The organism is Janibacter anophelis NBRC 107843 (assembly GCF_001570945.1).
Taxonomy (GTDB): domain Bacteria; phylum Actinomycetota; class Actinomycetes; order Actinomycetales; family Dermatophilaceae; genus Janibacter; species Janibacter anophelis.
This window is the reverse complement of sequence record NZ_BCSQ01000010.1, coordinates 1-55,474: the sequence shown is the minus strand read 5'-3', so window position 1 is coordinate 55,474 and position 55,474 is coordinate 1. Positions and strand designations below refer to the sequence as shown.

Here is a 55,474-nt window from a genome sequence, read left to right as displayed (position 1 = left end):
GTCGACGGAGAAGTTCGACCTCGACGGCTCGCACACCGGCACCGGCGGCGGCAACCACCTCACCCTCGGCGGTCCGACTGCCGCCGACAGCCCGATGCTGCGCCGACCCGACCTGCTGCGCTCGCTCATCACCTACTGGCAGCACCACCCGGCCCTGAGCTACCTCTTCTCCGGGCGCTTCATCGGACCGACCTCGCAGGCACCACGCGTCGACGAGGGTCGCGCGGAGTCGCTGTACGAGCTGGAGATCGCCTTCGCCCAGCTCGAGCACGTCATCGCCATGGAGCACGACGAGTCGGCGATCACCGATCCGCTCGACGAGACCCACCGACCCAAGCGCGACACCCGGCCCTGGCTCGCCGACCGGCTGCTGCGGCACCTGCTCACCGACATCACGGGCAACACCCACCGGGCCGAGTTCTGCATCGACAAGCTCTTCGCGCCCGGCTCGGAGCGCGGCCGGCTCGGGCTGCTCGAGATGCGCGGCTTCGAGATGCCGCCGCACCCGCGGATGGCGCTGCTGCAGGCGCTGCTCGTGCGGGCGCTCGTCGCGCGCTTCTGGGACGAGCCGTACACCGGGTCGCTCGTGCACTGGGGCACCCGCCTGCACGACCGGTACCTGCTGCCCGCCTTCGTCGCCGCCGACCTGCGCGAGGTCATCGACGACCTCAACCGCTACCTCGAGCGGGTCGGCGCCGGGCAGATCGACCCGGCGTGGTTCGACGCCTTCCTCGAGTTCCGCTTCCCCCGCCTCGGCGACACGACGGTCGCCGGTGTCGAGCTCGAGCTGCGCTCGGCCATCGAGCCGTGGCACGTCCTCGGCGAGGAGGTCAGCCAGTTCGGCACCGCGCGCTACGTCGACTCGTCGGTCGAAAAGGTCCAGGTGCGCGCCGTCGGCCTCGTCGAGGGCCGGCACGTCATCACGTGCAACGGCGTGCCCGTGCCGATGGTCCCCGTCGCCGAGCAAGGGTGGGGCGGTCCCGTCGGGGCGAAGGGGAGCACCGGCGCCTTCGTCGGTGGCGTGCGCTACCGGGCGTGGGCGCCCCCTTCGGCCCTCCACCCGACGATCGGTGTCCACGGTCCGCTGACCTTCGACCTCGTCGACCGGTGGTCCGGTCGCTCGCTCGGCGGCTTCACCCACCACGTCACGCACCCGGGCGGGGTGGCCTACGACAGCTTCCCCGTCAACGCCGCCTCGGCCGAGGCACGACGGTCGGCACGCTTCGTCGCCGGCGACCACACCCCGGGGCCGATCGACGTCTCGACCCTGCCCGAGCCGCACTCCGGCCTGGGACCGGCGGTCACCGACTACCCGGTGACGCTCGACCTGCGCCGCTACCCGGGGACCGACCACCGTCCGGGCACCGAGGACGAGTTCGCCACCCCGCCGACCGAGTCCGTCGACCCGGGCATGCCGCCTGCCGACGGAGAACCCGTCGTCGAGACCAGCGCCGAGGGACCGGTGCAGGAGACGGTCGAGCAGCCGGGCTGACGCACGGACCCGGCGCCCTCAGCCGCTGGTCACGATGAGGTCCTGGTGCCCGCTGGCACCTCGTCGCTGCGGGCGATGTGCTGCCGGTAGAGCTCGACCGCCTCCGCCCCCGTCATGTGCTCGTGGGACCACCCGTCGTGTCGAGCATGCTTTTATGTTGTGCGCAATTGAATTGCGTGCAATAGTTGTCTGGTGCAGACGAACCAGCAGCTCGACCACCAGATCTGCTTCGCCCTCTACTCCGCCGCGCGGGCGGCCACGGCCGCCTACCGCGAGGCCCTTGCCGAGATCGGGCTGACGTACACCCAGTACGTCACGCTGCTCGCCCTGTGGGAGCGCGACGGCCGGACCGTCTCCGAGCTCGGCGAGGCGCTGCACCTCGACAGCGGGACCCTCTCCCCCCTGCTCACACGGCTGGCGGCCAGTGGGCTCGTCGAGCGTCGTCGCGAAGGGGGGGACGCCCGCCGCGTGACCGTCCACCTGACCACCGCCGGCCGGGACCTCGAGTCGCAGGTCGCGGCGATCCAGCGCCGCCTGCACGACGCCGTCGACATGGAGCCGGAGGAGCTGGCCACCCTGCGCGAGCTCGCCCAGCGCTTCTGCGAGTCCGCCGCACACCTCGATCAACCCACCACCTGAAGGAGCACCACGATGAAGACCATCTACACCGCAGAGGCTCTTGCCACCGGCGCCGGTCGCGACGGCCACGGCCGCAGCGCGGACGGCCAGCTCGATCTCGACCTCGCCATCCCCCGGGAGATGGGTGGGTCGGGCGATGGCACCAACCCCGAGCAGCTCTTCGCCGTCGGCTTCGCCGCCTGCTTCCACTCCGCGCTCCAGATGGTCGCGCGGCAGGCCTCCGCGGACATCACCGACTCATCGGTCGGGTCCCGGGTGCACATCGGTCCGACCGAGGACGGCGGATTCCAGCTGGCCGTCGAGCTCGAGGTCACCCTGCCGCACCTCGACGGGGAGATCGCCCAGCAGCTCGCCGACCGGGCCCACGAGGTCTGCCCCTACTCCCACGCCACCCGTGGCAACATCGACGTGACCGTCACGGTCACCCAGGACTGAGGCCCATGAGCACCACCCCCACCAGCACCCGCCAGATCGTCCTCGCCTCACGCCCGACCGGCGCCCCGACGAGCGACAACTTCCGCCTCGAGACCGTCGACCTGCCCGAGCCGACCGACGGCCAGGTCGTGGTGCGCAATGTCGTCATGTCCGTCGATCCGTACATGCGCGGCCGGATGAACGACGTGAAGTCCTACGTCGCCCCCTTCGCCGTCGACGCCCCGCTCGAGGGTGGCGCCGTCGGTGAGGTCATCGCCTCCCGGTCCGCCGACGTGAGCGTCGGCCAGCACGTCCTGCACGGCGCCGGCTGGCGGGACCACGCCGTCCTGCCGGCCGAGTCGGCCACGGTCGTCGACACCGACCGCGCCCCCGCGTCCGCCTACCTCGGGGTCCTCGGGATGCCGGGTCTCACCGCCTACGTGGGTCTCACCGCCGTCGCCGAGATGCGCGCTGGCGACACCGTCTTCGTCTCCGGTGCGGCCGGGGCCGTGGGGCAGATCGCCGGGCAGGTCGCGCGCGCCCTGGGTGCCGGACGGGTCGTCGGCTCCGCCGGCTCGGACGACAAGGTCGCTCGGCTTCAGGAGATCGGCTACGACGCCGGCTTCAACTACAAGACGGCGCCCGTGCGCGAGAGCCTGCGCGAGGTCGCTCCCGACGGGATCGACGTCTACTTCGACAACGTCGGCGGCGACCACCTCGAGGCAGCGATCTCCTCCCTTCGCCTCCACGGGCGGGTCGCGATGTGCGGCGCGATCTCGCAGTACAACGCGACCGACCCCGTGCCCGGACCGCGCAACCTCGCGCAGGCGATCGGCAAGGGCCTGACGCTGCGCGGGTTCATCGTCGGCCAGTACCCACAGCTGGCCGCCGAGTACCGGGAGCGCGCTGCCAGCTGGCTCGAGGACGGCCTGCTGCAGGCCGACGAGACCTTCCGCGACGGGCTCGAGGGCGCTCCGCAGGCCTTCATGGACCTGCTCGAGGGAGCCAACACCGGCAAGATGATCGTGCGCCTCTGATGGCGACCTCACTCATGTGGTTCCGACGGGACCTGCGCCTACGCGACCACCCCGCCCTGCGGGAGGCCGCCTCACGCGGCGCGGTGCTGCCCCTCTTCGTCATCGACCCGTCGATGTGGGGGCCGGCCGGCGCGGCGAAGACCGCGTGGTTGGCCGCCACCCTGCGGGCGCTCGACGCGTCGCTCGACGGTCGTCTCGTCATCCGCCTCGGCGACCCGGCGGAGGTCGTGCCGCGCGTCGCCCGCGAGGTCGGGGCCACCTCGGTCCACGTCAGCCGGGAGAACGAGCCCGGCGGCGTCGAGCGCGATCGTCGGGTCGTCGCCGCGCTGCGCGAGATCGGCGTCGAGGGTGTGGCCACCGGCTCGCCCTATGCCGTCGACCCCGGCACGGTGCGGACGAAGGGAGGCACCCCCTTCAAGGTCTTCACCCCCTTCGCCGCCGCGTGGCGCGAGCACGGCTGGGACGCGCCGACGAGTGCGCCGCGAGGCGTCGAGTGGGTCGAGGCCGACACCGACGGCCGGGTCGAGGCGATGCTCGACAAGGCGGCCCGCGAGTGCCCGATCGACCTGCCGACCGCGGGCGAGGACGCCGCGAGGCGGCGCTGGCAGCGCTTCCGCGACGAGGCGCTGGCCGACTACGACCACGATCGCGACCTCCCGGCCGTCGAGGGGACCTCGCGCATGTCCGCCGACCTGCACCTCGGGGTCGTCCACCCCCGCCAGCTCCTGCACGACCTGCGCGACGAGCGCGGCGACGGGGCGCAGACCTACCGCACGGAGCTGGCATGGCGGGAGTTCTACGCCGACGTGCTCTGGGCCAACCCGGACTCCGCGTGGCAGGACCTGCGGCCACTCCCCCTTCGCTACGACGAACCGCAGGACGCCATCGAGGCGTGGCGCGAGGGGCGCACCGGCTACCCGATCATCGACGCGGGCATGCGCCAGCTGCTCGGCGAGGGATGGATGCACAACCGGGTGCGGATGGCCACGGCGAGCTTCCTCACCAAGGACCTGCACGTGTGGTGGCCCGTCGGCGCGCGGCACTTCCTCGAGCACCTCGTCGACGGGGACCTCGCGTCCAACAACCACGGCTGGCAGTGGGTCGCCGGCACCGGCACGGACGCGTCGCCGTACTTCCGTGTCTTCAACCCCGTCACGCAGGGCAAGCGCTTCGACCCCGACGGTGCGTACGTGCGCCGGTGGGTGCCGGAGCTGGCCCATCTCGAGGGCGCCGCAGCGCACGAGCCGTGGAAGCACGACGACGGATACGCGCACGACTACCCGGAGCGGATCGTCGACCACGCGCAGGAGCGTCTCGAGGCCCTGGCGCGCTACGACGAGGCGACCTGAGGCGAGCTGCTCGCCGCGTCGGGTGCGACACGAGGCCCGTGCGCGGTCGACGACCGGGTGGACTACCTTGTGCGCCATGAGCGCACAGCCCACCGCTGCACCCACCTCCGGACCCGACGTCGACCAGTTCAGCAAGCCGCCGCTGGGCGCGATCATCTTCTTCGGAGTGGTGGCCCTGGTGGGCCTCGGGCTGCTGCTGCGCGGCCTGACCGCCAAGGCCGTCGCCAGCTGCCACGGGGTGACCATGGCACCCGGCGACACGTGCACCACCGGCGACTCCAGTCGCCGCGGCGGCACCGGCAGCTACACCCAGGACTTCCAGACCGTGCTCGACGGCGCCGAGGGCACGCTGCGCGGATTCCAGCTCGGCGGGCTGCTCGTCCTGCTCGGCGCCCTCGTCGTCATCGCCCTGCTGCTGGCCACCTGGCGGCGCGACCGGGCGCTCGTCTCGGCCCTGGCACAGGAGCGTCCCGAGCACAGCCACGTCGACCGAGGCCTGCTGGTGCCCGTCTTCGGGGGGATCTGCGCGATCGCCCTCCTCGGTGCGGGCGGATTCCTCTTCTTCCACATGCAGGGCGCCTCCGGGATGAGCCCGCTGTGGACCGTCATCTGCGCCGCGCTCGTCATCGTCGGGGTCCTGGCCCTCGTCATGTCCCGGCCCAAGGGCGCCACGGCGCTGCTGGTCTACCCGGACCAGCTGGGTGTCGTGAACCGCGGGGCGCGCTCGAGCGTCCCCTTCGCGGACGTCCAGTACTTCCTCGGCGACACCACCCGCTCGTTCAACTGGGTCGGCAGCGGCCGCAGCGACATCATGCTGACGACGGACGAGTCGCCGGCCTTCCGCGATGCTCTGGCCCAGCGCGCCCACACGGCCCTGCTGCAGGCCGCCCCCCAGCGCCTCGCGCAGGGCGAGGCACTCGACTTCGGTGACATCACGCTGCGGCGCGACGCGCTGACCATCGCAGGCAAGACGATCTCCATGGGGGACGTGGCCGGGTTCCGCGTCGTCAAGGACGACGACAACACCGCCTACGAGGTGCACGACGGTGCAGGCAACGCGCTGGGTCGCACGGCCACGTCCCGGGTCGCCCACACCGCGGTCCTGCGCCAGGTGCTCGCCGGGTCGGGCATCACGCTGCCCTGATCGGGGCCGTCAGGCCGTCTCGACGCCTCGCTCGACCGTCGTCGTCACCCGCGTCAGGCTCGGCGACGCGGGTGTGGAGCTGAAGCCGAATCGTGGCGGCGGCGTGACCGGGGCGAGGTCGCCGAGGCCCTGGCCAGACCAGGTGCCGGACAGCGCGGTCACCCGCCGCTGGTCGTGCGCCCCGTAGTACTCGCGCCGCCCACCACCGGCGCTGCCCACGGTGCGCACCCCCGGCAGCAGCCGCCGCGCGATCGGGTCGGCCAGATGAGCGAAGGCGCGGCTGCGCCCCACCCGCTCGGGCACGGGGCGCAGGAGCCGGCCGATCGCCGTGCGCTCTCCCAGACCGATCGTGCACCGCAGCGGGCCTGCGTCGAGGCGCCACACGTCGTCGTCGGCCTGCAGGGTGACCGGGCCGACCCGGACCTCGTCGAAGGAGTAGGTCGCGGCGACGTACTGCGCGACGTCGTCGTCCGGGGCCAGCAGGACCCGACGGTCGTCGGGCGTCGCGACCATGACATCGGTGAAGGCCCCGAGGGGCGAGGCCCACCAGTCGCCGACCACCAGCCGCAGCCCGCTGCTGCTGCCCGCCCCGAGGATGCGCCCGTGGAAGCGCTCGAGGACGGTGCGGGTCACGGCGTGCCGTCGTCACGGCCGGCGACCCGGGCGAGCGTCAGCGAGAAGTCGCCCGCCGCGTCCATCCAGCTCCTCACCGGCTCGAAGCCGTGCTCGGTCAGCTCGTCACGGAGCAGGCCGAGGTCGAACTTGCGCGAGATCTCGGTCCGCAGGTACTCACCCTTCGCCAGGCGCCACGTGCGACCGATCCCGGTGAAGTCGGCCGTGATGTCGCGCACCGCACGCAGCCGCATCTCGATGCGCGAGGCACGGTCGTCCCACGCGGCCTCGTGGACGAGGTCGTCGCGGGACAGACCCGTGACCGGCGTGGTGTGGGTGATGACGTCGACGAGATTGAGGTTGAAGCGCGCGGTCACGCCTGCCCCGTCGTCGTAGGCCGCGACGAGCCGGTCCGGGTCCTTGACGAGGTCGGCTCCGAGGAGCAGGTGGTCACCGGGGGCGAGGGCCGCGTGCACCATGTCGAGGAACCCGGAGCGCTCGTCCTCCTCGAAGTTGCCGATCGTGCCGCCGAGGAAGACGAGCAGGCGTTCGCCCGGCTCCCCCGACAGCGGTGGCAGGTGGTGGAAGTCGGCGACCGCCGGCTCGACCCTCAGGTCCGGGTAGTCCACGCGCAGCCGGTCGGCGGCCTCGAGCAGGACCTCCTTGCTGATGTCGAGGGGCGCGTAGAGCGCGGAGCGCCCCTGCGCGGTGAGGGCGTCGAGCAGCTCACGGGTCTTGGTCGCCGTGCCCGCCCCCAGCTCGTGCAGGCTCCGCGCGCCGCTCAGCGCGATGATCTCGCCGCTGCGGTGGGTGAGGATCTCCTGCTCGGCACGCGTCGGGTAGTACTCGGGCAGGGTGGTGATCTCGTCGAAGAGGCGGGAGCCCCGCTCGTCGTAGAACCAGCGTGGCGGCAGGGTCGGCGGGTGCGACCAGAGGCCGGAGCGGAGGTCGGCCTCGAGCTCGGCGCGGCTCACCGGGCGAGTCGCAGTCCGGAGAAGGCCCACCGGGACGCGGCCGGGAAGAAGTTGCGGTAGGTCGTGCGCGGGTGGTCCGGCGGGGTCACCGCGGAGGCTCCCCGCAGGACGTGCTGGTCGTTCATGAACTTGCCGTTGTACTCGCCCACGGCGCCCGGGGCCGTCTCGAATTCCGGGTACGGCAGGTACGCGCTCGCCGTCCACTCCCAGACGTCGCCGAAGGTGACCTCGGCCGCCGGCCCGGGGTGGCAGCGCTCGGGGTCGAGCAGACCGCCGTGCGTCTGGTGACCGCTCACGGCGCGCGCCTCCCACTCCTGCTCGGTGGGCAGGCGGTGGCCCGCCCACCGGGCGAAGGCATCGGCCTCGAAGAAGGAGATGTGGCACACCGGCTCGGCGGCCACCACCGGACGGCGTCCCGACAGGGTGAAGGTCGTCCAGCCGTGGTCGTCGTCCCGGCGCCAGTAGCCGGGCGCGTCCCAGCCCGTGGCCTGCAGGGTCGCCCACCCGTCGGAGAGCCACAGGTCAGGGCGCTCGTAGCCCCCGTCGTCGATGAACTGAACCCACTCGGCGTTGGTCACCTGGCGGGCGCCGACCTCGACATCGTCGAGCCACACCCGGTGGCGCGGGCGCTCGTTGTCGAAGGCGAAGCCGCTGCCGTCGTCGCCGATGTGCGTGACCCCTCCGGGCACGTGCGTCCAGCGCTGCGGGACCGGGTCGGCCGCGGGGTCGGGGTCGAGCGCCCGCTCGACGTAGACCGGTTGGAGGACATTGCCCGAGAGGAGGTGCTTGACGTCCATGAGGAGCAGCTCCTGGTGCTGCTCCTCGTGGTGGCAGCCGAGCTCGACGAGGTCGAGCAGGGTCTCGTCGAGGGTCCCGGCCTCGAGCCGGGCGACGAGCTGCTGCTCGACGTCCTGGCGGTAGGCCGCGACCTCGGCGACGCCCGGGCGGGTCACGTGTCCGCGCGCGGCGCGGGGGTGGCGTTCCCCCACGGCCTCGTAGTAGCTGTTGAAGAGGTAGCGGAAGGCGGGGTCGCGCGGCCGGTAGGCGGGGTCGGCGCCGAGGACGAACTCCTCGAAGAACCACGTGGTGTGGGCTCGGTGCCACTTCGTCGGGCTGGCCTCGGTCATCGACTGGGGCGTCTGGTCCTCGGGACCGAGGTCCCGGGTGAGTCGGTCGGTCCGTGCCCTGACGGCGAGGAACCGCTCGGTCAGCGCAGCGAGGTCGGGTCGGGGAGAGATCGTGGTCATGCTGTCCTCCATGCGACGGAGGTTGACGACCACCGTCGGGCACCGGGGAAGTGGAGCTTCGGACGGGTATGACGCTACGCGCATCCCACGACGAGCGCGCGTCGTCGCCCCGGGCGGGGCGGCGCGACCCGTCGGGGGCGCGGGGCATCGATCAGAGGCTGACGGTGCCGGTGTCGCCGAGGTCGGGCCGCCCGTCGCTGACGAGCCCCTTGGCCATCTGGACGACCGTCGCCACCGTGCCGGGCGAGGTCCAGTAGCGCGCGGTGTCGGCCGTGACCGTGATCAGCGTGCTGTTGGGGTCATCGGGACCGCCCTCCATGAAGGCCCCCGCCGACGCGTCCCACAGCCGCTCGAGCAGCTCCCGGTCGTGGTTGCGTCGGGCCGTGCCGCTGACGCTCACCCAGCCGTCGTCCGTGGCGTACGCGATGTTGACCTCGGGGTGGGCCGCGATCGCCCGCACCTTGTCGGTGTCGGCCTCGGTGATGAAGTGGATCGTGCCCGGGTCGTCGAGGTCCTGGGTGCCCATCGGCACCGACACCAGACGTCCGTCCTCGACGTGGGTGAGGACGGCGATCCTCGTCTCCCGCATGATCGTGGCGACAGTCTCGATCTCGGTCTCGCTCATCGTGCGCTCCTTGTGCTCTCGGGCGGTTCGCTGGCTGACTACCCGCTTCACCCGTGTCGACACGCGGACCTGCGGATCTGAGGCGCACCGCTTCGCCCGGGATGCTGGGCTGATCGGCTGAGGCCTTGTCGCCCCCTTCGCCAGTTGGGAGGGTGGAGCCATGAGCGATCTCAAGAGCCTGGCCAGCGACCTCCTCCGCCTGCACCACACCGACGAGACCCTCGTGCTGCCCACCGTCTGGGACGTGTGGTCCGCGCGTGCGGTCGTCGACGCAGGCTTCCCCGCGGTGACGATCGGCAGCCACCCGCTCGCCGACTCCCGCGGTCAGCAGGACGGCGAGGGGATGACCCTGGACGACGCGCTCGACGGCATCCGTCGGATCTGCTCGGCCGTGCGCGTGCCGGTGAGCGCCGACGTCGAGTCCGGCTACGACACCCCGGCCGCCGAGCTCGTCGAGCGGGTCCTCGACGCGGGCGCGGTGGGCATCAACGTCGAGGACACCGTGCACTCGCAGGGCCGGGTGCGCGAGGTGGCCGAGCACGCCGACTACATCGGGGCGCTGCGCCAGGCCGCCGACGAGGCCGGCGTCGAGCTCGTCATCAACGCACGCACAGACGCGCTGCTCCACGGCACCGACCGCTTCCCCGACCCCGTCGCCGAGGCGATCACCCGCATCCGGGCGTGCGAGGAGGCCGGTGCGCGCTGCGTCTACCCGGTGAAGATCCCCGACGCAGCCACCCTCGCCACCCTCATGGAGGCGACCTCGCTGCCGCTCAACGTCACCGCCCACCCCGTCGACGGTGCTCCCTCGGGGTCCCTGCAGGAGCTGCGCGACGCGGGGGTGCGCCGGGTGACCTTCGGCCCGCTGCTGCAAAAGGCGCTCACCCAGTCGGTCGCCGAGCTCACCGGCCCGTGGCTGGGCCGGGCCGGGTTGGCCGACCGGTCGGACTGACCTCCGGCAGACTCGGGCGCATGCGACCCCTCCCCCAGCACTGGCAGCTCGCGAGCGCCGAGGTCGAGCACGAGGGGCGGCGCTTCCCCCTTCGCATCTGGGGGTGGTCGGCCGAGTCGGCCGCCGACGCGGCCATGCGCGCGCAGCACCGGCTCGCCGCGGCCGTCGACCAGCTGACCCGCGGGCGGGCCGGCTTCGACTACTACCCCCGCACGCCCGTGCGCGAGGAGGTCCTCCACGAGGTGCGCGGGGCCGACGGTGCGCTGATCGGGGCCGTGACGCGCAACCGCATGGGCGTCGAGGTGCTCAACACCGACGTGCTGCTCGTGGCCGACGTCGACCTGCCGCCCCAGCGCAAGTTCTTTCGGACCGTGCAGCCCGACCCCCGGCCTGCGCTCGAGCGCATCGCCCGGTGGGCGGCCGCGCACCCGGACCTGGGGGTGCGGACCTATCGCACTGCCGCCGGCCTGCGCGTCATCATCACCGGGATGGCGAGCGGGCCTCCCGACCTGACGGCCCTCGTCGACCTCGGCTCGGACGACCTCTACGTGCGGCTGTGCGGACTGCACGAGACCTCCCGGGCCCGGCTGACGCCGAAGCCCCACCGCGTCGGCATGCCGCGGATCCGCGTGAACTGGCCGTACCTCGGTGACACCCAGCGGATCGCGGAGAAGTGGCTCAGGGACTACGAGCGGGCATGTGCGCGCCGTGCCGTGTGCGAGCTGTTGTCGGTGACCGGTCCGGCTCCCGACGGGGACGCCGCCGTGCTCGTCGACCTGCACGACCGGGCCACGCAGGCGACCTCGGGCCAGCAGTTGGCGTGAGCCGGCCCGGGCGCGGGCCGGCTCACGGGCGCGGGCAGACGCGGGCGCGGGCTGGTCCCGCCCAAGGTCACAACCAGCGCCGCACGCTCGCCACGTAGTCGCCGTAGGTCGAGCCGAAGCGGTCGCGCAGCGCCTCCTCCTCGGCCGAGACCTGGAAGGTGTCGATGACCCCGACGAAGCCGGCCACCGGCAGGATGGCGAGCAGGTTGCGGCGGTGGATCGCGTAGCCGGCGAGCAGCAGGGCGTCACCGAGGTAGATCGGGTTGCGGGAGTAGCGATAGATGCCCTGGCGCACGACCTTGCTCGCGTCGGCCGGACGGGTCGGATCGAGGGTCGTGCCAGCGGCGCGGATCTCCCGGATGCCGGCGGCCGCGACTCCCAGGCCGGCCGCGGCGACTGCCGCTCCGAGGAGCGAGGTGGCCGGTGACGTGGACGACCCGCGGCTCAGCAGGCGTTGCGCCGCGAGCGAGGCCAGCCCGACGACGGGCGGCGAGCGCAGGATCGAGAGGGGCTCCATGCACCAACGGTAGTCGCGTCGGCGCTCCGTGGACAGGCCCCGCCGATGACGAGGAACCTCCCCCCTCCGCGATTCGAAGAAGATCCGCGACCAGGATGTCGCGCTTCTTCTTCGACTCGCCGTTCCTGGGCCGGGCTGTGCCGCGACCCAGCCGTCCGGACACTGAGTCAGGCTGACTCAGTGCCCCCGGCGCGGTACCCGGTCGGGGTGAAGCCGAGCATCCTGCCGAACTCGCGTGTGAGGTGGGCGTGGTCGGCGTAGCCGAGGTCCGCGGCGATCGTCGACAGGTCGGCTCCCGGCTCCTCACGGACGCGCTCGGCCGCCTCCTGCAGCCGGCGGCGACGGATGATCTCCCCCGGGCTCATCCCGACGTGCGTGCTCGCCAAGCGCTGCACGGTGCGCACGGACGCACCCAGTCGCGCGGCGAGGTCGTCGACCCGCAGCAGGGAGGGGTCGCTGTCGGCCAGCTCGACGAGACGCCGGGCCGGGACCGCGTCGGGATCCGCGGCCACCGCCGCCCCCACCTGCGTGGCGAGCCAGACCTCGAGCAGCCGCGCTGCGGCGGTGTGCCGTTCGTCCGCGTCGCCCGGGCCGTCCATGACCCGGGTGACGTCCGCGTGGAGGCGGGTCGCCCCCTTCGTCTCGGTGTCGCGGTCCCGCAGCGTGCCCACGTCGCCGACGAGCGCATGGGCCGCCCCCGGACGCAGCAGGGCGCCCACGGCCCAGCCGCGCCCGGTGAGGTCGCGCCGCCAGGCCCGGGAGACCGGGCCGTACGCCCGGACCGCGTCGGCCTCGACGACGAGCTGGCACGCAGGGAAGGGCAGCGTCAGCGCCTCGTGCACCGCCCCCTCCGGCAGGTCCCACTCCGGCACCCAGAACCACCGCGCGAGGGGCTCTCCCTCCGCCGTCGGGAGGATCCGGGAGACCGGCGCCCGGGCGTCCGGACGCAGCTGGCCCTTGCGCGGGATCGCCTCGCTCACGGGCCGAGCGTAGGGGCACCCACGAGGTTGGCGCAGATCTTCAAGCGTCCCGCCCTCGGGCTGCCTAGCGTCGTGCCCATGGACACCACCACCGCAGCGACCGGCCGGCACACCGACCAGGGCGTGCCGCACGGGTTCACCAGCCTGACCCCCTTCCACACCGTGCACGACGCTCAGGGCGCGATCGCGTGGTACGAGCGGGTCTTCGGCGCGCGCACGGTCGACGTGACGCACATGCCGGACGGGAAGGGAGGGACGCTCGTCGCGCACGCGACGCTCGACTTCGGGCGGGGCCGGCTGCAGATCTCCGACCCGATGCCGGACTTCGGTCTCGTCGCACCCCACGAGGACGACGTCGTCTGCTCCTCGATCGCGCTCTACGTGCCCGACGTCGACGCCGTGGTCGCCGAGGCGCAGGCCGCGGGCGCGACGGTCCGGGAGCCGCTCGCCGACTTCGTCTCCGGCGACCGCTTCGCCTCGATCCGCGACCCGCACGGGCTGCGCTGGGCCGTCATGACCCGCATCGAGGACCTGTCCGACGAGGAGTCGGCGGCGCGGGTGCGGGAGTGGGCGGCCGGGCAGGGGTGAGCCCGGCCGCCCCCGCGGTCAGCTCGGGCGACGCTTGGGCGCGTTGGCCTCGGTCAGGCCGGCGTCGCGCTCGACGTGCTCGCCGAGGACGGCATCGATCTGCGCCAGGACCTGCGGCTCGAGCGTCACGCCGGACGCCGCGACGTTTTCCTCCACCTGCTCCGGGCGGGAGGCGCCGATGATGGCCGCGGCGACGTTGCGGTTCTGCAGCACCCACGCGACGGCGAGCTGGGCCATCGACAGGCCCACCGCGTCGGCGATGGGCCGCAGCCCCTGGACCGCGGTGAGCAGGGCGTCGTTGCCGACCCGCCCGGAGATCGAGCCGCCGACCTCCTCGTGGGCGGCGCGGCTCCCTTCGGGCAGGGGCTGACCCGGCTGGTACTTGCCGGTGAGGATCCCCTGGGCCACGGGGCTCCAGACGATCTGCGACAGGCCGAGCTCCTCGCAGGTGGGGACGACTTCGTCCTCGATGACCCGCCAGATCATCGAGTACTGCGGCTGGCTGGAGACGAGCCGGATGCCGAGGTCGCTGGCCAGCCGGTGGCCCTCGCGGATCTGGTCGGCGGTCCACTCGCTGACGCCGATGTACAGCGCCTTGCCCTGGCGCACGACGTCGGCGAAGGCCTGCATCGTCTCCTCGAGCGGCGTCTCGGTGTCGAAGCGGTGCGCCTGGTAGAGGTCGACGTAGTCGGTCTGCAGGCGGCGCAGCGACCCGTCGATCGACTCGCGGATGTGCTTGGCCGACAGGCCGGAGTCGTTGTGGCCGCCCGGGCCGGTCGGCCAGTAGACCTTGGTGAGGATCTCGAGCGACTCGCGCCGCTGCCCCTTGAGGGCCTCGCCGAGGACGGTCTCCGCCTTGGTGTTGGCGTAGACGTCGGCGGTGTCGAAGGTCGAGATGCCGTGGTCGAGGGCCGCGCGGACGCACGCGGTCGCGGCGTCGGCCTCGACCTGCGAGCCGTGGGTGAGCCAGTTGCCGTAGGCGATCTCGCTGATCTTGAGACCGCTGTTGCCGAGGTATCGGTACTCCATGAGGCTCACGCTACGCCTCGCGATCCGGGGGAGGTCACGACCCTTCGAGACGCCCGGCCCGCGGGCGGCCTCGCTCCTCAGGGGCCGTCGCGGATCAGGGGGTGACGTTGAACCGCCCGAGCACGATGGCCGCCGTCCCTTCGTCCCCCGTGACGGTGACGTCGGCGTCGGCCGGGTCGAGCCGACCGCCGGTGAGCAGCAGCCAGGTGGCGTCGTCCATCTCGAGGGTGACGTCGCTCCCTTCGCTCGGGTCGAAGGGAGCCGCCCTCCCGTCGTCGCCCACCCGGGCGGCGAGCACGCGACCCTGCGGGCCGGAGATGTGCGCGACGACGGCGGTGCCCGTGGGCAGCCGGCGCAGGGTCATCGGGAAGACCTTGGTCATGATCCCGGCGACGTGAGCGGCACCCGCGCTGCTCGTCACGACGGGGCGCCCGGTCGCCCTGCGGACGTCCTGCTCGTGCACCCACAGGTCGATGGGCCGGTTGCGCAGCCACGTCGCGATGTCCCAGCCGATCTCACCGGCGAAGCCCGGTGCGAGCGCCCGCGGGTCCGAGACGTCGAGGTCGGCGAGGGCCTCGCGGCGACGCGCGCACGCGGTCTCGAACTCGTCGAGCAGCTGTGCGGCAGAGCGTCCCCGGCGCGCCGCGACGCCCGTCTCGGTGATGTCCGTCGACATCGGCTGGTTGGCCCGGGCCTCGAGATCCACGCGCCCACCGTCGGGCTGCGGCATGCCGGCAGCCTCCGACTCGAGGTGCGCGAGGTGGGCCAGCACGTCGCGGACGGTCCAGCCGGGCAGCGCAGGCTGGTCCCAGTCGGCGTCGCTGAGGTCACGCAGGACGGCGAGGAGGTCCTGGGAGGTCTGCTCCCACAGGGCGAGCGGGTCAGGTCGCGTCATGACCTCACCCTAGGTGTCCTGGCGATGCGACGATGGAAGCCACGGCACCCCCGCACCCTCAGGAGGGCATCCATGCTCGACGCCATCGCCGCAGGACTCGACGAGCGCAACCCCGGCATCGCCACGATGATCCGGTCGAGCCACACCCGAGCCACGCCCGTCCCCGTCGAGGCGCTCGGACCCTGGCAGGTCGTCGACGTCACCCACGACGGGACAGCGCACCCGCTGCGCTGGTTCCTCGGGCACGAGCCGACGACGGGCGAGACGTGCGTCCTCAGCGGCCACCAGGAGCACTGGGCGCAGGTCATCGAGGGGGCGCAGGTCCGCGACGCCGCCCAGGCTGCCGAGCTCGCCGGGGTCCACTCGGACGCGACGCGCGACATGGGCCTGGGCTACACCCGACTGGGCTCCGTCGACGACATCCGCTGGCTGCCCCACCCGACAGACACCCAGCGCGAGCGCATCGCAGACCTCACCCGCGACTTGGCGCGCGTCATCACCGCGCCGACCGCCACGGGTGGAGGCCCCTGGGAGGTCACGCTGTGGACCGTCACGGACGGTGACCTGCTGCGCCACGACGTCGTCGTCCGGACCGACGGCTCCGTCACCGACCGGCTGGTCGTCGTCGAGGCCAACCTGCCGGTCCCGCAGGCCCGCTGAGCCCGGGGGCGTACCTCAGTTGGCCTTGCGCCAGCCATCCTCGTAGTACTCCGGATAGGTCTTGCCGTCGGTGCTCGTGACGACCTCGCCGTCCTCGTAGCGCTTGCGCACGGCTGCGCGACCTGCGTCGTCGGCAGCGTCCTCGCTCTCACCGTCCTCGATCGCCTCGTTGTACGCCTTGTCGTACGCCCGCTCCATCCCGTCCCGGCCGACGCTCTCGCCGGACATGCGGCGCTCCTTGGCGTAGTAGATCTCTTCGACATTGGCCTCGGTCTCGTTGTCGAGCTGGGTGTCGACGTACTCCTGCCGCCCCATCTCCTGGACATCTCCCGCCTCGCCCTCGACGTCCCACTCGGCGTGCGATGCCTCGTGGATGATCGCGTACGCTCTCTGGTAGCCCTTCCCGAGCACCATGACGTCGTGGTCAGGGGAGTAGTAGGCGCCCTTGACGTCATCGTCGAAGCGGATACTGATGTCGTTGTCCGCGAGGTACTGCAGGGTCGCCCGTCCCCGCGGGGTCTCGAGCAGCTCCTTGATGGCCTTCTCGTCCGGGTCGGCGCCTTCGGGGAGGTCGACATTGCCCTCGCCCGGGTCGACGGGCGCCTCGTCGTCCGGCACGTCGCGCACGGCACTGCGACCCGTCAGGTTGTCGCGGAACCTCTGGAAGTGATTGCGCTCGTCCTCAAGCTCCGGGCTGTCCGCCGCTCCCCCGCCGCCGGCCCGGCTGGTCGCGCCGGCGCTGGCCGCAGTCTGGTCGCCCGCTTGCCACGCGAGGTCGGCACCCATCCGCTCGAGGAGGCCGCTCGACGCGTCGAGCTGCTGGCGCGCCAGGTCCCAGTCCGATGCGAAGGCCTCCACGTCCGGCCCCTGCCATGCCTCGGCCAACACGGTGAGCATCTGGGTGCCCCTCAGCCCGATGGTCCCCGTGGTGTGCGACAGCTGGCGCAACTCCCCCACGATCGCACCCAGCCGCTCGGTGTCCGCACCGTGACTGACCGTCATCGGTCCCCCTTCGTCGTCCGTCCTCGACAGGTTACGAGTCCGGCCGCGCGGTGGCGACGGGGAGCACTCCCCTCGGAAACCGTGGCACGATCGTCCGGTGAAGACGGATGCTGCCCCCCTTCGCGCCGCGCTGCTCGGGTGCGGTGACCTCGGCTCCCGCGTGGGCACCGCCCTCCAGACGAAGGGGGTGGACGTCACCGGGGTGCGTCGCACGGTCACGGCCCTGCCGCCGCACATCCGGGGCGTAGCCGCCGACCTCGCGGCCGGGGACGTGCCCGACCTGCCCGCCGACCTGCTCGTCATCACGATGACCCCGGACCGGCGCGACCCCGGCGGCTACCGCACGACCTATGTCGACGCGGTGCGGCACGGGCTCGAGGCGGTGCTGCGCGCGGGCACTCCCCGGCGGGCGGTGCTCGTGTCGTCGACGAGCGTCTACGAAGGGCTCGAGGGCGATCTCGACGAGACGACCGACGTGGCGCCGCAGTCGGATCGGCCGCGGATCCTGCTGGAGTCGGAGGCGCTCTTCCACGAGGCACTGCCTCACGGCACGGTGCTGCGACTCAGCGGGCTCTACGGTCGGCCGGGCGGGCGACTCGTCCAGCGGGTGCGCGACGGGGAAAACCACGACCCGGGCCGGTGGACCAACCGGATCCACCGCGAGGACGCCGCCACCGCGATCACCCACCTGCTGACGATCCCGGCCGAGCCGGCGGCCCTCTACGTGGGCACCGATGACGAGCCGGCGTCCGCGGGCGACGTTCGGGACCTCGTCGCCGACGAGCTGGGCATCGCGCGACCGGCGCCGACCGGCGTGCAGACGCCGACGGGGCGGCGGATGCGCAACGCGCGCCTGCGGGCCGCGGGGGTCGAGCTGCGCTACCCGACCTATCGCGAGGGATACGCCGCGATCCTGCGCGGCTGACCCGGCGGTCTGCGCCTCCCCGTGGCCTAGCCGTTGGCCTCGGCCCACTGGTCGGCGTAGTACTCCTCGTAGCCCTCGCTGGTGGTGGAGGTCTCGAACTCGACGAACCCGTCCTCGCCCTCGACAAACATCTCACGCACTCGCTCGCGCCCCGCGGCGTCCGCCTCCTCCGGCGTCCTGCCGGCCTCGATCGCCTCGTTGTAGGCCCCGTCGTAGTTGACCTCGGCGGCGCTCTGCTCGACCGGGTAGCCGCGCATCCGCATCTCCTTGTCGTAGTAGATGCCCTCCGTCGTGGCCTCGGTCTCGTTGTCGATCGAGGTCTGGACGTACTCCTCCTGGGAGACCGTCGTCGGGTCGACCGACTGTCCCTCGACGTCCCACTGGGCGTGGCTCGCCTCGTGGATGACCGAGCCCGCGTCCCCGGAATCGCTGACGTACATGGTGTTTTTGGCGGGGCTGTACGCGGCGCCCGACCCCTTAGGGTCGCCCATCTTCACGCCGTTTTCCGCCATCCAGTTGAGGGTCTCGCGCCCTCGCGGTGACGCCATGAGCTCCTTGACGACCGCCGAGTCGGGGTCAGCGCCCTCGGGGAGGGTGACCCCGTCGACGCCGGGGTCGACGGGTCGGTGCTCCTCGGGCACGGAGGTCACCGGCTCGTCACCCCACAGCCCCACGCTCGCGAGGCCGCCGAGCATGCGGTCGATGAGGCCGGTCCGCATGTACGGGGCGGCGTCGTCCTCCGGCTCGGGCTGGCTTGGCCCCGACGCACGCGCCGGCCCGGCGCCGGCAGGTCCGGTGCCGGCACTCCCTGCGTCCTGGTCGTCGGCCTGGCGCTGCAGCTCCTGCTCGAGCCGGCTCAGCAGGTCCGCGGCCGCGTCGACCTGCGGCCGCATCCACGACCACTCGGCCTGGAACTGCTCCATGTCCGGCCCCATCCACGACTCCGCGAGGACGGTCAGGAGCTGGCTGCCGGTGAGCCCGACGGTGCGGGTCACGTCCGCGGACTGCCGCAGCTGACCGGCGATCTGGCCAAGTCGCGTGGTGTCGGCGCCTTCGCTAACCGGTGCCATGCCTCCCCTTCGTCCGTGGTGTCTGCGACGACCATACGGAGTGGCCGGCGGCCGGGCGATGGGGAGGCCTCCCCCCGGCTTATCGTGACGCTCATGGAGATGCAGGAGATGCTCGACCAAGCGGCGACCGGCGACGTCCACGTCGAAGGGGGGTGGGGCCAGGGCCGGGCCACCTTCGGTGGGCTCGTCGGCGGGCTGCTCGTGTCGGCGATGCTGCCGCACGTGCCCGAGGCGGCGTCGCTGCGGAGCCTGACGGTCAACTTCGTCGCGCCGGTGGTGCCCGGTGCCGCGCAGGCTGAGGTCGAGGTGCTGCGCTCGGGCAAGAGCGCCACCCAGGTGCTCGGGACCCTGCGGCAGGAGGGCGCGCCGGTGGCGGTCGCGCTCGGGGCCTTCGGTGCGCCGCGCGAGTCGGCGATCAGCGTGGCTGCGACCGCCGAGGCGCCGCAGATGGCGGCCCCGGAGACGATCGAGCCCTTGCCCTACATCGCCGGGATGACGCCCGACTTCTTCCAGCACCTTGAGATGCGGCTGGCCGACGGCGGCTTCCCCTACTCCGGGGCGTCGACGTCGCACATGGACGGGTGGATGCGCTTCCGGCAGGCGCCGCCGACCTTCGACATCCGGCACTTCGTCACGCTCGTCGACTGCTGGCCCCCGGCCGTGGTGCAGATGCTCTCCGAGCTCAAGCCGGGCAGCAGCATGACGTGGACGCTCGAGATCGTCGACGACGTCACCGCCGAGCCCGACACGCACTGGGCCTACTCGGTGCGCACCGACACCGCCGAGGGCGGCTACGCGCACACCGATGCTCGGGTGTGGCACCCGGACGGGCGGCTCGTCGCGATCAGCCGGCAGACGGTGGCGATCTTCGGCTGAGGGCTGGGGTGAGCGGCGGGCCCGCTCAAGAGCTGGTGAATCGAAGAAGGAGCGCGACCTGTTGGTCGCGCTCCTTCTTCGAATGGCGTGCTGGTTCTTCGGATGAGGTGCCGGGGGCGTCGACCCAGCTCCGCTCAGTTGTGGGTCAGCGGGAGCGGCCCGTGCTGCTCGAGCTGAAGGCCACGACGCTGCCGCCGCGGCTGGCGCCCTGACGGCTGCCGCCACCCTGACCGCCACGGCGCTGACCGCCGTTGCCGCCGCGGGACTGACCGCCCTGACCACCGGAGCGGCCCTGCCCGGAGCCGCCACCGTTGCGGTTGCGACCGGCGCCGCCGCGCTCACCGCGCTGACGCTGGCCACCCTGGGCGGAGCCACCCTGGCCGCCACGACCACCCTGGCCACCGCCGGACCGGCCGCGACCGCCGCCGCGGGAACCCCCCTTCGCTCCGCCGTTGCCCTGCTGCGGGACGTCGGGGACGAAGGCGCCGGGGAAGGACCGCTCGCCCGGGGCCAGCTCGCCGAGGAGCTCGTGGCCGACGGAGACGCGGGTCGTCGTCGGCTTGATGCCCGCCTTGCGGGTGAGGTCCTTGACGTCGCGGACCTGCTCGTCGGTCATGAGCGTGACGACCGTGCCCTCGGCGCCGGCGCGCGCGGTGCGGCCGGAGCGGTGGAGGTAGGCCTTGTGCTCGACCGGCGGGTCGGCGTGGATGACGAGCGAGACGTCGTCGACGTGGATGCCGCGGGCGGCGATATCGGTCGCGACGAGGGTCTGCGCGGTGCCGGAGTGGAAGGCCTCCATCGTCCGGGTGCGCGCGCTCTGGCTGAGGTTGCCGTGCAGCTCGACCGCGGGGACGCCGGCGGCGTTGAGCTGGCGGGCCATCTTCTTCGCGCGGTGCTTGGTGCGGGTGAAGACGACCTTGCGGCCCGGCGCGGCGACGAGGTCGGTGAGGACAGGCAGGTGGTCCGCGTTCTTGATGTGCAGGACGTGGTGGGTCATCTTCGCGACCGGCGACTGCGCGGAGTCGGCCTCGTGGGTCACGGGCTGCTCGAGGTAGCGCTTGACGATCTGGTTGATCGCGCCGTCGAGGGTGGCGGAGAAGAGCATCCGCTGGCTGCCGCGCGGGGTCTTGTCGAGGATGCGCTTGACGCCCGGGAGGAAGCCAAGGTCGGCCATGTGGTCGGCCTCGTCGAGGATCGTGACCTCGACGGAGGACAGGTCGACGTGGCCCTGGCCCATGAGGTCCTCGAGGCGGCCGGGGCAGGCGACGACGACGTCGACGCCCTTGGCGATGGCCTGGACCTGGGGGTTCTGGCCGACGCCGCCGAAGACGGTGCGGCTGCGCAGCCCGACGGCCTGCGCGAGCGGGGTGAGCGAGTCCTCGATCTGGATCGCGAGCTCACGGGTCGGGGCGAGGATCAGCGCGCGGGGACGCTTGGACTGCCGGCGGGTGCCGGACTCGACCAGGCGCGCGACGAGCGGCAGGAGGAAGGCAAAGGTCTTGCCCGACCCCGTGCGCCCGCGGCCGAGCACGTCGCGGCCGGCGAGCGAGTCCGGCAGCGTCGCCGCCTGGATCGGGGTGGGGGTGGTGATGCCCTGCTGCTCCAGCACGGAGGTCAGGGCGGTGGGCACGCCGAGGTCGGCGAAGGTCGTGGTCGTCACGAAAAAAGGGCTCCAGACGGAGTCATGATGCTTCGGTTCTGCCCGGCGCGGGTGCCTGCCTGCACGGAGCAGGGGCGGTCGCGGCGCGATGGCATCGTTGCAAGAAGAGGAGCAGCACGCTGCAGAACTGGGCGGCTGCTTCGTCAATTGTAGCGGGCGCAGGGGGTGGGTCCGGACCACTGAGCGCGGGGAGGGTGCCAAGCTGTGGCCATGCCGATCCAGATGCGCTCCTTCGCGAAGAACTCGCTGACGCCGCAAGAGCGCGTCGAGGTCGACCGGGTGGGGACACTCGCGGAGCACCTGCGGCAGGAGCTGGAGGAGCGCGAGATCGCGATCAACCAGGCGCACGTCGTCGGGGCCCAGAGCTCCGCGATCCAGGCGATCGTGTCCGAAGTCCTCAAAGACGAGCTGGGCTTCGGTGAGGAGGTCGTCCTCACTCCTCAGGACGGACTGGTCACGCGGGCCCGGCCAGACTTCGTCTTCCCACTCTCGTCAGGGCGGGGCGTCATGGCAGAAGTGGAGCGCGGCGGGACGGTCAACAACAACCATGACCTCAAGGACATGTGGAAGGCCCACATCGCCGGCGACGTCCAGCACCTCTTCCTCATCGTGCCGAACTCGAACTGGAAGCGGGACGGCGGAGCCCGCGAGAAGCCCTTCCCGAGGGTCATCAGCCGGGTGGGCGCGTTCTTCGGCAACGAGCGTCGAGAAGTCGATGTGCTGTCTGCCCATGTGTACGGGTACGGGCTGCTCGACATCGAAGCTGCGGTTCAGCTACATCCCGACGCAGGGAGCTGACGCCCCCTTCGTCCGCAGCTCACGGTGGGGCCATGACGCACTGTGACCCTGCCGACCGCTCCGCCCCCGACCACACCGCCGAGCTGACCGCCCTTCGCGCCCGGCTGTACTCACCCGAGCTCAGCGCCCTGGAAGCCGCAGCTATGCTCGCCGCCACCGAGTTGCTGCGAGCACACGAACAGGGGCGCTTCGAGATCTGCGACAACCCGCACTGCGTCGCCCTGATCTCACTCGCGCTGGGCTCCCCCTTCGCGCTGGTGCACCACGAGGAGGACGACTGCCCCTGCCACTGCCACGACTGAGTGCGCTCGGGCCTGGTCTCGAGGCTTGCTCGCTGCGCGAACTCGCACCTCGACCAGCGTGGGGTGAGTGGTCTCAGCCAGCCACAGTCCCGAGCGTCAGCCACACCACGAGCTGTGGCTGACCACACCAGGTGTGGCCAGCCACAGTTTGTCGCGGGGTGGGGTTTCGACCTCGATCAGATGACGCCCTGCGCCACCATCGCGTCGGCGACCTTGATGTAGCCCGCGAGGTTGGCGCCGGCGACGTAGTCACCGGGGCTGTCGAACTCCTCGGCGGTGGCGATGCAGTTGTCGTGGATGTCGCGCATGATCTCCTCGAGGCGCAGCTCCGTCTCCTCGAAGCCCCACGAGTCGCGGCTGGCGTTCTGCTGCATCTCCAGCGCGGAGGTGGCGACGCCGCCGGCGTTGGAGGCCTTGCCCGGGGCGTAGAGGACCTCCGCCTCGCGGAAGCCGTCGATCGCGCCGGGGACGCAGGGCATGTTGGCGCCCTCCGCGACGAGCTTGACGCCGTTCTTGACCAGCGTCGCGGCGTGCTCCTCGGACAGCTCGTTCTGCGTCGCGCACGGCAGGGCGACGTCGCACGGCACGTCCCAGATGGTGCCGTCGGCGATGTGGCGTGTCGATCCCCCCTTCGCCTCGGCGTAGTCGGTGAGGCGACCGCGCTGCACCTCCTTGATCTCCTGGAGGAGCTCGAGGTCGATGCCGCCCTCGTCGACGACGTAGCCGCCGGAGTCGGAGACCGCGACGACGGTGCCACCGAGCTGGTGGACCTTTTCGACGGCGTAGATCGCGACGTTCCCGGAGCCGGAGACGACGACCTTCTTGCCGTCGAGGGACTCGCCCTTCGCCTTGAGCATCTCCTGGGCGAAGAAGACGGTGCCGTAGCCGGTCGCCTCGGTGCGCACCTGCGACCCGCCCCACGACAGGCCCTTGCCCGTGAGGACGCCGGACTCGTAGGTGTTGGTGATCCGCTTGTACTGGCCGAAGAGGTAGCCCAGCTCGCGTCCGCCCACGCCGATGTCACCGGCGGGGACGTCCGTGTACTCGCCGATGTGGCGGTACAGCTCGGTCATGAAGGACTGGCAGAACCGCATGATCTCCTGGTCGGAGCGGCCCTTGGGGTCGAAGTCCGACCCACCCTTGCCGCCACCGATCGGCATGCCGGTCAGCGAGTTCTTGAAGACCTGCTCGAAGCCGAGGAACTTGATGATCGAGAGGTTGACGCTCGGGTGGAAGCGCAGCCCGCCCTTGTACGGACCGAGCGCGGAGTTGAACTCCACGCGGAACCCACGGTTGATCTGCACGTCACCGGAGTCGGTCACCCACGGCACCCGGAAGATGATCTGCCGCTCCGGCTCGCACATCCGCTTGAGGATCGACCACTGCGCGTACTCGTCGACGCGACCGGCGATCGGCGAGAGGGACTGCATGACCTCGTAGACCGCCTGGTGGAACTCGGTCTCCCCCGGGTTGCGGGCGATCACCTCGTCGAAGTGGTCCTGGAAGTTGGGGTGCAGCGCAGAGGCGGACATGCGTTCTCCTCGGGTGGCGGGCATGGGTCCGCGCCTCACGGTAACCGGGCGCGGGGCGTGAGGTCGTGGGCGTTCTGCAGGTGAGAAGGGAGTCACACGGGGGACGCGTGGGAGGGTGGGGCCATGAGCACTTCCGTGAGCCGGCAGAGCGACCCCGAGCGTTTCGAGATCACGAGCGGAGGGGAGGTGGCCGGGTTCGCCCAGTTCGTGGACCACGACGGGCGCCGGGTCTTCTTCCACACGGAGATCGGCGAGGAGTTCGGCGGGCAGGGCCTGGCCGGGATCGTGGTCGACGAGGCGATCAAGGCCACCCGCGAGGAGGGCCTGACGGTCGTCGCGGTGTGCCCCTACGTCAAGAAGTGGCTGACCAAGCACCCCGAGCACGCCGACATCAGCGAAGCGCCCACCCCCGCGGACCTCGCCGCGATCGACGGCTGAGCGGAGCACCGCACCACCCATGCGCGTCGCCACCTTCAACGTCAACGGCATCCGGGCAGCACAACGCCGTGGGTTCGAGGCCTGGCTCGCCGAGCGAGACCCCGACGTCGTCGCCCTCCAGGAGGTCCGCTGCCCGCCCGAGCAGCTGCCGAGCGGGGTCTTCGGCGGGTACCACCTCGCCTACGAGCCCGGTCACCTCGCCGGCCGCAACGGCGTCGCCGTGCTCACCCGCACCCGCCCGGCGGCCGTGCGCACGTGGGACGGCGAGGTGCTCCTGCGCGCTCCCGGCGAGGAGCACCTGCACACCGAGCCCTCCCCGCCGGGGACGATGGCGCGCGGGCTGTCCCCCTTCGCCTCCGAGGGCCGCTACATCGAGGTCGACCTCTCGGACGCCCCCGTGACCATCGCCTCCCTCTACCTGCCAAAGGGAGGCCTGCCCGCCCACCTGCAGAAGCCCAACGCGCGCGAGGCCCCCGACGGCGGGGCGCGCTACGAGCGCAAGATGGGCTTCCTCGCGTCCTTCGCCCGGCAGCTCGACCGCTCCCGCAGGGCGGCGAAAGCGGCCGGCCGCGAGTTCCTGCTCCTCGGTGACCTCAACATCGCGCACACCCGGCAGGACCTCACCAACTGGCGCTCGAGCAACCGGTCCGAGGGATTCCTGCCCGAGGAGCGCGAGTGGTTCGGCTCGATCCTCTCGCCGCGCACCCTCGTCGACGTCGTCCGCTCGGTCCACCCCGACGCCGACGGCCCGTGGTCGTGGTGGTCGTGGATGGGCGGCGCCTTCGACCGGGACGTGGGCTGGCGGATCGACTACCACCTCGCGACGCCGGGCCTGGCGAGACGGGCCGTGGCCGCCGGCACCGACCGCCCGGCGAGCGGGCCCGAGCGGGTCAGCGACCACGCGGCCGTCGTCGTCGACTACGCGCCAGCGGACTAGGTTGGCCCCATGAGCGATGTCACCGTGCTGCACAACCCGAAGTGCTCGACCTCCCGCGCCGCGATCGAGACCGTCGACGCCGCCGGCGTGCAGGCCGAGGTCGTCCAGTACCTCAAGGAGCCCCTCGACGAGGCCGCCCTGCGCGAGCTCATCGGCAAGCTGGAGGACGAGCCGACCGACCTGGTGCGGCGCGACTCCTTCTTCAAGGAGCAGGGCCTGACCGACGCCGACGTCGCGACGGTCGAGCAGGTCGTCGCCGTCCTCGTCGAGCACCCGCGCCTCATGCAGCGCCCGGTGGTCATCAAGGGCGACCGGGCGATCATCGGCCGGCCCAAGGACCGGGTTGCTCCCTTCGTCCGGGGCTGAGGTGCGGTGGGCGGGCGCGCGCTAGTGTGGCCGCATGATCCTCATCGTCGTGAAGTTCCGCACCAAGCCCGAGTACACCGAGCGGTGGCCGGAGATCGTGGACGAGTTCACCCGGGCCACGCGCGCCGAGCCGGGCAACATCTTCTTCGAGTGGTCGAGGAGCTTGGAGAACAAGGACGAGTGGGTGCTCGTCGAGGCCTTCCAGGACGACGCCGCCGCGGCCCACGTCGGCAGCGACCACTTCGCCGCGGCCATGGAGTCGATGCGCCCGGCGATCACCGAGACCCCGCGCGTCATCAGCCGCACCGTCGAGGGCAGCGGCTGGGACGAGATGGGCGAGCTGAAGGTCGACTGACCGCACAGCAGGACGTCCCCGGCGTCGCAGGAGCTTCACACTCTTGCGACGCCGGGGTTTTTTTGCCTGACCCGGACATCACGGGGCGGGTGAGACGACCCGCCGCAGCACCTCGTGGTCGAGCAGGTCGGCCACCGACACGCCCACGATCCGGTTTGCCTCAGGGTGCTCCCCGAGCTCCGCGACGACGGCGGCGGTGAGCTCGGCGACCGTGACCGGTTCGCCCGCTGCCCGCCAGACCACGGCCCCCGGACCGGCCAGGCGAAGGGGGCGTGCCCCGGCGAGCACGAGCACCTCGCCGTCGCAGGCGATCGCGTCCGACCACGGCGCCCGGACCACCCGGGGCGGGGCCTGATCCGTGCGCATTTCCCCGGGGGAATGCGCAGTCCGGGGGGTGGGCTCGGGTGCGGAGCCCTCCTCGTCGCGGGGCAGGCGCTCCTGCGGGCGCGGGGGCAGGTGCTCCCAGGTCGGCTCCACGCGAGCGGCCTGCGCCAGGTGCTCGGCGACGAGCTCGTGGCAGGTGTCGACCTCGGCGTAGACGAGCCGCGCGGGCGCGCCACCGGCGGTCACGGCGCGGGCGAGGCGGTCGAGGCCGTCGTCGAGCCACCACGTCGACGAGGTCTCCGGGAGCACGGCGAGCAGTTGGTCGACGAGCCCGACCGGCTCGATCCGCGAGGTGGTCACCGCGGGGTCGCGGGCGAGGGTGAGCAGGGCGGCGATCCGCGGCGCGGGCGGGGTCGGGCCCAGACCCGACTCGTCCGGCGATGGCTCCGCCTTGTGCCACCGCTCGGCGGGGTCGATGATCAGCGACGGCGGCTTGGGGTGCGGCGCGATCCGCCCGTCGCCGCGCAGCACGACCGACTCGTCGGTGACATAGCCGAGCCGATGGCCGAGCACCGAGGTCGCCGTCGACTTGCCGCCTCCGGAGGGGGCGACGAGCACGACCGCGCGGCCGTCGGCGTCGGCGAGCGCCGCGGCGTGCAGCAGGGTCACGCGGCCGCGCAGCCGGGTCAGGCCCAGTCGGGTGATCTCGCGGGAGAGGACATAGGGCAGGCGCTCGAGGTCGCCGGCGACGACCGTGGCTCCCGTCCCGTCGCCCGCCAGCCCGACGCGCAGCACGTGCGGCTCGTCGTCGAGCAGCAGGGTCGTCGGGTCGGCCGCGAGGGCGGCGCAGCGCCCCCAGCGGGCGCGCATCTCGGCGGCGGCAGCCGCGGGCAGCGCCGACAGGTCGAGGGTCCACGCGCACCCCATCGTCACGAGGTCCACCACCTCGTCCCCCGCCTCCTGCACAGCCACCGCGTGCACTCCCTTCGTCCGGCGTCACTCTGCCAGAGAGGCCCCGGTGCGGCGACGATCGCCGCCGACCGACCACTAGGCTCGGACCATGCCGCGACCACATGCAGCCGCGATCCTCGAGGACGCGTGGCACCGGCAGGTCGCCGGGGCCATGCGCCGCCGGGGCTGGGGCACCCGCGTGCTCACCTTCACCGGCTACGGCAATGCCGACAGGGTGCGCGTCCTCGGCCGCGTCCTGATGACCCGGCGCCCCTACGCACCGGCCGCCGCCGACGCCCGCGCGACGTGGCTCGAGCTGCGCACCGCCGACAGCGAGCGAAGGGGGTGGCGCAGCTTTTTCACCACCCCGGCCAGTGACGAGCCGGTCACCGTGCGCATCGGCGAGCGCGAGTTCCGCACCCGCGCGGACCGCTCGGGCCTGCTCGACCTGACCATCACCGACCACGGTCTGGCGCCCGGCTGGCACGACGTGGAGATCGCCTCGCCCCGTGCCGCCGACACGACGGCGGCGGTCTTCGTCGTCGACCCGGGCCAGACCTTCGGCATCGTCTCCGACATCGACGACACGATCATCACGACGACGATGCCGCGGCCGATGATCGCGGCGTACAACACCTTCTTCCGCCACGAGGGCACCCGACGTGCCGTGCCGGGCATGGCGACGATGTACCGGGAGCTGCTCGCCGAGCACCCGGGCGCGCCGATCGTCTACGTCTCGACGGGTGCGTGGAACGCGGTGCCCCAGCTGACCCGCTTCATGCGCCGTGCCGGCTACCCCCTCGGCCCGCTCCTCATGACCGACTGGGGCCCGACCAACACGGGGTGGTTCCGCTCCGGCCGCGACCACAAGCGGGCCTGCCTGCACCGCCTGGCCCGCGAGCTGCCCGAGATCCGGTGGGTGCTCATCGGCGACGACGGGCAGCACGACCCGAGCCTCTACGGCGAGTTCGCCGAGCAGCGCCCCGACCGGGTGCGCGCCATCGGCATCCGGGTGCTCACCGCGACCGAGCAGCTGCTGAGCCACTTCACCCCGATCGCCACCGACGACTACGAGCAGCACGTCGGCGTCGAGCTGCCGATCTGCCGCGCCGCCGACGGGTGGACGATGCTCGAGCAGATGCGCCAGGCCCTCGGAGGCGTGCGTGCCTGAGATGCCGGAGGTGCAGGGGCTCGTCGACTTCCTCGGCGAGCGCACCTCCGGGCTGGCCGTCGAGCGTCTCGAGCTCGCCTCGTTCTCCGTGCTCAAGACCTTCGACCCGCCGCCGCAGGCTCTCGAGGGTGCGCCGATCGACGGCGTCCATCGGCACGGCAAGTTCATCGACATCGACTGCGACGGCACGCACCTGGTGGTGCACCTCGCCCGTGCCGGCTGGATCCGCTGGTCCGACGAACTGCCCCGCACGGTGCTGCGACCGGGCAAATCGCCCATCGCGCTGCGGGTGCGCCTCGTCGACGGCTCCGGCTTCGACGTCACCGAGGCGGGGACGAAGAAGAGCCTGGCCGCCTACCTCGTCCGGGACGTGCGGGAGATCGAGCGTCTGGCGAGCCTCGGCCCCGACCCGCTCTCCGACGAGCTGGACCGTGAGGCCTTCGCCGCGCTGCTCGCCGGCCGCAAGACCCAGATCAAGGGGGTGCTGCGCGACCAGTCGCTCATCGCCGGGGTGGGCAATGCCTACTCGGACGAGGTGCTGCACGCGGCGCGGCTGTCCCCCTTCGCCTTGGCGTCCTCGCTCACGGACGAGGAGGTCGACACCCTCCACGCGGCCCTGCGCACGACCCTGACCGAGGCAATCGCCGCTGCCTCGGGCAAGCCGGCCGCCGAGCTCAAGGACGCCAAGCGGTCGGGGATGCGGGTCCACGGACGCACCGGCGAGGACTGCCCGGTGTGCGGCGACGTCGTGCGCGAGGTGAGCTTCGCCGACCGGTCGCTGCAGTACTGCGCCACCTGCCAGACCGGCGGCAAGCCGCTGGCCGACCGGCGCACGAGCAAGTTCCTCAAGTAGCGCGCCCCGGCTCCGGTCATGCAGGCCGCCAGCCGCTCAGTCGGCCGTGATGAGGCGCCACGCCGATCGGATGTGCTCCTCGGTGGCGACGGCCGCGCGGTCGGCATCACCGGCCCTGACGGCCTCGAAGATCGTCCGGTGGTCGGCCCGCAGGGCATCGGCGACCTCGTCCCACGCGCCGACGGTGCGGAAGGCGTCGAGGATCGGCAGCCGCATCGACTCGCGGATCGCGGCGGTGAAGTCGCGGGCCAGGTGGTTGCCGGCCGCCCGGGCCAGCATGACGTGGAAGGCGGTGTCGCAGTCGTTGAACCGCTCCCGGTCGATCCCGGACTCCTCCATCGTCTCGAGCAGCGCCTCCATCTCCGCGAGGTGCTCCGGGCTCGCGTGGGTGGCCGCGAGGCGCACGCTGAGGGTCTCGAGGGCGACGCGCACCTCGAGGACGTCGGGCAGGGGGAAGTTGGCCAGGGCCACGTGCAGCCGCAGCAGCCTCCCGAGGGCACCGCTCGGGACGGCCGTGATCATCGTGCCTCCGGCCGCACCCGCTCCGACGGCGGAGCGGACCACGCCCTGGGCCTCGAGCGTGCGGACCGCCTCGCGCACCGCGGACCTGCTGACCTCGAGCATCCGGGCCAGCTCCCGCTCGGCGGGCAGCGTGTCCCCCACGGACAGCCGACCGTCGAGGATGCGCGCGTCGACCCACTCGAGCACGACCTCGTAGGCCTTGAGGCCCGAGGCGGCCCGCTCGGTGCCGGCACCATCTGTCACGAGCACAGGATGTCACGGCCGATCGACCGGGACCATGAGGTCAGACCATTTCAGGAAGATTTGGTCTGACCATTGACGGGGGCATCACCGTGGCCCTATCGTCGTGACACCCGGCAATGGTCTGACCATTCCTGCTCCCCGCCCGACGACGTGCACCCGGAGAACGAGATGACGACGCTCGCCGCAGTACCGACCGCATTCACACCAGAGATCTCACCCGTGGCGGACAGCCTCGCCGTGTCCGCCCTCGTGGCCCTGATCCCCCTCGTGACGATCTTCGTCACCCTCGGCGTGCTGAAGTGGAAGGCCCACTGGGCCGGCCTGACCGCCGTGGCCGTCGCGATCCTCGTCGCGGTGATCTTCTTCGGGATGCCCGCCCAGCTGGCGGTCCTCGCGGCGACCGAGGGCGCCGTCTTCGGCCTCTTCCCGATCATGTGGATCGTCTTCACGGCGATCGTCCTCTACCAGGTCACGGTGCGCTCAGGGCACTTCGAGGACCTGCGCGCGACATTCCGCCTCATCTCGGACGATCCGCGCATCCAGGCGGTCATCATCGCCTTCTGCTTCGGCGCGCTCCTTGAGGCACTCGCCGGCTTCGGCGCCCCGGTGGCCATCACGGGCGTGATGCTCATGGCCGTCGGCTTCGCCCCCCTTCGTGCCGCGACCGTCGTGCTGCTCGCCAACACCGCCCCCGTCGCCTTCGGCGCGATCGCCATCCCGATCCTCACCGCCGGCAACCTCACCGGCATCCCGTACCAGGAGATCGGCGCCTACGTCGGCCACCAGGCGCCGATCATCGCGATCTTCGTCCCGCTGCTGCTCGTCTTCATGGTCGACGGACGAAGGGGGGTCCGCCAGACCTGGCCCGCGGCCGTCGTCATCGGCATCGCCTTCGCCGTGACCCAGTGGATCTCCGCCACGTGGATCTCGGTCGAGATGACCGACATCATCGCCTCCCTCGTCTCCCTCGCCGTCGCCGTCGCCTTCCTGCGCGTCTGGCAGCCGAGTGGTGGCGACGAGGCCACCGAGTCGCTCCAGGTCGAGCGGGAGAAGCAGCTGGCCACCGTCGGCGGTGGCGCGGACGGCCCCTCGGCCGGCGCGGCCGACGAGTACCAGATCACCCCCGAGGAGCTCGACGCCCAGGCCCAGGCCCTCACCCCGCGCCGGATCGCGTGGGCGATGTTCCCCTACGTCCTCGTCGTCGGCGTCTTCTCCGTCGCCAAGCTCGTCCCGTCCGTCGACACCTGGCTCACGGGGACCAACGTCAAGATCCCGTGGCCCGGGCTGGCCGGCGAGGTGCTCAACCACGACGGCACGGTCAACGGGTCCGCGACCTACTCCTTCTCCTGGCTCTCGTCGCCGGGCACGATGCTCCTCGTCTGCGCCGTCGTCGTCGCGCTCGCCTACGGCATCGGGTTCTCCGGTCTCGCCACGGAGATGCGCGAGACGGCCGTCAAGATGCGTTGGGCGTTCGTCACCGTGGCCTCGGTCCTCGCCCTGGCCTACGTCATGAACCTCTCCGGCCAGACGATCACCATCGGCGCGTGGATCGCCGGCACGGGCAGCGCCTTCGCCTTCTTCAGCCCGCTGCTCGGCTGGATCGGCACCGCCGTGACCGGGTCTGACACGAGCGCCAACGCGCTCTTCGCCACGCTGCAGCAGAGCGCGGCCGAGCGCGCCGGCATCGACCCGACCCTGCTCGTCGCGGCCAACACCTCGGGCGGTGTCGTGGGCAAGATGATCAGCCCGCAGAACCTGACGATCGCGGCCACGGCCGTCGGTCTTGTCGGCCAGGAGTCGACGATCCTGCGTAAGGTCTTGCCATGGAGCGTCGGTCTGATCATCGTGATGTGCCTGCTCGTCGGTCTGCAGTCGACGGTCCTGTCCTGGATGCTCCCGTGACCGCCCCGACCGCTCGCACCGGACTGCGCGTCGCCCTCTTCGCCACCTGCTTCAACGACACGATGTGGCCCGGGACGCCCCAGGCAACGGTCCGCCTGCTCGACCGTCTCGGATGCCGCGTGGAGTTCCCCATGGAGCAGGCCTGCTGCGGTCAGGTCCTCACCAACACCGGCTACGGCCGAGACGCCGTGCCGATGGTGACGCGATTCGCCGACGTCTTCGAGGACTACGACGCGATCGTCGCGCCATCGGGCTCGTGCGTGGGGTCGGTGCGCGAGCAGCACGCGACGATCGCCCGACGGGCCGGCGAGGACCGGCTGCTCGAGCGCGTGGAGCAGGTCGCGCCCCGCACCTACGAGCTGTCCGAGTTCCTCGTCGACGTCCTCGGCGTGACCGACGTCGGCGCGTACTTCCCGCACCGCGTCACCTACCACCCGACCTGCCACTCGCTGCGCATGCTGCGGGTCGGCGACAAGCCGCTGCAGCTGCTGCGGGCCGTCCGCGGGATCGAGCTGGTCGACCTTCCCGGTGACGCGGAGTGCTGCGGGTTCGGCGGAACCTTCGCCATGAAGAACTCCGACGTCTCCGTCGCCATGGGCGCGGACAAGTGCCGCAACGTGCGTTCGACCGACGCGGAGGTCCTCGTCGCCAGCGACAACTCCTGCCTCGCGCACATCGGCGGCATGCTCGATCGCCAGCGCTCCGGGGTGCGCCAGATGCACCTGGCGGAGATCCTCGCGAGCACCGAGGAGGACCCAGCATGAGCACCCTCGACACAGGAGGAGCCCCATGAGCACGCAGACGCACTGCGGACCCGTGCAGCAGACGAGCCCGACCTTCGTCGGGATGCCCGCCTTCCCCGACGCCGCGCGCGACGCGCTGGACAACACCCAGCAGCGCCGCAACCTGCGGCACGCGACGCACACGATCCGCGACAAGCGGGCCGCGGTCGTCGGCGAGCTGCCGGAGTGGGAGGCGCTGCGCGTCGCCGGCGCCGACGCCAAGGACGAGGCCCTGACCCACCTCGCCGACTACCTCGAGCAGCTCGAGGAGTCGCTGACCGCCCAGGGCGCGACGGTCCACTGGGCCCGCGACGCCGTGGAGGCCAACCGGATCGCGCTGGAGATCGTGCGCGCCAAGGAGGTCGAGGAGGTCGTCAAGGTCAAGTCCATGGTGACCCAGGAGATCGAGCTCAACGAGGCGCTCGAGGAGGCCGGCATCCACGCGTGGGAGACCGACCTCGCCGAGCTGATCGTCCAGCTCGGTCATGACCGACCCAGCCACATCCTCGTGCCCGCGATCCACCGCAACCGCAGCGAGATCCGCGACATCTTCCTGCGCGAGATGGCCGCCGTCGGCCGGCCGGCCCCCGAGGACCTCACCGACGACCCGGCCCGCCTCGCGGAGGCCGCACGCCTGCACCTGCGGGAAAAGTTCCTGCGCGCCAAGGTCGGCGTCTCGGGCGCCAACTTCGCGATCGCCGACACGGGCACCCTCGTCGTCGTCGAGTCCGAAGGCAACGGCCGGATGTGCCTGACCCTGCCCGAGACGCTCATCTCGGTCGTGGGGATCGAAAAGGTCCTGCCCACCTGGGACGACCTCGCCCCGATGATGCAGCTGCTCCCCCGCTCGAGCACGGGCGAGCGGATGAACCCGTACACGACGATGTGGGCCGGCGCCCACGCCGGCGACGGGCCGCAGGACGTGCACGTCATCCTCCTCGACAACGGCCGCAGCCACGTCCTCGCCGACACCGTCGGGCGGGAGGCCCTGCGGTGCATCCGCTGCTCGGCCTGCCTCAACGTCTGCCCGGTCTACGAGCGCACCGGCGGCCACGCCTACGGCTCGGTCTACCCCGGCCCCATCGGTGCGGTGCTCAACCCGCAGCTGCGCGGCACGGGCAGCGACATCGACGCGTCGCTGCCCTACGCGTCGAGCCTGTGCGGCGCCTGCTTCGATGCGTGCCCCGTGCGGATCAACATCCCCGAGCTGCTCGTCGAGCTGCGGGGCCGCGTCGCCGAGGCCGGCGGCCACCCGGGTGAGTCCGCCGCGATGCGGGCCGCGGCCTGGGTCCTGTCCGACCCCAAGCGCCTGGCCGGTGCACAACGGGCCGCGGGCCTGGCCGGTCGGGTCATCGGCGACCGCACCATCCGCTCAGTTCCTGGGCTCGGCGGCTGGACGGACGCGCGGGACCTGCCCACCCCGCCGACGGAGTCCTTCAGGCAGTGGTGGGCCCGCGAGAGGGAGGGCGGGCGATGAGCGCGCGCGACGAGATCCTGGCCCGGGTCCGCGGGGCGACCACGGACGTCACCACGCCGACCGGGTCGCTCCGGCGGGAGCAGCTGACCGACAGCGGGGCGGCCGACGCCGACGGGCTGACGCAGTTCGCCGAGATGGTCGCCGACTACCGCGCGGAGGTCGTGCGGGTGGCCGACCACGAGGTCCCCGCCGCCATCGCGACCGCGCTGCGTGACCACGGGTGTCGCAGCGTGGTCGTCCCCGACGGGCTCGACCCGGCGTGGGTGACGGCTGCGGAGGAGGTCGCCCGGGTGCGCCGGGAGGCAGACACCCCCACGCACGCCGACCTCGACGCCACCGACGCCGTCGTCACGGCGGCGGCGCTCGGCATCGCCGTCACCGGCACGATCGTGCTCGACCACCGGGCCGACCAGGGCCGGCGGGCCCTGACCCTCGTGCCCGACACCCACGTGTGCGTCGTACGGGCCGACCAGGTGGTCCAGGACGTGCCGCACGCGGTCGCCCGGCTGCGACCCGACGCCGGCGACGCCCGGCCGCTGACCTGGATCAGCGGACCGAGCGCCACGAGCGACATCGAGCTGCAGCGCGTCGAAGGGGTCCACGGCCCCCGCACGCTCGTCATGGTCCTCGTCGACGGCTGAGCCCGGGCACTGGTCCCGGCCCCCTGCGGCCGGGACCAGCGCGCGGCAGGTTCAGCTCGGGTCGATCGTCACCGCGCCGACGCCGCTCTGCACGGAGATCGTGCGCGACGACGAGCTGTCGCTGCCGATGTTGTTGACCGTCTCTGATGCACCACCGGGGATGTCGACGTCGTAGGTCTCGGTGTCGGGCACCCGGATGACCGCTTCGCCGACCCCGAGGTGGGCGATGATGCTCTCCGGCGGCTCGACCGACTCGTGGTCGAACGTGCCGACACCCATGTCGACGCGCACGGAGCGGGCCTCCGACTCGGTGATCGTCACGTCGCCGACACCCATGTCGATGTCCACGTCACCCGTGGGCCCCTCGAGGGAGACCGCGCCGACACCGTGGCTGATCTTCACCTCGGTGTCCGGCGCCACGACGACGAGCCAGTCGACCTCGCACGACGACCCACCGCCGGGACCCCGGCAGCTGGAGGTCAGGACGGTCTCGTCGCTGTTGCTCGTGACGGAGGTCCGCGGCTCCCACAGGCCCCACGTGCGGGTGATGACCGCCCGCGGCTCCTCACCGGGCTCGGCTGTGCGCACGCGCAGGTCGCCGACCTCGCCCGTGAGGCTCAGCTGGCTCGACGCGACGAGTGGGCGCTCCTGCGTCGCGGACTGCTTGAGCATCGGGCCGACGAGCGCCAGGCCGGCGAAGAGGACGAGCATCACCGTCACGAGCAGGGCGATGACCCGGATCGGGCCGACGGGCGTGCGCGACGGGGGCGCCGCGGCCGCCTGCTGCGCCGCCTCGGCCCGACGGGCCTCGCGCTCACGGGAGGCGTCGGTGCGGTAGCGCTCACGCAGCTCCGGGTCCACGGGCTCACCGGGACGCGGCGGCAGAGGGGCGGTGGGGGTGGTCGTCATCGGTCAGTCCTCCTGGTCGAGCCAGCGGAGCACGGCGAGCACGCGTCGGTGGTCGCCGTCGGCCGGGGGCAGGTCGAGCTTGGTGAAGATCGAGGTCACGTGCTTTTCCACGGCGCCGTCGGAGACGTAGAGCTCCTTGCCGATGGCGGAGTTGGTCCGGCCCTGGGCCATGAGACCGAGGACGTCGCGCTCCCGCGGGGTCAGTGAGGCGAGCGGGTCGGCGTGCCGCGCGCGGGTGAGCAGCTGGGTGACGACCTCCGGGTCGAGCACCGTCCCGCCGGCCGCGACGTCGCGCAGCGCGGCGATGAACTCGCTCGTGTCGGCGACGCGGTCCTTGAGGAGGTACCCGACCCCCTTCGACCGGGCCGCGACGAGCTCGGTCGCGTACTGCTCCTCGACGTACTGCGACAGGACCATGACGGCGATCTCGGGGTGGCGCTCGCGCACCTGGAGGGCCGCGACGATCCCCTCGGAGGTGAAGGTCGGGGGCATCCGCACGTCGACGACGACGAGGTCGGGACGGTGCTCGTCGACGGCGGCGATGAAGCTCTCCCCGTCGGGGCACGCGGCCGCGACGTCGAAGCCGGCGGACTCGAGCAGCCGCACGATGCCGTCGCGCAGCAGCACGGAGTCCTCGGCGAGCACGACCTTGGTGCGAGTCTCGGTCTGGGTCTCGTCGGTCATCACAGGCTCCGTCCGGTGCGAAGGGGGAGGGTCGCGGTCAGTGTGGTCGGTCCCCCGTCGGGGGAGGTCACCTCGAGGGTGCCGTCGACCGCGGTGACCCGTTGGCGCAGGCCGGTCAGCCCGGTGCCCCGCGTCGGGTCGGCGCCGCCGCGACCGTCATCGCTGACGACGGCGGTGAGCCGCTCGTCGTCCTTGGTCACGACGACGCTCCCGCCGGTGGCACCGGAGTGTTTGGCGACGTTGGTCAGCGCCTCGCTGACGACGAAGTAGGCGATCGCCTCCGTCGTCGGGTCGAGCCGGCCGACGTCGCGCACCTCGACCTGCACGGGCACGGCCGAGCGGGCGGCCAGGGCCGGCAGCGCGGCCTCGAGGCCACGGTCGGCGAGGATCGGCGGGACGATGCCGCGGGCGACGTGCCGCATCTCGACGATCGCCTCCTTGGCCGAGCGGTGTGCCTCGTCGACGAGCTGGGCCGCGCCCTCCGGGTCGCGGTGGATGGCCTCCTTGGCCATGCCGAGCGTCATCGCGATGGAGACCATGCGCTGCTGGGGCCCGTCGTGCAGGTCGCGCTCGATGCGGCGGCGCTCGGCCTCGACGGAGTCGACGGCCTCGCGGCGGGAGTCGGTGAGGGTGTCGACGCGGGCCGTGAGGTGCTCGACGACCTTGCGCTCGTCACGGCCGAGGAGCCAGCGGGCGAACATGACGTCGACCGAGGTGAGCAGATGGGCGACGAGCGGCATGACGACGAGGGTGACGAGCGCGATCGTCCAGGCGACCGCCAGCTGGGTGATGCCGTCGATACGGATGAGCCCGAAGATCGAGATGCCCGAGTCCGGGATGCGGCTGCCGAGCAGCGGAACGAAGATCAGCAGCAGCGCCTGGGCGAGGACCGCGAGGGTCAGCCAGCCGACGATCGTCCCCCACATCGCGTGGAGCGCCAGGTATGCGGTGCTGCGCCAGGAGTGCTGGTCGAGGAAGAGGCGCCGCCACAGCGGCTGCACGCGGCGCGGCGGCGGGTCGACGCGTCGGCCGGTGAGCGCGACGATGCGGTGGCGCTCGGCGTGGCCGATGAGGCCGCACAGCCACACGAGCGGCACGAGCAGCAGGATCCCGAGGCCGCCGGCGCTGATGAGCAGCACGGAGGCGAGGACCAAGGTCATGAGCAGCATCGCCGCGATCGAGGTGAGGGTGCTCGTCACAAGGAGCAGCACGCTGCCCCAGCCGGCGAGCCACCGTCGCGGCAGGCTGATCCGCTCCAAGGGCGGGGAGATGGTCTGGCTGGTCACGACACCCAACCTACGGAGCGGCACGGGCACGGGTCTGCCGAGTTCTCCCCCAAGACGAGGGGGGGCCTGCCCCCCCCTTCGCTGCCGGGTCGCGGGCACCGCTGCCCGGGAGCGCTGCGGACTGCCCCGCGGTCAGGCGTAGGTGCGCGCCATCTCCGTCGCCTGCGCGACATACCCCCCGCCGAAGACGATCGCGTGGACCATGACCGGGAAGAGCTGGTGCAGGCCGACCCGCTCCTGCCAGCCCTCGGCGAGCGGGGCCGCCTCGTCGTAGGCGGCGATGATGCGCGCGATGTGCGGCGCGGTGAAGAGCATGAGCATCGCCAGGTCGGTCTCGGCGTGGCCCCCGTGCGCGGCGGGATCGATGAGGACGGCGCCGCTGCGGGTCCACAGGATGTTGCCCGCCCACAGGTCGCCGTGGATGCGCGCCGGCGGTCGACCGTCGTCGAACTCACCGGACTCGAGGCGCTCCGCGACCCGCTCGAAGAGCTCCTGCTCGTCCTCCCAGAGATCGTTGGCCCGGCCGATGCGCAGCAGGTGGCGGATGCGCTGCTCGGCGAAGAAGGCCCCCCACGAGTCGGTCGGCTCGAGCGGCATCGGCAGCGGCGACTCGGCCGGCCCGATGAAGCCGTGGCTGGTCCACCGCGCCGGCGGTGCGCCGAAGGCCGGGGCGCCCGCCGCGTGCGTCGCGGCCAGCGCGACCCCGAGCGCGTCGGCCTGGACGTTGGTCGACGGCGCCGGGTCGTACTGGAGCAGGTCGATGTGGTCGAGGTCGACGTCCTGCAGCTCGGCCACCTGGGCGCCGCCGCCGTCCTGCGCCTCCGCGAGCCAGAGCAGTCCCGCCGCCTCCCAGGAGGAGTAGCCGCGCGGAGCGGCCGAGGTGTCCTTGCGGTACGTACGAGGTGGCTTCACGCCCTCAAGGATCCCACGCCCTTTTGGCCCCACGGTGGTCGAGGTGCGAAGGCCCAGCCTCGAGACCCCTGCCTTCGGCCGAAGGGAGACGCCGGCGCCCGCCGAAGTCCCTTCGTTCTCCGACGACGTCACGTCGTCGTGTCGGACTTCGGCTTTGTGTGCGCCGTCATCCCCCTGCGACCTCGTACTCAGCTCACGTTGTCGTGTCGGACTTCGGCTTTGTGTGCGCCGTCATCTCCCTTCGACCTCGTACTCGCCTCACGTCGTCGTTCGGATCGGCCCGTGGACCTCGGGGATCGCCCCACCTGTGGTGGGGCGTGGGGTCAGCGCACGCGGGGGAGGGTGCCGGTCTCGTCGACGGGGGCCGCGGTGGCGTGGGAGCCGATCTTGATCGGGCCGGTCGAGCCGGCGGAGGTCTTGCCCTCGCCGGCGATGGCGACGGCCACGGTGTCGGCGACGTCGGGGTGGAAGACGCTCGGGATGATGTACGAGGGGTTGATCTCCTCGTCCTTGACGACCGCGGCGATCGCGTCGGCGGCCCGGATGAGCATCTCGATCGTCACGTCCTCGGCGTGGGCGTCGAGCAGCCCGCGGAAGACACCGGGGAAGGCGAGGACGTTGTTGATCTGGTTGGGGTAGTCGCTGCGGCCGGAGGCGACGACCTTCGCGTACTTGGCGGCCTCCGCCGGGTCGATCTCCGGGTCCGGGTTGGCCAGGGCGAAGACGATCGGGTCGGTCGCCATGTTGTCGCGGATCCACTCGGCCTTGAGCAGGTTGGGCGCGGAGACTCCGATGAAGACGTCGGCGCCCTGAAGCCCGTCGGGGAGGTCACCGCGGATGCGACGGGGGTTGGTGCGCTCGGCCAGCTCGCGCTTGGCGCCGGTGAGCGAGTCGTCGTCGGCGGAGAGCAGGCCCTCGCGGTCGTAGACGACGACGTCGTGCGCGCCCGCGGCGAGCAGCAGCGTGACGATGGCCGAGCCGGCGGCGCCGCCGCCGGAGACGACGATGCGCACGTCCTCGAGCCACTTGTCGACGACGCGCAGCGCATTGCGCAGGGCAGCGAGCACGACGATGGCGGTGCCGTGCTGGTCGTCGTGGAAGACGGGGATGTCGAGGCTCTCACGCAGCCGCCGCTCGATCTCGAAGCACCGCGGGGCGGCGATGTCCTCGAGGTTGATCCCGCCGAAGCCGGGCGCGATCATCTCGACCGCGCGGATGATCTCCTCGGTGTCCTGGCTGGCCAGGCAGATCGGCCAGGCGTCGATGTCGGCGAACTGCTTGAAGAGCGCGGCCTTGCCCTCCATGACCGGCATGGCGGCCTCGGGCCCGATGTTGCCCAGGCCGAGGACGGCCGACCCGTCGGTGACGACGGCGACGCTGTTGCCCTTGACCGTGAGGCGCCGGGCGTCCTCCGGGTGCTTGGCGATCGCGGAGGAGACGCGGCCGACGCCGGGCGTGTAGGCCATCGACAGGTCGTCACGGGTCTTGAGCGCGACCTTGGACTTGATGGCGATCTTGCCGCCGAGGTGGAGCAGGAAGGTGCGGTCCGAGACCTTGTGCACCTTGACGCCCTCGATCGCCTCGACCGCCTCCACGAGGTCGTCGGTGTGGTTGACGTCGAAGCCGGAGCAGGTCGCGTCGACGACCAGGCGGTCGTGGCGCGAGTCGGCGATGTCGACGGCGGTGACGATGCCGCCCTGCTCGGCGATCGCGGTCGCGATGCGGCCGACGACGGCGTAGTCGGGCGAGGTGTGCAGGCGGATGGTGATGGAGTACGACGAAGGGGTTGCTGCGGGCATGTGACCAGTGTCTCACCGCTCCAGTCGCCTCGTTGCGCGAGTCCGCGGGCGCGGACGGGGCGCGGCTCGATGACGGACTCTTCCCCCTTCTCGCTGTAACGCTATACACGTGGATACGCGGGCATCGGGGAGTCCTCCCCGTGGACGGCGCGGCGAGCCACACCTACGGTCGGGAGGGATCGAAGGGGGAACATGTCAGTCACTCACGGAGCCGATGTCGAGCGCCTGCGGACCATCGCGGGAGAGCTCGGGCGATCCGCCGGCGCGATCACGAAGATCGAGCAGGCCGGCGTCGCGCAGTCCGCAGCACTGCAGGGGGCGTGGAGCGGTCAGGACCTGGAGGCGTTCGTCAGGAGCTGGGACGGCTCCCGCCGGCAACTCGTGGGGTGCGCGGACCGCCTGGCCGGCTTCGCCCAGCTGCTCCTCGAGCAGGCCGAGCAACAGGACACCGGGAGCGAGGGATCGGGCGCGGGCAGCACCGGACCGAACGGCCCCGGCACGGCGCCGGGCGCCCCCGAGGGCGCCGACCCGGACAACAACGACTCACGTGACCGTCCGCGCAAGCACATCTTCGACACCCCGAAGCCACCGGAGTACTACGAGAACCACGAGGATCCCGGGCCGGGCAATGTCGACCTGCCCGAGGGCGCGGACCCTGACGACCCGGCCATCCAGGAGATGCTCCGGACGGCGAACGGCCGCGCCGCCCTGGACTGGATGGAGCGCAACGACATCGAGATCCGGTACGACGACGACTACGACGGGGCCTACTACTCGAGCGACTCGAACACGATGACCCTCGGCAAGGGCGGCTACCGCGACCCCACGACGATCATCCACGAGGCGAACCACGCCCGCTGGGACGCCGAGGACCGCCAGGCAGACGTCGAGGAGACCACGCGCGACGAGTACGTCAACGGCAAGTACGACGAGGAGACCGACTGCGTCACCAACGAGGTCTACTACGCCAAGCAGGCACGCGAGGAAGGGATCGACGCCCCGTACTCGGTCGGCGAGCAGAAGTACGACGAGGGCTACTCGCGCGCCTACCAGGACGCGATCGATGCGGGCAGGACCCCGGACCAGGCCCACGCAGCAGGCGATGAGGCGGGCCGCGCGGAGATCCGGTACCTGTTCTCCAGTGGCTACTACAAGGCCTCCGGGTCGGGCGGGCGGACCTACGGCGACCTCAAGGGCGAGTACTGGGACAAGCAGAACGACTGGAATCCCTTCAACGGGATCTGAGATCAAACATGAGCGACGATCGGACCATGAAGCTGAGACTCACGGCCGCGGGTGTGGCACTCGCTCTCGCCCTGGGGGCCTGCTCGAGCAAGGAGGACACCATGACCGACACCATCCGGGAGGGCCTGCCGGACGACTCCACGATCGCGCGGGTCATCGACGAGCAACCCACCGAGGCACAGGTGCTCGACCTGCCGGCACTCGAGGGCTGGCGGCTCGCGGAGGTGCGCGCCACCGGCGAGCGCCCGCACGCCTGGGTCGTCGGATACCGGACCTCCGGCGACCCGAGCACCGTGGTGCTCACGGGCAACCCGGACCGGTGGTCGCAGGTCACCGCGGGCGCATCGGTGGAGGACGAGGCGGGGGCCATTGCCGTCGCCCGCGCCTGGTACGACGCGACCCGACGCACCGACGAGCTCTGGTACAGGGCCGAGTCCGTCGACGACATCGACTGGCAGCCGGTGGTCGACGAGGAGGCCGTGGCGCGACTGCAGGAGGAGTACCGCGACACCCTGACCGCGCCGACCGCCACCCGCGACGGCGACGGGTGGACCGTCACGCTGTGGAGCGTGCAGCAGCGCGACCTCGTGCGGCACGACCTGCGGATCGGGGCCGACGCCTCGGTCCACGACGAGGCCGAGACGGTCGAGCAGGCCATGCCCGTCAGCGAGGCGGTCTGACGATCTCTGCGCGCCTATCCGGGATCCGCTAGATCCGCGGATACGGTCGCATCGTGGACCCGATCACCAACCCCTATGCCCCCGGCGCCGGCCAGCGCCCGCCCGAGCTCGCCGGCCGCGACGAGCAGCTGACCCGCTTCGACGTCGTGCTCAAGCGCATCGTCAGCGGCCGGCCGGAGCGCTCGCTCGTGCTCACCGGACTACGGGGCGTCGGCAAGACCGTGCTGCTCAACCAGCTGCGCTCGGCCGCCGTCCGGGCGAAGTGGGGCACCGGCAAGCTCGAGGCGCGTCCCGAGCAGGGGCTGCGCCGTCCCTTGGCGAGCGCCCTGCACCAGGCGGTGCGCGAGCTCGGGCACACGCAGGCGGAGGAGGTCGAGCACGTCCTCGGCGTCATCAAGTCCTTCGCCCAGCGCGACGCGAAGCCGGGGACCAAGCTGCGTGAGGTGTGGAACCCCGGCATCGACGCCCCGGCCGTGAAGGGGCGTGCCGACTCGGGTGACATCGAGATCGACCTCGTCGAGCTCTTCACCGACGTCGGTGGGCTGGCGGCCGACCTCGGGCGCGGGGTGGCCGTCTTCATCGACGAGATGCAGGACCTCGGCCCGGAGGACATCTCGGCGATCTGCGCGGCCTGCCACGAGATGAGCCAGTCCGGGCTGCCGCTCATCGTCGTCGGCGCCGGGCTGCCGCACCTGCCGGCCGTGCTGTCGGCCAGCAAGTCGTACAGCGAGCGGCTCTTCCGCTACCAGCGCATCGACCGGCTCGCGCGCGAGGAGGCCGACCGGGCCCTCACCGCGCCCGCGGCCGACGAGCTCGCGGAGTACGAGCAGGAGGCGCTCGACGCGCTCTACGTCGCGACGGGCGGGTACCCGTACTTCATCCAGGCCTACGGCAAGGCGGTGTGGGACCAAGCGCCGCAGTCGCCGATCCGCGCCGAGGACGTGCGGGTCGCCTCCCCCGAGGCCGAGTCGGAGCTGGCGGTCGGGTTCTTCGGCTCGCGGTACGAGCGGGCGACGCCCGGCGAGCGGGAGTACCTACGCGCCATGGCCGATGTCGCGGCCGAGATCGCGGCGAAGGGGGAGGAGAGCCTCGACGACATCGAGTCCGTCCTCACCTCGGCCGTCGCCACCTCGCTCGGCAAGAAGCCGCAGTCCCTCTCCCCCGCCCGTGACGCGTTGCTGAAGAAGGGCCTGATCTACTCCGCCGAGCGCGGCCGGATCGCCTTCACCGTCCCGCACTTCGGGCGGTACCTGCGCGAGCAGACGTGACCCGTCCCGGGTGGCGTGCGACAGACTGCCCCGGCACGGGAGGCTCTCCACATGAAGACATTCGAGGCACACGGCCACCTCGGCACGACGGCCAGCATCGGAGGCTGGGCGATGCGTCTCGGAGCGGTGCTCGCCGGAGCGCTCTTCCTCGTCCTCGGGCTCACCGGAGTCATCCCACTCTTCGACGGGTGGTTCTGGCCGGCCTTCATCGCGCTGGGCGTGCTCGCGATGGTCTTCGTCGACCCACGCGAGCTCACCAAGACGACCGCCCTCTACACGGCGCACCCCCTGCTCGAGCTCGACGAGGGCGGCCTCGCGTATGCCGGTAGCCGCTTCCCCGCCCACGCGATCACTGGCGTCCTGCGGGCGGACCTGGGCCCACAGGAGGAATCGTCGCGGTACAAGAGGGGCGACGCCTTCTACGTCCACTTCGACCCGTCCCATCTCGATGCCTCCCGCCGCGACGGCCTCATCGACACGCGCCGTCGGCGGCTGGTGATCCAGCCGGGCGACTTCGCCGATCCCGTCCCGATGTCACGCGCCCTGGTCACGCACCTGGAGACGCTCGGCGTGCGCTAGGTCGACTGCGGTTCCTTGCAAGGAGACCTCACGCGCGCAGAGAAGGACCTCACCTGACCCTCCCGTCACTGGGTCTGTCGGTGCTCGGGGCATCGGCGCGACCCCTGACAGGATGACCCGCATGCGAGCGGTGGTCATCGACGGCGTCCGAGCCCAGCCCGAGGTCCGGGAGGTGGACTCCCCCTTCGCTCCCGAGGGTGGGGTGGTCGTGCAGGTCATGGCGACCGGGGTCTGCCGCAGCGACTGGCACGCGTGGGCGGGGCACGACGACATCGCCTGGCCGCACGTGCCCGGCCACGAGCTCGCAGGCGTCGTCTCGCAGGTCGGCGCGGGCGTGCAGCGGTGGCGCGTCGGGGACCGGGTGACGGTCCCCTTCGTCTGCGGCTGCGGGCGCTGCGACTGGTGCGCCGCCGGCGACGCACAGGTCTGCCCGGACCAGGAGCAGCCGGGCTTCACCCAGTGGGGATCCTTCGCCGAGCAGGTGGCACTGCATGCGGCCGACACCAACCTCGTCGCGCTCCCGGAGAGCGTCGACTTCGCGACGGCGGCGAGCCTCGGGTGCCGCTTCGCCACCGCCCACCGTGCCCTGGTCGCCCGCGCACGAGTGACGAAGGGAGAGTGGGTCACCGTCGTCGGCGCCGGCGGGGTCGGGCTAAGCGCGGTGATGATCGCCCGGTCGCTCGGCGCCCGGGTCGTCGCCGTCGACCGCAACCCCGACGCCCTTGCTCTCGCAACGGAACTCGGCGCCGAGCACACCGTGCTCACCGACGGTCGGGACGTCGCGTCGATCGTCGCCGACCTGACCGGCGGTGGCAGCCACGTGTCCGTCGACGCCGTGGGCAGCGAGCAGACCTGCGCCGACGCGATCCTCAGTCTGCGCCGGCGCGGCCGCCACGTGCAGGTCGGGCTGCTGCCACCGGTCGACGGGCACCCGAGGGTGCCGATGGCCCGTGTCATCGGGTGGGAGCTCGACCTCCTCGGCAGCCACGGGATGGCGGCCGTCGACTACCCGGGGATGCTCGCGCTCATCGAGTCGGGTGCGCTGCAGCCGCAACGGCTCATCGAGCGGACCATCGGACTGGAGGAGGCGGCCGCACTGCTGCCCGGCTTCGACTCCGCGACCGTCGCGGGGATGACGATCGTCGACCCGACGCGCTGAGTCCCGGGTCGCCTGGGGCGGAGGCCCCCTTCGGCCGCCGCGACCCACGGCGCTCGTGGGAGTCTGGTCGGAACCGTCCCACGATCGGAGGACCGCATGGCCGCCTTCACCTGGCTGCCGGCCAATGAGGCGAGCGCCGCGGACGTCGAGGCCGTCTTCGCGACCGGCGGTGCGCGCAAGTGCCGCTGCCAGGCCCTCAAGGTGCCCGGCTGGATCTGGCGGGACAGCACCCAGGAGGAGCGAGAATCCTCGCTGCGCGAGCAGACCGCCTGCGGCACCCCCGGCCCGACCTCGGGCCTCATCGGGTACGTCGACGACGAGCCGGCGGGCTGGGTGGCCGTCGAGCCCCGCGAGGACTACCCCCGCCTGTGGAGCCGCAAGCAGGCGTGGATGCGGATGGATCCGGAGCTCGAAGGGGTCTGGTCGGTGACCTGCTTCGTCGTGCGCAAGGGCCACCGCCGCGTGGGTCTGACCTACGAGCTCGCCGACGCCACCGTCGCCTACGGCAGGCAGGTCGGCGCCCGGGTCCTCGAGGGCTATCCGATCGAACCGGCGCCGGGCAAGACCGTGATCTGGGACGAGGCGTCGGTCGGGCTCGTGCAGGTCTTCGTCGAGGCCGGCTACGAGGTCGTGGCCTCCCCCACCCTCAGGCGGCGGGTTGTACGGCGGGTGCTGGAGCCGGAGCGTGACTGAACGCCATCAGAGCGGCAAAGGAGGCAAGGAGCCGGTCGTGGCGGCCACGTCGCACCAGGACTGGTTCCCCCCCTTCGCCTCACTCGTCGGCGAAGGTGACCGTGAAGGATGTGCTGCCGAAGTCCACCCGGCTCTCGCCGATCTTGAGCGCCCGCAGCTCGCCGACGTTGGCGACGTCGATCGTCAGGGACTCGGTGTCATCGGGGACGCTCACCACGACATCGTCGGTGCTCGGTGACCACAGACGCCCCTCTTCCACCAGCGGCTCGGCGTCCCCGACCGTCCACGTCAGCGTGGCATTGCGCTTCGACCAGCCGCTGTCGTTGGAGTCATAGGACAACTCGGAGTCGAGGATGAACCACATGCTGCCCGGCTCGGCCCAGCCCTGCGAACCGATCTGCGGCGGCACGTACGGCGTGATCCGCGCGGACCGCATCCGGATGTCACTGGTGTAGGTGCGGCCGTCACCGACCGACTTCGGCCCGTAGGAGAGAACGTCGGTGAGGTCCTGGTCGATGACCGGCCGCAGGTAGACGTCCGTCAGCGGGTCGGCGACGCGGGCGAGGGTGGGGATGTCGAAGACCTGCTCGTGTCCGTCGGCGGTGACGACCAGCTGGGAGCCCTCACCCCCGCTCGGCAGGCTGACGAGGAAGGTGCCCTCACCCTGGTCCAGCTCCTCCACCAGACGCTTCGTGCCGTTGCTGTCCACGTGCAACTCCGTGGCCGGGGTCTGGTCGTCCTCGTTGGGCACGTAGCCGTACTCGATGACGTAGAACTCCTCGCCACTGGCCGGCGTGTAGGCCGGCTCGGCCCCACCGATCAGGGTGCCCGGGACGGAGTCCGCCGTCGACACGGCCTGAATCGTCAGCGTGCCGTCCGGGGTCCCGAAGGTCCCGGCCTTGACATCCCCCGCGCTCGTGCTCGCCACGTCCGTGGTCAGGGCAGGGACGAGCAACCCGGCCTCGGCCGACGCGGCCGGCGCCGCGTCGGCCGCCGCGCTCGCATCCCCGGATGGGCTGCCCTGCGTCGCCGGACTCGCGGCCACGGTGACGGTCTCGGCAGCCGGCGCGGGCTCTTCCCCGGACCCGCACCCGGCGAGCACCATCGCTGCCAGGCTCGTCGTGGCGATCAGGAGTGGTCGTGTCTGCATGGCAATCCTCTGGCGGCGCATGGAGGAGCCGGCGTGGCCCTCGCTTCCGGCGACAGAGTAGGGAGCGAGATCGGCTATGTACCGCACTCGGACACCTTCCCGAACGACTCCGAACAGGCTCGGACGATCGCGAACACGCTGGTCGCGGGCTAGAGTCGCGACGCACAGGACGGTGCGACGTCGCTGTGCACCCAAGAGGGTCAATCGGGCCCGGTATGGCATGTGGGGAGCAGCATGAGCGGGACAGGTCACCCTCGTGGCGGTCACGGTGTCGACCAGATCGTGCGCGACCTCCAGGTGCTGCGCGCCACCGCCGGCGCCCCCTCCTATGCGGAGATCGTGCGTCGGGTGACCGCCGCCCGTCAGGAGCGCGGCCTGAGCGAGGCGGTGGCCCGGCCGGCCCGCACCACCGTCTACGACGCCTTCCGCCCGGGCCGCGCCCGTCTCGACCCCGAGCTCGTGGCCGACATCGCCGAAGCCCTCGACGGTGATGCCGCCTCCTTCCGCCGGCGATGCCTGACCACCCGCCTCGCCGTGGAGACCACCGGGCGCCACGCCGCGACGGACCTGGCGCCCGACGATTCGGCCACAGTCGGGACAGATCCGGTCGACCCAGGTGAGAGCGTGAAGGAGACGGACGCCCCGCCCCGGGCCACGAAGGACCCGACCGAGACACCCGGGTCACCACGCCTGCGGCACCCGCTCGTCCTGACCCTCGCCTGCCTCGTGACCAACCTGCTCGGCTACGTCGTGGTGGACGTCTTCCACCTCCCCTTCTTCCTCGACATGACCGGGACGGGCATCGCAGCCATTGCCCTCGGCCCCTGGTACGGGGTTGCCGTCGCCATCGCGACCCACGTGGTCGGGACGACCGTCCACGGCGCCGAGACCCTCCCCTTCCTCCTGGTCAACGTCCTCGGCGCACTGATCTGGGGCCTTGGTGTGCGCTCCCTCGGCTGGGGGAGCTCACTCGGCCGGTACCTCGCCCTGACGATCGTCGTCGCCACGGCCTGTACGGCCCTGGCCGCACCGATCCTGCTGCTCCTCTTCGACGGGGACAACGGGCATGAGGCCTCACTGGTCGACACGCTCGTGGACTTCGGCGCGCCACACGCGCTCGCCGTCTACGGCGCCAACCTCTTCATGTCGATCGTCGACAAGCTGATCTCCGGGTTCCTCATCCTCGCGGCCGTCGCTGCGGTGAGTCGGCGGGTCACCATCCCGGGCGGACGGCTCTTCCACGCGCTCGGCTCCCTCGAGCGCAGCGCCCCCGCCACCGTCGCGGCGCCCGTAGTGGCGAAGGACCCACCGGCGCCGCCCGCCTGACCTGCCGCGGTATCAGCCGTCGAGACCGGCCCAGGGATCCTCGCGCTGCCAGAGCCGGGGCAGGTGGAGGGCGACGCCGTCCTCGTCGGCGAGGCGTCCGAGGACGTTCATGGTGATGTCCAGGTCGTCGCCCGCGTAGGGCAGTGCGTGCAGCGGCCGGTCGAGCGGGCGGAAGAAGTCGTCCCAGTGGATCAGCACCACCCGGCGCGCCCCGACGGCCCGGACCGTGTGCTCCCAGTAGGCCTCGAGGTACTCCAGCGGCTGCACCCCCAGCTGCCCGACGCCGAGGTAGGCGACCTCGGCGTCGTGGCCGGCGAGCGACCCGGGCACGTACCCGGCGCTGCCCTGGAGCAGCGCGGTCCGACCGCTGCGGTGGGTGAGCAGGATCGACCACGCCTCCCCGCAGCGGTACGCGCCGACCTTGGCCGGCGGGGTCACGGGCGCGTCGATGGTGCCCGGGAAGCGGTCCGGTGGGCAGTGGCTCGACGCGACGAAGGTCAGCGAGAAGGCGCCGCACTCCACCGTGTCGCCGGACGCGACGACGCGGATGCGGTCGGGGGCGAGACCGCCACCGACGCCCACGTTGGCGGTCGACTCACCGCCGATGAGGAGGGCGCCCGTGCGGTCGGCGACGACGGCGGAGTCGAGGGCGTGGTCGTAGTGGCTGTGGACGGGCATGACGGCATCCAGCCCGTCGAGGCCGGCATCACCGAGAGCCCGGTCCAGGGCTGCGTCGATGCGGTCAAGGTGGGGCGCGACCTTGCCCAGGCCCACCTGGAGCAGTCCCGGCCGGGAGAAGAACCCATCGGTCATCACCGCGGAGTCCCCGTCCTGGACGAGCAGCGTCGAGACCCCCAGGAAGGTCACCGCCAACCGACCCTCCCCAGCGACCGGGACGTCGTGGCGGGAGGCGAAGGTGGCGAGGTCCGGACGGCCGGGCTTGAGACGCATCCGGTCAGCGTATACAGCCCCCGATGCGCAGGGAGGGCCCTCGCTCATGCCTGTGACCCGGCCCATCCGGGGCCGGGTGCGGGGCGTGGTGGCTAGGTGTGCCAGGTGACGCCGGAGGAGGTGACGGTGGCGGTCAGGCCGTGGGCGTGGACCTTGGTGTGGTGGCGCTCGCAGAGCAGCGCGGCGTTGTCGAGGTCGCTCGCGCCGCCGAGGGACCAGTACTGGAGGTGGTGGGCGTCGCTCCAGTGGGCAGGCATGGTGCAACCGGGGTAGGTGCAGCCGCCGTCGCGCAGGTACAGGGCCCGCTTCTGGCCGGGGGTGAAGTAGCGGGCGGCTCGGCCGAGGTCGAGGAGCTCGCCGTCGGTGCCCAGGATCGCGGGGACGATCCCGGCCTCGCAGGCCAGCTTGCGCACGGCGGTGGGCGCCAGGACCTGCCCGGTAGCGGTCAGCCCTCCGGCGTGCCCGGGCCGGTGGCACCCTGCGGGTCCGCTCGAGCCTCCGCTCGAGCCTCCGGCGGTGGCGCCATGTGGACCGAAGGGGGTCGCGCCGGGCCCGAAGGGGATCAGCCCCGTCCCGAAGGGGTGGGCGGGCAGGTCCTGGCCGCAGGCCCCGCACCGGCCGGTGGCCAGGTCGCTGGTCAGCGCGGCGAGGCTGATGGTGACGAGCACCTGGGCCTTGTCGCTCTTGGGCGCCTGTCCGGGCGAGGAGACCCCGCGCCCGACGATGGCCAGCAGCGCGTCGGCGCGGCGGCGGGCCGGGGTGCGCTCGTCGGGTTCGCCGTCGGGGCCTTTGACCGGGTCGGACAGCGCCGCGACCGCGGCGTCGATGATCGCGGCGCCCTCGGGGTCCAGGACGAGCTTGTACCGGGTCATGCCGCACGCGTCGGTGTGCTGGGTCAACGACCGGGACGCCTTCTGCCGCTCATCCTCGTCGCGCTGGTCCTTGTCCGGGCGCAGCATCCGGGTGGTCATCGAGATGCCGGCGGCCAGCTTCTTTTCGTCCAGGCCGGGCACCCGCTGGGTCACGCGCCCGTCCGGCCCGGTGGCGACGATGTCGTCCTTGGCCCCGGCCAGCAGTTGCGCCAGGTCCTGCTGGAGCAGCTGCGGGTCGGCCACCCGCTCCACGCCCTGGTGGAAGCGCACCAACTGATCGGCCTTGCCCAACGGCAGCTCCCCGGCGGCGAACGCCCCCAGCACCCCCGAGAGCCCCTCCACGCGGGGCGCGGCGCCGGCACCGTCCGCACCGCCCTCCCCGTCCGTCGAGGCAGTCCCGTCGTCAGCCCCGGACGCGTCGTCAGCCCCGGTCGCACCCGTCTGCCCGGCCCCATCAGGACCGGTCGCCGCTGCGGGGTCCGGGGAGGTCGGGGTCAGCGGTCCACTGGTCGAGCCAGTGGCGGCCTTGGCCAGGCGGACCACCGACGCGGCGTGGCGGATCGTGGGGCGCGGGGCGCGGCGACCCTCGTGGACACCGACCCAGTCGGTGGGCGACCACGAGGACTGCGTCGGCAGGCCCCGCGTCACGCCCTCACGCACCACCGCGACCTCGGCCACCTCCAGCAACTGCCGGAGCTGCCCGATCACGGCCAAGGCCTCCGCGACCTCCGCGTCGGGCAGCTGCCACACGCTGTCGGTGTCACTCGATATCAAGGACCGCAGCGCATCCCGCAGCCCCGGGACCACTCCCGGATCCGCGTACCGCACCGTCGCCTCTGACATACCTCGATCGTATGTACGACCACCGACAACGCTCCGGTGCCGAGACGACCTGGGGACAAGCACTCCCTTCGACCCGCAGATGTGGACAGTCGACCCCTCGATGTGGACACGTCGACCCGCGGATGGGGACGAGGTGGCCCCTCCGCGACGACCACCGGCGAGGACGACGACAGGGTCTACCGTGGTCGCATGAGCACCGTGCCGGGGGAACTGTGGGAGTGCCCCCTCGACGTCAGCGCGCTGGCCTGGGAGTCGGTCGGTGCCGCCGTGACCGCGTCGCGGGAGCTCGCAGCACGACGCGGATCGGCGGGCGACGTCGCCACCACTCCCGACCTCATCAGGTGCTCATTCGCCGCGGTGGAGAGGCTGCTCGTCGACGGCCGCAAGCCCGAGGTCTGGGCGCCACTGTCGGGCTTCTTCGAGGCCGCCGACGGATGGGTCCGCCTGCACGGCAACTACCCCCACCACGCCGCGGCGATCACGGCTGCCTACGACGTCACCGAGCGCGCCGACCTCGAGCGTGTCCTCGCGAGCACCCCGGCTGCCGAGATCGAGGCGACCATCACCGACCACCGGGGCATCGCCACGGTCGTGCGGACACCGGACGAGTGGCGCGCGCACCCCCATGGCGCGGCCACGGCCGACGAGCCGTGGACCACCACGACCACGACGAGCAAGCGGTCCCCCCTTCGTCCCGCCGGGGCTGCCATGGAGGGCCTGCGGGTCCTCGACCTCACCCGGGTCATCGCCGGCCCGACGTGCTCGCAGCTCCTCGCCTGCCTGGGCGCCGACGTGCTCCGGGTCGACCCACCGCAGCGGCCCGAGCTGCTCGACGCCCACCTGTCCAACGGGATGGGCAAGCGTTCGACCGAGCTCGACCTGCGCACCGACGCGGCCCGCCTGCACGAGCTCGTCGCCACCGCCGATGTCGTGCTGCTCGGATACCGCCCCGGGTCGTTGGCCCCCTTCGGCCTCGACCCGCAGACCCTGGCGGCCGACCGGCCCGACCTCGTCATCGCCTCCCTCTCGGCGTGGGGCGAAGGGGGGCCGTGGGCGCAGCGCTCCGGCTTCGACTCCATCGTCCAGGCCGCGTCGGGGATCGCGGTCCGGTGCGGCTCCGCGGACCGTCCCGGCGCGCTGCCCGTGCAGGCGCTCGACCACGCGAGCGGCTACCGCATGGCCGCGGGCGTCATGTCCCTGCTCGCGCAGGGGCGCGGCGGGATCGTCCGCGTCAGCCTGCTCGGCGCCGCCCGCGACCTCCTCGCCGCCCCGGTCGTGGACCGTCCGCTGCTGCCGAGCACCGACTGCGTCGTGCAGGTCGACTCCCCGTACGGACCCCTGACGACCGTCCCGCCACCCATCACGCTGGAGGGACGGACCCTCGAGCAGCCGGTGGCCGGCTACGCGAGCGCACCCGCCGCTTGGGCCTGACCGGCCTGCGAGACGCGTCACTCCCACCGCGCGCGACCCCCAGGATCTGGTTACTCTCGAGTCACTAACTCACCAACGGCGGTGATCGGAGAGCGTCCGGCGCCGCTTCGGAGGTCCCGATGCACCCCAGTCGTCGCTCGCTCATCGCCGGTGCCACCGGCGCCGCCGCCTCGGCCGCCGCGCCCACCACGGCCCGCGCCGCCGCCGCACCTGAGGACCCCGGCCCCACCCTCGTCGATCGGCTGGCCCACACCAAGCACCGCGCCGTGGTCCCCGAGATCTTCACGGCACCACCACGGATCGCCTCCCACACCGACGTCATCGTCATCGGGACCGGATTCGGCGCGAGCGTCGCCGCGCTCCGGCTCGGCCGGGCCGGCGCCCGGGTCGCGATGCTCGAGCGCGGCTCCCGCTGGCCGCACGACCCGTGGCGACCGATCCATGCCGGCGACACCGCCCTGGACGGGCGCGCCATCTGGCACAAGCGCACCTTCGAGGACCTGCTCGGCCTGCCGCATCCCGTCGACCGCTTCGGCGGCGTCTTCGACGACACCGTCTACGAGCACCTGCGCGTCTGGCGCGCCGCAGCCGTCGGTGGTGGCTCCATCGTCTTCACCGGCGTGCTGCTCGAGCCGCCGAAGCAGTACTTCGAGCACCTCTTCGGCACGACCGTCAGCCAGCGCGAGATGCACGAGAAGTGGTATCCGAGGGCCCGCGCCATGCTCAAGGCCTCCCCGATGCCGGACGACGTCTACAGGTCCGCCCCCTTCGGCCACTCCCGGCGCTGGGACCGGCACGTCCGCAACGCCGGCTACGAGACCACCAAGCTGGACGGCATCTGGGACTGGGACGTCGTCCGCCAGGAGCTGCAGGGTCGCTCGCGCCGGTCGGCCACGATCGGGGAGAGCAACTACGGCAACGCCAACGGCGCCAAGCGCGACCTCACCCTCAGCTACCTGCCGGCGGCGGAGGCCACCGGCCGGGTGCGCATCCACCACTGGCACGTCGTCGACCGGATCGGGCGCGACCGCCGCGGCCGCTACACCGTCGACCTGCGGATCCTCCACCCCACCGGCGCGGTGCTGGAGGAGCGGACCGTCACCTGCGACCGGCTCGTCCTCGGCGCCGGCAGCATCGGCACCTCCGAGCTGCTCGTGCGCGCCCGGTCGGAGGGCACGCTCCCGCGCCTCGACGACTCGGTCGGCGAGGGCTTCGGCACCAACGGTGATGCGGCGATGGTGCAGTTCCTCGGGCTCTCCGGTGGCCTGTCCCAGGGCTCGCCCTCCGCCTCGACCATCCTCGACCGGACCGGCGACATCCCCGCCCGCATGGAGAACTGGTACAGCCTCGGCCTCCAGGTCAACGGCGGCATCCTCGGCTCGCTCGGCATGGCGATGGACCCAACGCGCGCCCGATTCGTCCACAGCGCGGCCAAGGACGACGTCATCGTCGACTGGCCCAAGGACGGCAACAAGGGCGCCGAAGAGGCCCTGCGCGCCATGCAGGACAAGATCGCCGAGGCCAATGGCGTGGGGACGGGCGTGCCGATCCTCCTGCCGGACGTCGGGACGAGCTTCACCGCGCACCCCCTCGGCGGCGCGGTCCTCGGTGAGACCACCGACAACTACGGTCGGGTCAAGGGCTACCCCGGTCTCTACGTCATGGACGGCGCGGCGATCCCAGGGAGCACCGGCACGGCCAATCCGTCCCTGACGATCACGGCGCTCGCCGAGCGCAACATCGCCAAGGTCATCGCCGACGGTCGGTAGGACCAACGGCAACGGGACGAAGGGGGGCGACCCGCGCCCTTCGCAGGTGGCGGGACGTCGGTGCTCGCGCGTCGATCGGCTCAGCGCAGCAGATCCACCCCGGGCCCCTCGAGGTCCTTGAGCGCCGCGTCGCGACCGGAGATCGCCATGAGCAGATTGAGCGCCGACCCGCGCACCTGGGGGCCGTCGCCGATCGTCACGTCGAGGTCGGTCGCGTGGAGGGTCACCCGCTCGGCGCGCTGACGGGCGCCACCGAGTCCCTCGGACACTCGGGCCTGGTAGCGCAGCGCGCGCTCGACGCCCTCGGCCGAGTAGTCGTGCCAGATGCCGAGCGGGCGACGGATGTCCTCACCGTGGAGGACCTCCTCGACGAGCCGGCTGTCGACCGGGGCGGGCGGGCCGCTGCGCCGCGGTGCGACCTCGCGCAGCCGGCTGAGGGTCTCCCGGGGGGTGGCGCCGCGCTGCCGCTCCATGCCCTGCTGGTTCTGCCGGTCGAAGTTGCCTCGCGCCCGCGCCATCGCCCACACCACGCCGACCGGGGTGGCGAGCGCGTTGTCGACGAGGTGGGCCGCGACGTCGTGGACGCTCCAGCCCGCGCAGAGCGACGGGGTGCGCCACTGCTCGTCCGTCAGCGCCTCGAGGTCGGCGGCCAAGGCGGCACGCTCGGCATGGACGAGTTCCCAAGCATCGGTCATGGGTTCAGCCTGCCAGCCTTCGAGACGGTTGCTGCGCAACCTCCTCAGGCACCGTGGTCACGGTTGCTGCGCAACCTCCTCAGGCACCGTGGTCACGGTTGCTGCGCAACCTCCTCAG

General features: G+C 72.1%; 56 protein-coding genes (1 of these 56 cut by a window edge). 33 read left to right on the top strand and 23 right to left on the bottom strand.

Annotated features, from left to right (window positions below; genetic code table 11):
- The 6 genes from JAN01S_RS04170 to JAN01S_RS04145 form a co-directional block, all read left to right on the top strand.
- Positions 1–1,492 carry the end of a transglutaminase family protein gene (locus tag JAN01S_RS04170; protein ID WP_084360019.1) on the top strand. The gene continues 2,141 nt to the left of window position 1, outside the view, so only the last 1,492 of its 3,633 coding nucleotides appear in the window; its start codon lies beyond the left edge, outside the window; the stop codon is at positions 1,490–1,492.
- 192 nt (positions 1,493–1,684) lie between these two features.
- Positions 1,685–2,131: a MarR family winged helix-turn-helix transcriptional regulator gene (locus tag JAN01S_RS04165; RefSeq protein WP_068314129.1), complete on the top strand. Its 447-nt coding sequence runs from the start codon at positions 1,685–1,687 to the stop codon at positions 2,129–2,131.
- A gap of 12 nt (positions 2,132–2,143) precedes the next feature.
- On the top strand, positions 2,144–2,566 hold the full coding sequence (locus JAN01S_RS04160) for an organic hydroperoxide resistance protein (RefSeq protein ID WP_068314126.1): 423 nt from the start codon (positions 2,144–2,146) through the stop codon (positions 2,564–2,566).
- Between the two features lie 5 nt (positions 2,567–2,571).
- Complete coding sequence (locus JAN01S_RS04155; protein WP_068314123.1) at positions 2,572–3,582, top strand: NADP-dependent oxidoreductase; 1,011 nt, start codon at positions 2,572–2,574, stop codon at positions 3,580–3,582.
- Complete coding sequence (locus JAN01S_RS04150) at positions 3,582–4,931, top strand: cryptochrome/photolyase family protein (RefSeq protein WP_068314120.1); 1,350 nt, start codon at positions 3,582–3,584, stop codon at positions 4,929–4,931. The genes JAN01S_RS04155 and JAN01S_RS04150 overlap by 1 nt, the downstream gene beginning before the upstream one ends.
- A gap of 76 nt (positions 4,932–5,007) precedes the next feature.
- Positions 5,008–6,075 carry a hypothetical protein gene (locus JAN01S_RS04145; RefSeq protein ID WP_068314118.1) on the top strand — a complete coding sequence of 356 codons (1,068 nt, stop codon included), beginning with the start codon at positions 5,008–5,010 and terminating at the stop codon, positions 6,073–6,075.
- 9 nt (positions 6,076–6,084) lie between these two features.
- On the opposite strand, the gene JAN01S_RS04140 is transcribed toward JAN01S_RS04145, so the two are convergent.
- The 4 genes from JAN01S_RS04140 to JAN01S_RS04125 form a co-directional block, all read right to left on the bottom strand.
- Positions 6,085–6,708, bottom strand: a complete 624-nt coding sequence (locus JAN01S_RS04140) for a hypothetical protein (protein WP_068314115.1) — start codon at positions 6,706–6,708, stop codon at positions 6,085–6,087.
- Positions 6,705–7,661 carry an L-histidine N(alpha)-methyltransferase gene (gene egtD / locus JAN01S_RS04135; protein ID WP_068314112.1) on the bottom strand — a complete coding sequence of 319 codons (957 nt, stop codon included), beginning with the start codon at positions 7,659–7,661 and terminating at the stop codon, positions 6,705–6,707. The genes JAN01S_RS04140 and egtD overlap by 4 nt, the downstream gene beginning before the upstream one ends.
- On the bottom strand, positions 7,658–8,908 hold the full coding sequence (egtB, locus tag JAN01S_RS04130) for an ergothioneine biosynthesis protein EgtB (protein ID WP_174522270.1): 1,251 nt from the start codon (positions 8,906–8,908) through the stop codon (positions 7,658–7,660). Before egtB ends, egtD begins: the two co-directional genes overlap by 4 nt.
- Positions 8,909–9,059: 151 nt before the next feature.
- Positions 9,060–9,533 carry a pyridoxamine 5'-phosphate oxidase family protein gene (locus tag JAN01S_RS04125; protein WP_068314109.1) on the bottom strand — a complete coding sequence of 158 codons (474 nt, stop codon included), beginning with the start codon at positions 9,531–9,533 and terminating at the stop codon, positions 9,060–9,062.
- Positions 9,534–9,693: 160 nt separating this feature from the next.
- On the opposite strand from JAN01S_RS04125, the gene JAN01S_RS04120 reads away from it, so the two are divergent.
- Positions 9,694–10,485: an isocitrate lyase/PEP mutase family protein gene (locus JAN01S_RS04120; RefSeq protein WP_068314105.1), complete on the top strand. Its 792-nt coding sequence runs from the start codon at positions 9,694–9,696 to the stop codon at positions 10,483–10,485.
- A gap of 20 nt (positions 10,486–10,505) precedes the next feature.
- Entirely contained in the window at positions 10,506–11,309 is an 804-nt protein-coding gene (locus JAN01S_RS04115; RefSeq protein WP_068314102.1) for a hypothetical protein, read from the top strand.
- 67 nt (positions 11,310–11,376) lie between these two features.
- Here the strand turns inward: JAN01S_RS04115 and JAN01S_RS04110 are convergent, their stop codons facing one another.
- Positions 11,377–11,826 carry a methyltransferase family protein gene (locus JAN01S_RS04110; RefSeq protein ID WP_068314099.1) on the bottom strand — a complete coding sequence of 150 codons (450 nt, stop codon included), beginning with the start codon at positions 11,824–11,826 and terminating at the stop codon, positions 11,377–11,379.
- 167 nt (positions 11,827–11,993) lie between these two features.
- Entirely contained in the window at positions 11,994–12,806 is an 813-nt protein-coding gene (locus JAN01S_RS04105; protein WP_068314096.1) for an AraC family transcriptional regulator, read from the bottom strand.
- A gap of 78 nt (positions 12,807–12,884) precedes the next feature.
- On the opposite strand from JAN01S_RS04105, the gene JAN01S_RS04100 reads away from it, so the two are divergent.
- A complete protein-coding gene (locus JAN01S_RS04100) occupies positions 12,885–13,394 on the top strand; it encodes a VOC family protein (RefSeq protein ID WP_068314190.1) in 510 nt (169 codons plus the stop codon).
- 18 nt (positions 13,395–13,412) lie between these two features.
- Here the strand turns inward: JAN01S_RS04100 and JAN01S_RS04095 are convergent, their stop codons facing one another.
- Together JAN01S_RS04095 and JAN01S_RS04090 are read right to left on the bottom strand one after the other, a co-directional pair.
- A complete protein-coding gene (locus JAN01S_RS04095) occupies positions 13,413–14,423 on the bottom strand; it encodes an aldo/keto reductase family protein (protein WP_068314093.1) in 1,011 nt (336 codons plus the stop codon).
- 94 nt (positions 14,424–14,517) lie between these two features.
- Positions 14,518–15,318: a maleylpyruvate isomerase family mycothiol-dependent enzyme gene (locus tag JAN01S_RS04090; RefSeq protein ID WP_068314090.1), complete on the bottom strand. Its 801-nt coding sequence runs from the start codon at positions 15,316–15,318 to the stop codon at positions 14,518–14,520.
- Between the two features lie 72 nt (positions 15,319–15,390).
- Here JAN01S_RS04090 and JAN01S_RS04085 point away from each other — a divergent pair, with 72 nt between their 5' ends.
- On the top strand, positions 15,391–15,978 hold the full coding sequence (locus JAN01S_RS04085) for a hypothetical protein (RefSeq protein ID WP_068314087.1): 588 nt from the start codon (positions 15,391–15,393) through the stop codon (positions 15,976–15,978).
- A gap of 15 nt (positions 15,979–15,993) precedes the next feature.
- On the opposite strand, the gene JAN01S_RS04080 is transcribed toward JAN01S_RS04085, so the two are convergent.
- Positions 15,994–16,980, bottom strand: coding sequence for a WXG100 family type VII secretion target (locus JAN01S_RS04080; RefSeq protein WP_068314084.1), 987 nt, complete (start codon positions 16,978–16,980; stop codon positions 15,994–15,996).
- A 97-nt stretch (positions 16,981–17,077) separates the two neighbouring features.
- Between JAN01S_RS04080 and JAN01S_RS04075 the strand changes: the two genes are divergently transcribed.
- Positions 17,078–17,905 (top strand): Rossmann-fold NAD(P)-binding domain-containing protein, encoded by an 828-nt coding sequence (locus JAN01S_RS04075; protein WP_157075590.1) that lies wholly within the window; start codon positions 17,078–17,080, stop codon positions 17,903–17,905.
- A gap of 26 nt (positions 17,906–17,931) precedes the next feature.
- Here the strand turns inward: JAN01S_RS04075 and JAN01S_RS04070 are convergent, their stop codons facing one another.
- A complete protein-coding gene (locus tag JAN01S_RS04070; protein WP_068314081.1) occupies positions 17,932–18,975 on the bottom strand; it encodes a WXG100 family type VII secretion target in 1,044 nt (347 codons plus the stop codon).
- Between the two features lie 93 nt (positions 18,976–19,068).
- Here JAN01S_RS04070 and JAN01S_RS04065 point away from each other — a divergent pair, with 93 nt between their 5' ends.
- On the top strand, positions 19,069–19,851 hold the full coding sequence (locus JAN01S_RS04065) for an acyl-CoA thioesterase (protein ID WP_068314078.1): 783 nt from the start codon (positions 19,069–19,071) through the stop codon (positions 19,849–19,851).
- Positions 19,852–19,996: 145 nt separating this feature from the next.
- Here the strand turns inward: JAN01S_RS04065 and JAN01S_RS04060 are convergent, their stop codons facing one another.
- Complete coding sequence (locus tag JAN01S_RS04060) at positions 19,997–21,511, bottom strand: DEAD/DEAH box helicase (protein ID WP_068314074.1); 1,515 nt, start codon at positions 21,509–21,511, stop codon at positions 19,997–19,999.
- A gap of 210 nt (positions 21,512–21,721) precedes the next feature.
- Here JAN01S_RS04060 and JAN01S_RS04055 point away from each other — a divergent pair, with 210 nt between their 5' ends.
- Both JAN01S_RS04055 and JAN01S_RS04050 read left to right on the top strand, forming a co-directional pair.
- Positions 21,722–22,309 (top strand): hypothetical protein, encoded by a 588-nt coding sequence (locus tag JAN01S_RS04055; protein WP_068314185.1) that lies wholly within the window; start codon positions 21,722–21,724, stop codon positions 22,307–22,309.
- A gap of 32 nt (positions 22,310–22,341) precedes the next feature.
- The gene (locus JAN01S_RS04050; protein WP_068314071.1) at positions 22,342–22,611 is read left to right on the top strand and encodes a hypothetical protein; all 270 of its coding nucleotides are present in this window, start codon (positions 22,342–22,344) and stop codon (positions 22,609–22,611) included.
- A 176-nt stretch (positions 22,612–22,787) separates the two neighbouring features.
- Here the strand turns inward: JAN01S_RS04050 and gdhA are convergent, their stop codons facing one another.
- Positions 22,788–24,143, bottom strand: a complete 1,356-nt coding sequence (gdhA, locus tag JAN01S_RS04045; protein ID WP_157075589.1) for an NADP-specific glutamate dehydrogenase — start codon at positions 24,141–24,143, stop codon at positions 22,788–22,790.
- A gap of 123 nt (positions 24,144–24,266) precedes the next feature.
- Here gdhA and JAN01S_RS04040 point away from each other — a divergent pair, with 123 nt between their 5' ends.
- The 4 genes from JAN01S_RS04040 to JAN01S_RS04025 are packed head-to-tail and all read left to right on the top strand — an operon-like array spanning position 24,267 to position 26,239.
- Complete coding sequence (locus JAN01S_RS04040) at positions 24,267–24,581, top strand: GNAT family N-acetyltransferase (protein WP_068314068.1); 315 nt, start codon at positions 24,267–24,269, stop codon at positions 24,579–24,581.
- Positions 24,582–24,600: 19 nt separating this feature from the next.
- On the top strand, positions 24,601–25,518 hold the full coding sequence (locus JAN01S_RS04035; RefSeq protein WP_068314065.1) for an exodeoxyribonuclease III: 918 nt from the start codon (positions 24,601–24,603) through the stop codon (positions 25,516–25,518).
- Between the two features lie 9 nt (positions 25,519–25,527).
- Positions 25,528–25,884 (top strand): arsenate reductase (glutaredoxin), encoded by a 357-nt coding sequence (gene arsC, locus JAN01S_RS04030; RefSeq protein ID WP_068314062.1) that lies wholly within the window; start codon positions 25,528–25,530, stop codon positions 25,882–25,884.
- A gap of 34 nt (positions 25,885–25,918) precedes the next feature.
- Positions 25,919–26,239, top strand: a complete 321-nt coding sequence (locus tag JAN01S_RS04025) for a putative quinol monooxygenase (RefSeq protein ID WP_068314059.1) — start codon at positions 25,919–25,921, stop codon at positions 26,237–26,239.
- Between the two features lie 78 nt (positions 26,240–26,317).
- On the opposite strand, the gene JAN01S_RS04020 is transcribed toward JAN01S_RS04025, so the two are convergent.
- Positions 26,318–27,535 carry an amino acid adenylation domain-containing protein gene (locus tag JAN01S_RS04020; protein ID WP_157075588.1) on the bottom strand — a complete coding sequence of 406 codons (1,218 nt, stop codon included), beginning with the start codon at positions 27,533–27,535 and terminating at the stop codon, positions 26,318–26,320.
- An 88-nt stretch (positions 27,536–27,623) separates the two neighbouring features.
- Here JAN01S_RS04020 and JAN01S_RS04015 point away from each other — a divergent pair, with 88 nt between their 5' ends.
- Together JAN01S_RS04015 and JAN01S_RS04010 are read left to right on the top strand one after the other, a co-directional pair.
- Positions 27,624–28,685 (top strand): App1 family protein phosphatidate phosphatase, encoded by a 1,062-nt coding sequence (locus JAN01S_RS04015; protein WP_068314053.1) that lies wholly within the window; start codon positions 27,624–27,626, stop codon positions 28,683–28,685.
- The gene (locus JAN01S_RS04010; protein WP_068314050.1) at positions 28,678–29,538 is read left to right on the top strand and encodes an Fpg/Nei family DNA glycosylase; all 861 of its coding nucleotides are present in this window, start codon (positions 28,678–28,680) and stop codon (positions 29,536–29,538) included. The genes JAN01S_RS04015 and JAN01S_RS04010 overlap by 8 nt, the downstream gene beginning before the upstream one ends.
- 36 nt (positions 29,539–29,574) lie before the next feature.
- On the opposite strand, the gene JAN01S_RS04005 is transcribed toward JAN01S_RS04010, so the two are convergent.
- On the bottom strand, positions 29,575–30,303 hold the full coding sequence (locus JAN01S_RS04005) for a FadR/GntR family transcriptional regulator (protein ID WP_068314179.1): 729 nt from the start codon (positions 30,301–30,303) through the stop codon (positions 29,575–29,577).
- 168 nt (positions 30,304–30,471) lie between these two features.
- Between JAN01S_RS04005 and JAN01S_RS04000 the strand changes: the two genes are divergently transcribed.
- Genes JAN01S_RS04000 through JAN01S_RS03985 form a run of 4 tightly spaced genes read left to right on the top strand, consistent with a single transcriptional unit; the run spans position 30,472 to position 35,105 of the window.
- A complete protein-coding gene (locus JAN01S_RS04000) occupies positions 30,472–32,205 on the top strand; it encodes an L-lactate permease (RefSeq protein ID WP_068314176.1) in 1,734 nt (577 codons plus the stop codon).
- Positions 32,202–32,969, top strand: coding sequence for a (Fe-S)-binding protein (locus JAN01S_RS03995; protein WP_244884746.1), 768 nt, complete (start codon positions 32,202–32,204; stop codon positions 32,967–32,969). Before JAN01S_RS04000 ends, JAN01S_RS03995 begins: the two co-directional genes overlap by 4 nt.
- A 25-nt stretch (positions 32,970–32,994) precedes the next feature.
- Entirely contained in the window at positions 32,995–34,464 is a 1,470-nt protein-coding gene (locus tag JAN01S_RS03990) for a LutB/LldF family L-lactate oxidation iron-sulfur protein (protein WP_068314047.1), read from the top strand.
- Positions 34,461–35,105 carry a LutC/YkgG family protein gene (locus JAN01S_RS03985; protein ID WP_068314043.1) on the top strand — a complete coding sequence of 215 codons (645 nt, stop codon included), beginning with the start codon at positions 34,461–34,463 and terminating at the stop codon, positions 35,103–35,105. The genes JAN01S_RS03990 and JAN01S_RS03985 overlap by 4 nt, the downstream gene beginning before the upstream one ends.
- Positions 35,106–35,156: 51 nt before the next feature.
- On the opposite strand, the gene JAN01S_RS03980 is transcribed toward JAN01S_RS03985, so the two are convergent.
- From JAN01S_RS03980 to JAN01S_RS03960, 5 genes are all read right to left on the bottom strand, one after another.
- On the bottom strand, positions 35,157–36,014 hold the full coding sequence (locus tag JAN01S_RS03980) for a hypothetical protein (RefSeq protein ID WP_068314040.1): 858 nt from the start codon (positions 36,012–36,014) through the stop codon (positions 35,157–35,159).
- A gap of 3 nt (positions 36,015–36,017) precedes the next feature.
- Positions 36,018–36,698, bottom strand: coding sequence for a response regulator (locus tag JAN01S_RS03975; protein WP_068314037.1), 681 nt, complete (start codon positions 36,696–36,698; stop codon positions 36,018–36,020).
- Complete coding sequence (locus JAN01S_RS03970) at positions 36,698–37,984, bottom strand: sensor histidine kinase (RefSeq protein WP_068314034.1); 1,287 nt, start codon at positions 37,982–37,984, stop codon at positions 36,698–36,700. Before JAN01S_RS03970 ends, JAN01S_RS03975 begins: the two co-directional genes overlap by 1 nt.
- A 132-nt stretch (positions 37,985–38,116) precedes the next feature.
- On the bottom strand, positions 38,117–38,896 hold the full coding sequence (locus tag JAN01S_RS03965; RefSeq protein WP_068314031.1) for a fructosamine kinase family protein: 780 nt from the start codon (positions 38,894–38,896) through the stop codon (positions 38,117–38,119).
- Positions 38,897–39,219: 323 nt separating this feature from the next.
- On the bottom strand, positions 39,220–40,695 hold the full coding sequence (locus tag JAN01S_RS03960) for an NAD-dependent malic enzyme (RefSeq protein WP_068314028.1): 1,476 nt from the start codon (positions 40,693–40,695) through the stop codon (positions 39,220–39,222).
- A 192-nt stretch (positions 40,696–40,887) separates the two neighbouring features.
- Between JAN01S_RS03960 and JAN01S_RS03955 the strand changes: the two genes are divergently transcribed.
- From JAN01S_RS03955 to JAN01S_RS03930, 6 genes are all read left to right on the top strand, one after another.
- A complete protein-coding gene (locus JAN01S_RS03955) occupies positions 40,888–41,940 on the top strand; it encodes a WXG100 family type VII secretion target (RefSeq protein WP_068314026.1) in 1,053 nt (350 codons plus the stop codon).
- A 101-nt stretch (positions 41,941–42,041) separates the two neighbouring features.
- Positions 42,042–42,620: a hypothetical protein gene (locus JAN01S_RS03950; protein WP_157075587.1), complete on the top strand. Its 579-nt coding sequence runs from the start codon at positions 42,042–42,044 to the stop codon at positions 42,618–42,620.
- A 53-nt stretch (positions 42,621–42,673) separates the two neighbouring features.
- Complete coding sequence (locus JAN01S_RS03945; RefSeq protein WP_068314020.1) at positions 42,674–43,888, top strand: ATP-binding protein; 1,215 nt, start codon at positions 42,674–42,676, stop codon at positions 43,886–43,888.
- A gap of 51 nt (positions 43,889–43,939) precedes the next feature.
- Positions 43,940–44,467, top strand: coding sequence for a hypothetical protein (locus tag JAN01S_RS03940; protein ID WP_068314017.1), 528 nt, complete (start codon positions 43,940–43,942; stop codon positions 44,465–44,467).
- Positions 44,468–44,588: 121 nt separating this feature from the next.
- Positions 44,589–45,626 (top strand): zinc-dependent alcohol dehydrogenase family protein, encoded by a 1,038-nt coding sequence (locus tag JAN01S_RS03935; RefSeq protein WP_068314014.1) that lies wholly within the window; start codon positions 44,589–44,591, stop codon positions 45,624–45,626.
- A gap of 96 nt (positions 45,627–45,722) precedes the next feature.
- Positions 45,723–46,319, top strand: coding sequence for a GNAT family N-acetyltransferase (locus JAN01S_RS03930; protein WP_068314011.1), 597 nt, complete (start codon positions 45,723–45,725; stop codon positions 46,317–46,319).
- Between the two features lie 79 nt (positions 46,320–46,398).
- Here JAN01S_RS03930 and JAN01S_RS03925 read toward each other — a convergent pair whose 3' ends face one another.
- Positions 46,399–47,469: a hypothetical protein gene (locus tag JAN01S_RS03925; RefSeq protein WP_068314008.1), complete on the bottom strand. Its 1,071-nt coding sequence runs from the start codon at positions 47,467–47,469 to the stop codon at positions 46,399–46,401.
- A 234-nt stretch (positions 47,470–47,703) separates the two neighbouring features.
- Between JAN01S_RS03925 and JAN01S_RS03920 the strand changes: the two genes are divergently transcribed.
- Positions 47,704–48,795: an ECF transporter S component gene (locus JAN01S_RS03920; RefSeq protein ID WP_157075586.1), complete on the top strand. Its 1,092-nt coding sequence runs from the start codon at positions 47,704–47,706 to the stop codon at positions 48,793–48,795.
- A gap of 12 nt (positions 48,796–48,807) precedes the next feature.
- Here JAN01S_RS03920 and JAN01S_RS03915 read toward each other — a convergent pair whose 3' ends face one another.
- Together JAN01S_RS03915 and JAN01S_RS17495 are read right to left on the bottom strand one after the other, a co-directional pair.
- Complete coding sequence (locus JAN01S_RS03915; RefSeq protein WP_068314002.1) at positions 48,808–49,746, bottom strand: MBL fold metallo-hydrolase; 939 nt, start codon at positions 49,744–49,746, stop codon at positions 48,808–48,810.
- 92 nt (positions 49,747–49,838) lie between these two features.
- On the bottom strand, positions 49,839–51,461 hold the full coding sequence (locus JAN01S_RS17495; RefSeq protein ID WP_084360018.1) for an HNH endonuclease: 1,623 nt from the start codon (positions 51,459–51,461) through the stop codon (positions 49,839–49,841).
- A 189-nt stretch (positions 51,462–51,650) separates the two neighbouring features.
- Between JAN01S_RS17495 and JAN01S_RS03905 the strand changes: the two genes are divergently transcribed.
- A complete protein-coding gene (locus JAN01S_RS03905; RefSeq protein WP_068314170.1) occupies positions 51,651–52,892 on the top strand; it encodes a CoA transferase in 1,242 nt (413 codons plus the stop codon).
- 119 nt (positions 52,893–53,011) lie between these two features.
- Positions 53,012–54,661 carry a GMC oxidoreductase gene (locus JAN01S_RS03900; protein ID WP_068313996.1) on the top strand — a complete coding sequence of 550 codons (1,650 nt, stop codon included), beginning with the start codon at positions 53,012–53,014 and terminating at the stop codon, positions 54,659–54,661.
- A gap of 80 nt (positions 54,662–54,741) precedes the next feature.
- On the opposite strand, the gene JAN01S_RS03895 is transcribed toward JAN01S_RS03900, so the two are convergent.
- Positions 54,742–55,356 (bottom strand): maleylpyruvate isomerase family mycothiol-dependent enzyme, encoded by a 615-nt coding sequence (locus JAN01S_RS03895; protein ID WP_068313993.1) that lies wholly within the window; start codon positions 55,354–55,356, stop codon positions 54,742–54,744.
- Positions 55,357–55,474: the final 118 nt, after the last annotated feature.

Coding starts and splice junctions, on each gene's coding strand:
- JAN01S_RS04160 (WP_068314126.1), top strand. CDS start 2,144: ATGAAGACCATCTACACCGCAGAGGCTCTTGCCACCGGCGCCGGTCGC.
- JAN01S_RS04155 (WP_068314123.1), top strand. CDS start 2,572: ATGAGCACCACCCCCACCAGCACCCGCCAGATCGTCCTCGCCTCACGC.
- JAN01S_RS04150 (WP_068314120.1), top strand. CDS start 3,582: ATGGCGACCTCACTCATGTGGTTCCGACGGGACCTGCGCCTACGCGAC.
- JAN01S_RS04145 (WP_068314118.1), top strand. CDS start 5,008: ATGAGCGCACAGCCCACCGCTGCACCCACCTCCGGACCCGACGTCGAC.
- egtB (WP_174522270.1), bottom strand. CDS start 8,908: ATGACCACGATCTCTCCCCGACCCGACCTCGCTGCGCTGACCGAGCGG.
- JAN01S_RS04125 (WP_068314109.1), bottom strand. CDS start 9,533: ATGAGCGAGACCGAGATCGAGACTGTCGCCACGATCATGCGGGAGACG.
- JAN01S_RS04120 (WP_068314105.1), top strand. CDS start 9,694: ATGAGCGATCTCAAGAGCCTGGCCAGCGACCTCCTCCGCCTGCACCAC.
- JAN01S_RS04115 (WP_068314102.1), top strand. CDS start 10,506: ATGCGACCCCTCCCCCAGCACTGGCAGCTCGCGAGCGCCGAGGTCGAG.
- JAN01S_RS04110 (WP_068314099.1), bottom strand. CDS start 11,826: ATGGAGCCCCTCTCGATCCTGCGCTCGCCGCCCGTCGTCGGGCTGGCC.
- JAN01S_RS04100 (WP_068314190.1), top strand. CDS start 12,885: ATGGACACCACCACCGCAGCGACCGGCCGGCACACCGACCAGGGCGTG.
- JAN01S_RS04095 (WP_068314093.1), bottom strand. CDS start 14,423: ATGGAGTACCGATACCTCGGCAACAGCGGTCTCAAGATCAGCGAGATC.
- JAN01S_RS04090 (WP_068314090.1), bottom strand. CDS start 15,318: ATGACGCGACCTGACCCGCTCGCCCTGTGGGAGCAGACCTCCCAGGAC.
- JAN01S_RS04085 (WP_068314087.1), top strand. CDS start 15,391: ATGCTCGACGCCATCGCCGCAGGACTCGACGAGCGCAACCCCGGCATC.
- JAN01S_RS04080 (WP_068314084.1), bottom strand. CDS start 16,980: ATGACGGTCAGTCACGGTGCGGACACCGAGCGGCTGGGTGCGATCGTG.
- JAN01S_RS04070 (WP_068314081.1), bottom strand. CDS start 18,975: ATGGCACCGGTTAGCGAAGGCGCCGACACCACGCGACTTGGCCAGATC.
- JAN01S_RS04065 (WP_068314078.1), top strand. CDS start 19,069: ATGGAGATGCAGGAGATGCTCGACCAAGCGGCGACCGGCGACGTCCAC.
- JAN01S_RS04055 (WP_068314185.1), top strand. CDS start 21,722: ATGCCGATCCAGATGCGCTCCTTCGCGAAGAACTCGCTGACGCCGCAA.
- JAN01S_RS04050 (WP_068314071.1), top strand. CDS start 22,342: ATGACGCACTGTGACCCTGCCGACCGCTCCGCCCCCGACCACACCGCC.
- gdhA (WP_157075589.1), bottom strand. CDS start 24,143: ATGTCCGCCTCTGCGCTGCACCCCAACTTCCAGGACCACTTCGACGAG.
- JAN01S_RS04040 (WP_068314068.1), top strand. CDS start 24,267: ATGAGCACTTCCGTGAGCCGGCAGAGCGACCCCGAGCGTTTCGAGATC.
- JAN01S_RS04035 (WP_068314065.1), top strand. CDS start 24,601: ATGCGCGTCGCCACCTTCAACGTCAACGGCATCCGGGCAGCACAACGC.
- arsC (WP_068314062.1), top strand. CDS start 25,528: ATGAGCGATGTCACCGTGCTGCACAACCCGAAGTGCTCGACCTCCCGC.
- JAN01S_RS04025 (WP_068314059.1), top strand. CDS start 25,919: ATGATCCTCATCGTCGTGAAGTTCCGCACCAAGCCCGAGTACACCGAG.
- JAN01S_RS04015 (WP_068314053.1), top strand. CDS start 27,624: ATGCCGCGACCACATGCAGCCGCGATCCTCGAGGACGCGTGGCACCGG.
- JAN01S_RS04000 (WP_068314176.1), top strand. CDS start 30,472: ATGACGACGCTCGCCGCAGTACCGACCGCATTCACACCAGAGATCTCA.
- JAN01S_RS03990 (WP_068314047.1), top strand. CDS start 32,995: ATGAGCACGCAGACGCACTGCGGACCCGTGCAGCAGACGAGCCCGACC.
- JAN01S_RS03985 (WP_068314043.1), top strand. CDS start 34,461: ATGAGCGCGCGCGACGAGATCCTGGCCCGGGTCCGCGGGGCGACCACG.
- JAN01S_RS03980 (WP_068314040.1), bottom strand. CDS start 36,014: ATGACGACCACCCCCACCGCCCCTCTGCCGCCGCGTCCCGGTGAGCCC.
- JAN01S_RS03975 (WP_068314037.1), bottom strand. CDS start 36,698: ATGACCGACGAGACCCAGACCGAGACTCGCACCAAGGTCGTGCTCGCC.
- JAN01S_RS03960 (WP_068314028.1), bottom strand. CDS start 40,695: ATGCCCGCAGCAACCCCTTCGTCGTACTCCATCACCATCCGCCTGCAC.
- JAN01S_RS03955 (WP_068314026.1), top strand. CDS start 40,888: ATGTCAGTCACTCACGGAGCCGATGTCGAGCGCCTGCGGACCATCGCG.
- JAN01S_RS03950 (WP_157075587.1), top strand. CDS start 42,042: ATGACCGACACCATCCGGGAGGGCCTGCCGGACGACTCCACGATCGCG.
- JAN01S_RS03940 (WP_068314017.1), top strand. CDS start 43,940: ATGAAGACATTCGAGGCACACGGCCACCTCGGCACGACGGCCAGCATC.
- JAN01S_RS03935 (WP_068314014.1), top strand. CDS start 44,589: ATGCGAGCGGTGGTCATCGACGGCGTCCGAGCCCAGCCCGAGGTCCGG.
- JAN01S_RS03930 (WP_068314011.1), top strand. CDS start 45,723: ATGGCCGCCTTCACCTGGCTGCCGGCCAATGAGGCGAGCGCCGCGGAC.
- JAN01S_RS03925 (WP_068314008.1), bottom strand. CDS start 47,469: ATGCAGACACGACCACTCCTGATCGCCACGACGAGCCTGGCAGCGATG.
- JAN01S_RS03920 (WP_157075586.1), top strand. CDS start 47,704: ATGAGCGGGACAGGTCACCCTCGTGGCGGTCACGGTGTCGACCAGATC.
- JAN01S_RS03915 (WP_068314002.1), bottom strand. CDS start 49,746: ATGCGTCTCAAGCCCGGCCGTCCGGACCTCGCCACCTTCGCCTCCCGC.
- JAN01S_RS17495 (WP_084360018.1), bottom strand. CDS start 51,461: ATGTCAGAGGCGACGGTGCGGTACGCGGATCCGGGAGTGGTCCCGGGG.
- JAN01S_RS03905 (WP_068314170.1), top strand. CDS start 51,651: ATGAGCACCGTGCCGGGGGAACTGTGGGAGTGCCCCCTCGACGTCAGC.
- JAN01S_RS03900 (WP_068313996.1), top strand. CDS start 53,012: ATGCACCCCAGTCGTCGCTCGCTCATCGCCGGTGCCACCGGCGCCGCC.
- JAN01S_RS03895 (WP_068313993.1), bottom strand. CDS start 55,356: ATGACCGATGCTTGGGAACTCGTCCATGCCGAGCGTGCCGCCTTGGCC.